Here is a 46,033-nt window from a genome sequence, read left to right as displayed (position 1 = left end):
TACCTATCTATTTTCTAATCAAGCCTATAACTCTCTTTTTGTGCTCCTTATGTCTTTAAATGAATAGTTTTTTATGTAAATTTATAAGATGCAAATGCTATTTACATCTACATGTAAATAGATTGTTCGGTTTGGATACCCACAATGTGCTAGATGTTGTATATAGGTAATTCTTAATCCAATGTCTCAATTAAGTATCAAAGTTAGCGCTAAAGGCGAAGCCATGATCGCTACCCTTCAAAAGGAAATTTTTAACCGAAGAAGAAAAAAAGTAACAGCATCACAAGTTGTTGAAACTCTTGTAGAAAGCGGTGCTAAGTCACAATCTGATAAGCGTTATGCTGCTTCATGGAAAAACTTAATAAAGGATATTGAGAAAGCTGCAAAAGTTTCTGAGATCCATGGTAATAAGCCTGCAAATGTTAGTGCTGATGAGTGGGCTTTGATTCTCTCTCACCGTACTCGTAAGATTACGAGTGCTAAAAAAGTTTCAGCAAAATCCTCAATTAAAAAAGCTGCTGTCAAGAAAACTGTTGCTAAAAAGTCCGCTATCAAAAAAACTGCTGGTAAAAAAGTAATTGCAAAGAAAGCAGTAGCTAAAGCCGCTCCAGCGAAGAGCGCTGCTAAAGCAAAAGTTAAGACTTCTAAAGTTAAAACAGCAGTTAAGAAAGTAGCTACTGCTCAAGCTAAAAAAACAACTTCAAGCGCAAATTCAGTTTCAAAGAGAGCATCTAAGGCTTTAGCAGGAAGACCTGCGAAGCGTGCAAGAAAAGTTAGTCTTAAAGCTGTAAAAGCTTAGACAAAAAGCCAGATCCGTTAAAGCGGCCTGAAAAGTGCAATGCTTTTCTCTGGCTATATTAGTAAATGTCATTAGAATCCCAATCCTACATTCCCTTTTGTGTAGCCTTGGCAGTAGTACTTGGCATGGTAGTAGTGATTAGTAATATCAGCTTCCTCTCCTTTTAGTCCATCGATTCTTTTCTTTCCTAATTTCAATTCTCTTGCAGCCTTTTCCCCTGTAATTAAATCAGCGCTTAGACGTCCGCAAATATCATTCACTTTGAAGTCTTTCGCTGAAGGACCTCTGACATACCCTGCAAAAATTGCAAGAAATAATCCAAGGGTTACAAACCTTCGGTGGTTTCTCCACCATTCATAACTATTGAGATTTAGTCTCTTTTTTACATCAATTTTCATTTATATCAATAATAGATTTGTTCACCTTAGGTCTTAGTCCTTTTCTTTATGGGTGATGTTCTTGATAGTTAAATATTTTAGCTTATTCACATAGTTTAAGCATTAGCCCTATTCGTTTTTCAATAGATCATATTCACGAAGTACGATTTGATTATTGGCAAATCTATTTACTAATGCTTCAGAAAATTTCAAATGATGATTGGCAATATTTTGTACCCTTTTTGGCTTGCACTTTTTGCTTCGTTGCATCAGATTTCTTAGGAATAATTGATAAAACTTCTATTGCTTATTGGTCTGGTCGATTGTTTTATGAGCCATACAGGATTATTACCTCCCATTTTTTTCATGGTGATTTTAATCATTTATTAGCAAATATCTCTGGAATTATCGTAGCTAGATATTTTCTTAAATCTTTAAGCCTTCAAAGTGACTATTTCTTTATGGCTTTTATTATATTGATCATGCCTCTTCAAGCGTTCATTTGTTGGTGCTTTGATATTTTCGTTTATAGAAATCCAATGTCTCTAGCTATTGGATTTAGTGGGGTTTTATTTGGTATCGACGCATTTATTCTAATGACTACAATTTATGGAAAGAAAAAATTTGTTTACATTGGATGCGAGCTAAAGAAAGATCCAAGATTACTTAAACCTATTTCTATTCTGACAGTGATTGGAATTATTTGGTCATTCCTACCTGGTATTAGTTTGTTAGGTCATATGTCTGGACTTTTGGCGGGATTTCTATTGTTTTGGCTCTAGACAAATAATTGACTTCATGTTATTGCTTCTTAAGAAAAACGTGATCATCTGAATGGTGAAAATTCTTAACTCAACTTTTATTGAGTTAGCTTCACTTCACTTGATAAACTTTTGACCTTCCATTGCATTTACGTACTGCCCATTCGATTGGAGATTTTAAACTTTCTTGTTCAACGCAAATAGTCTGATAATTGGCCCATTTAGCTATTGGCCCTAATCTTATTGAAATTAGTGCAAGGCTAAACGCACATAAAAATGCACACAACAGCAACGCAATACCAGTAAATAGATCATTAAACTTGAATCTCATCTCTTTCAGATTGAAGTTCTTATTTTTTTTTGTCTCACTCATAGAACTAATGGGTTGGAATAAATTGCCTCAATATTTAAAGACTTATATACTTTTTCCTTTTTTATGGTGGCATAGCGAATAAAAGCTAAATGAATTTTATAGATCTATTTATTGATCTTTAACAGTTAGCAATTTTCTTGTGCTTATTCATTTGTTTTCTCGATTAAATATCCTTTTCTCTCCGATCACGATTGTTAACCATCCAAGTGCCAGAAGTCCTCCAGCTTGATAGTCTCCCCTAAGAAAATCAAATAGAGCGAGGGTGCTTGCAGAAATAGCAAGAGTACGAACAGCAAACCTTGCAAAGGTAATCTCATTTTTTTTAATAGGTTTATTCATATGACAATTTTGCAAGCACTAATTTCGTAAAACAAATTTTGATTGGATAAGTCATTAAAATTTATTTTTTTGAAAACATCTTGTTAACAAAATTAAATCTATCATTTCTTCCTTATCATAAGAAGACTGATCCTTTTCCCTCACACCGCTTCCCTCTGTTAAACCTTGTAGTTCTAGTTTCTTTCTAATCAAAATTTTTCTTTCTGCACTTGAAAGACTTTTAAAACGTTTTTTCCTCTCTTCACGACTTTCACTATTGTTCATTGGATTTGTTTAATAATTTGTCTATTTATAAATGAATTGATAATATTCTTTCATATTTTAATTCATTAAATAATTGTTATCTAGAAGTGCATCAATGACTTTTGCTCCTCTTGATTTCTTGCCCAGAGAAAGGGGATTGGTCTTATCTAGTATTGAAGCAAAGCATGTGATCCAACTACTACCTTCGCATACTTGAGCTGCCTCACAAATGTGCTTTGGTGCCTTTTCTGTGCAACCTTGAGTGCGAGAAAGCTTAATAGATTCTAGTTGAGAATATAGTTCTAATTCTAGTAATAATAGTTCGTCTTTATTAATACCTTCGCCAGCAGCGTAGCTTTCAAGCAAGATTTGATAATTCATTCTTTAATGAGTTTTCGTACAATTGAAAATTAAGATCTAAAAAGTTTTTCTAAATCCTGCTTCGCTTTCTCCAATTCACTTAGTTTTATTTTGTTTGTTCTTTGTCCCCATTTATCTACCTCTCCAGTTCGACCATTTTTAATTGTCATCCTTATCCACCAATATTGAAGACTCAAGAATATAAGAGCAAAAAAAATTAATTCAATAGTTCCTTGTTTCATCTCAAACTACAATTCTTACAAATTGAACTTTTTCTTATCGTAGTACTGATTTTTCATTTCTTTATTACTCATTGGGATCAACTTCTGTGATTTTTAGATTTAAGCCAAGGTAAACAAGAATACCTCCAATAAGAGGTGTCCAAAGTCCCCATTGGTTTAAATCATGTGATTGCAGAAATTCCATTTATTCTTCATCTCTTCTAATGATGATTTGATTTGTTTTATATTGAGATACTACCCTATTAGTTATTTCAACAATAAATGAATTTGGACAGTGTAAAACCTCTTGTAACTCAGCTAGTTCATCAGAAATAAACTCTATAGTCCTTGCAATAACTGCGTGATGTTCTTCTTTTGGTTCCCATTCTTTAGCCATTAATTTCTTGATAATGATCAGCTATTTCGTTAAGCATTTTTGAAATATATTTTTCAGTTGCAGTTGTGTGCTCTTTTATTTTTTCGCATGTGTCCTTAACTTGTATCCATGCACTTTCTATCACTTCAAGTTTTTCGTTTGTAGGATCCCATTCTTTAGGCACATTAAATGTGAGTCAAACCAAACATTATCCCTTTAGAAATTGCCCATCCAATACCTAGACATATGAAAACTGTAAAAAGTGTTTTTAAAAGGTCCATATTCTTTTAGTCTCTCCCATAAGCAGTTCTTAACGAACTTGAAAAATCGAATTGAACACCATCATTAGATGAGCCTAAGTTTTGAATTAGCTTTGAACTGGCAAATCTTGATTGAGTTGATGAATAAATTGATTGAGATTTTACTCCTGATGATTTTACTGCCGCTGTTTTCTTTGCTGTCGCTTTTGTTGCTGTAGCTGAGGTCATTAAAAGAATTGTATTTCTTACAACTTAGACAAACTGAGATAAAAGGCGATAGTTGTTAACTTTTTACAATCTTAAAATCATCAACCAAACAGGGATTGATATGAGTGAGATGATCGTACTTAAGACAACAAGAGATGTGGCTTCCTCCTCATCTTTTGAAGCTACTTTGGATATTAGTAAAACAGATATTGCTGTTGGCGCAGCTGATTGAAGTACTAAAGCCTCTCGCATTACGTTTGGTAATCTGAATGCTGCGGAAATGATCAACATAATTATTGGCAATCCAACCAGTTTCATGATTAAAGCATTTTTTATGAATATTATTTGGATTTTTATTCTTGAGAGATTTGCTTTCCTAAGCCAACTTAGACGCATTCCAACGATTACCAGTGCTAATACAATTACAATCCTTGAAGGTATCCATAGTAATTCTGTTATTTGTTCACCCCATGGAAGTGAATGAACAATTAATGCGCCAATTAATCCTTTTACAGCAGGGCTGCTAAATATTGCTTTTATGAAATTTTTCCAATATCTATTAGAACTTAAAATATTGGAAGGATCTGTTAGCAGTATTGGTCCGATACTCCAAATTACTAATGTCGCACCAAGGTCAAAACCTATACTGTAAATCAATGCATGATTTGGAAGTAGTGCTAGTGAAATTGGTATTCCGAAATATCCTGTATTTCCAAAAGCGCTACCTAATTGAAGAGTTCTGTTTGGGACAAAGTTTTTAATAGCAGAAAAACTATTTAATATAGCCATTAAAAAGCCAATAGCTACCAATGCTAATGCAGCAGATTGTACCAAAGGTAATTTAAGGCCAGACTTAAGTAATATTCCCATCAAGCTGATAGGAATTCCATAGCTAATAAGAGGCCGAGAAATCGTCAGGGATAAATCTTTTTTTAAACGTCCGAGTAAATAGCCTATTAAAAGACAAGGTATTAATTCAGCTAATAGAAGGATTATTTCCAACTGAGTAAAGACAATAGCATTTTAGTTTTTCTAAGAATTTAATAGTAGTTTTAATTATTCATTTCCTTATTTTAACTTTAGTTTGTCTTTGCTAGTACTTTTTAGGTTTTGGACATATTTTCTTTGTCAATGATTGAGAAAGCTTTAATTCATAATTACCTTATTTCTCCTTGAAAATACTTTTTCTTGAACATCCTATCGTTTCTCCAAAAAGAATATCTGTGCACATTGCATTACATAATAGATAAACGACCCAACTGGCAACCGGAACACCAACTAAATAACTAAAGGGGTGTTTTACTTTGATGAACCCAACAGTGGCAACAAATAAAACAACAATCAAGTTGATGATTCGTTTGAGGTTTTTTCTTGTTATCTGCATCAGCTATTTCTAGCAGAAACTTTTCTTTTTTATCTAGTTTTTACAACAACTGTTAGTCAGTTGTGTTTTGTTTGGGTATTGTTTGCGCATATAAAAGATTATCGATGTCTTCTACTGTCACCTCAGTTTTTACTTTTAAGGTTGAAAGCACCTTTGATGAGTGGGCTGCAATATTTGATAGCAATGAGGCTACCAGAAGGCATAGAGAGTTTAATATTCAGCCTTTATATAGAGGGTGTAGTGATGAAGACCCTAAAAAAATTATTGTTATTCATCAGCACCCAGAGGGGAATATTGAGAAATTTATAGAAGCCAATGGAGACTGGATGGCCAGCCACAGAGTCGATTTATCTACAATGGAGAAGTCTGCTTGGACTTGGACCGACAATAGTAGTGTTCAGTGTAAAGCCGCTTAATAAAATACGGGCTGTGTACTTATGTAATATCCACGTATCATATTCCAGAGTTTTATTCTTTCTAGCCATTTAAGTTCATTAATAGTTTGTAATATCTAAATTAGAGATTGACCATATTCATAAAGTATTTCTCTACTAAAAGAACTTTTTTTATACAAATGTTAAGTTGCTAAAAAATTTAAATTGAATTATAAGACTCTATGGGTATTAATATTATTCCAATAAATAAAAATTAAAATGGGGAGGTTCCACAATAAATTAATTGAATAAACTTAAACTTGGTGAATTTAAACACAGCTAGTAATCGGTAAGCTTGATTCCACATAAATTTCCTTGCTCTGAAGCTTTTACAATCGCTTTGTATATATCTAAAGTCATAACTTTAATTAAATCGAATAACATTTTTAAGTTACCTTTCAAATCTCTTACTGTAAGTAAGGAAATACCAAATACATAAAGTAAAAATTATTAATATAATTAGTTTTTTTTATAATTGATTATTTATGGTCCTCGTTGTTTTCAGTTTTTTAGAATTATTGTAAAATCTATAAAACGTTGTTTAGCTTAGATTATTAGCGCTTATTTTTATCACGTAGTTAGATTGGAACTTAACTGAGATCTATTTGGTCTAAATCATTAACATGTTTTAGATTCGGTTTCCTGTCCAAACATTGTTCGGTAGATTTCTATCAGAACTATTTTTTAGCCTTTAATATTTAAATATTTGATTTTGAAAAAATGTCCTCAAGACCAATTACATCCTGTAAAAGATATGCTGTTAGCTACCGAGACTTGGATAACAAAAGACATGAGTTAGGGTTTTATGCTATTGATGCTTTTGAAGCTAGACAGCTGGCAATCGAGTTCAACAAATTTGTTCGTGAGCATCCAAATTCTATTGATAGGATCTGTCTCAGAAATAAAGTTATTAGTTGATGTAATTACTTTTTTATGACATTTAGCTAAATATCAATATATGATCGGGGAAATTGATTGTTCTAATAAATACCTTAGATAATTTGTTCAGCAAAAATAATTGTTCAAATATTGAATAGCAGATTAATTATCTTGTACCCATAAAGCGAGTCCTCCACCCTTCCCTCTTGCTGATAACCATTTGCCATTAGGATCCATAGCTATTAGTGCAAAAAATGGTCTCTTTTTTTGATCCGGTGCCGGTAGAGATCTTTTTAAAATAGTCAATGAAGCTAGTTTTATTTGAATGCAATCAAAAGAGAAGGGTAATAATGGCTGTTTCCTTTCTAAATTTGCGTAGCCACTGAATCTCAAGGTAAGTAATCCAAGTTTAATTGCGTTGGCGATAGTAAATTTCTCTTCTTCTGGATTCTGTGTATCTTTCTTCAACTCCAGACAGGCCGAAAGAACCTGTAGCAAAGTGCTTGAAATCGTGTCTTCTGTATCTGATCCCTGCTTCCAAACTGAATTAAATTTCCATAGTCCTATTAGAGAGTCAAATTCAATGCCACTCCCATCTACTCTTGCCCTTTTTTCTAAATCTTTAAGTTTTTCTAGAGAAGGAAGATCAATTTTATTTACGTCCATTGTAATTAATTTTGCTTGGGTAATTTTAATCAGATATCTGACGTCTAGTGGTTTTAGGCTTTATTAATTTTCAGCCATGAATAGTTTTGAGTTAATTATTAGCTTAATTGTACATTTATTTATTCATGTGATTTCTTTCAATATCTAATTTTCATTATGAATCTAATGAGACTTTTGAATATATAGGTCATAATTAGAAATCAATAAGAGAGTGAGTCCCTAATTTTGGCTAATGAATATAAACCAAGTACATCACTCTTAACGGTAGGACTAAATTTATTTATGCTTATTTTTTTGCTTTTAGCTATTTAGTTCATAATAAACAAGCTATGGACTGTGCTTATTCTTTTTGTTTGAATGGAGTGTTAATTAACTTCCAAAATGACTACCTTTAGAGAAAGAATTAATTCACATCTCCCGATAGTGCTTCAGTTGTTAAGCACTGTATCATTGGTTGTGATCGCTCTGTCTGCTATTTGTGGATCTCAATCTTTGAAGAAATTGTCTTCTGCCCATGAAATGCCTAGCTCGGCAGAAGTGCATCACGATCAATGAAGTCCTGATCTTATAAAATGTACAAAAGGGCTTGTATAAGCCCTTTTTTGGTCTTGATTTTATAGGAAGGATAATTGGTCTGCATTAGGTTTGTTTATTGGCTCGGCTGTCCATTCTTCTGGGTCCCATTTAGTCATTAACGGTTTTAAAGCTTTAAGGTCTTGAGGACTTTTAACTGAAGAGATCCAATCTTCTTCTAGCCCATTTGGAATAATAACGGGCATACGGTTATGAAATTGTTTGACTAAATCATTTGGTTCGGTCGTTAGCACACAACAGCTCTCTAGTTCACATCCTTCTTTAGACATCCATCGATTCCAAAGTCCTCCTAACCAGAAAGTTTGAGAATCTTTTCTACCTATTAGATGACCTTTTTCTAGAAAACCACTGGCAGGTATCAAACATCTCTTATGCCTCCAGCTTGCACGAAAAAGTTTCTTCTCTTCAACACTTTCTGATCTCGCGTTAAATGGCTTTGGCCTTGTGTTATCAAAAGGATCTTTACTCCACTCAGATATAAACCCCCATAGCATTATGGATGTTTGTGTCTTGCCTTCATTCTTAAGAACAAGAATTGGAGAACCTGGTTTGATTAATATTTGTGGTTCATAATTTTGACTCAATCCCCTTGGTACATCTTTTTTTAAAAGTTCAGGTAAATTTATAAATTTAGTTAATAGCTGATATCTTCCGCACATCCTATTAATCCTTTAGACGCTTTTTGATCAGGATCATTTTAAAACTATTAGCGTTCATAAAATAATGGCAAAGTTCCTTGTGTAATTTCTTTTTTACTTGAATTTCTTGAAAATAGTATTTTCGAATATTGATCTACATAAGCTCAGTTCTTGTATGAAGGATTTGATTCTGGAATCTCTGATTGATTTATTAGTGTGACTATTTTATAGTCGATTTTCTATCCAATCATTGCTCCATTTGTAGGGGACAAGATATTCATCAAAACGCATGGTCTTAATAAATTCATCTTCATCCCTTTTTGCATTGCAAACTAGAAAATAAGATATTGGATGAACACTAAACCCATCCCAAGAGTAAGTAAGCATAAAAGTCCATTAGAATTTTATAACCTCGTGAAAAGGATCCTCTAAATAATCTTTCTTATCTACTCGTTCTTTTCTTAGTTTTGATTTGTAATCCACAATTATTAGTTGTCTTGTAATAGTGTCTTGCCAAATATCGTCTACACCTCCAGTAAAAATTATTCCGGTAACCTTGTAACGATGCATTAGTCCCCGATGAAGTGAGTTTCTCCAGTTATCTATTTCATGATGATCAAATGGAACAAAACAAATAGTCCTTTAGATGCAAATACTCTGTCGAACCTGCTTTTGTCTGCAATCGTTAAATTATTTTTTGTGAAACAGGTCAGAGGTTTCATTAAGAGTCCAACCTAGTGTCACTGGAGGATCAAGACCTCTTACTCCATCTAGATAAAAGCACCTTTGACACGTCAGAAAATTTGAGAAACGACCTCTACTAATTTTGAAATCTTCTTGTTGATTTGGCTTATAGAAAGAATACTTACGACTTCGAAGGCCTCTGGCTTCAATTGGTTCTTTTTTGATATTTCTTTTTGAGATCAATCATTTTTTGTAATCACATCAAGATTTCAACTGGATTTATTCGATATTTCGATCTATTCAATTTCTTCAGCGCAATTGTCATTCCCTATCAATTAAAAGATTTAGAACCTTTTACTTAATTGAGAAGGGATTTTTTAATTAATCGTTTATAAACATTTACAAGCTATTTTTCTGAAGATTTAGGTAAGGACATATTTTTGTAGCTCACAAATTCATTCAAATAACATAAGTTTTCCACAGCTCCTATATGCTTAATATTGACGAAATCTTTCTATAAAAGGGTTTCCAATAAAAAAGACCCTAGGTATGGTGTCCTGCGGGTCTGGGTGATGGGGATACTATTTCTAACTCTATTTCTCAGATAAATCAACCCCCCCCTACAGATGGTGTTCGTTTAAGCCTGAGATAAAACATATGGTGCTTTAATGTTGCCTAATCTGATTGATTTGATTATTATTTTGAAAAGCTGGGTGATGGGGATCCTTCAGCAGTTTATTTTGCCCTCATGAGATGAGGGCTTTTTTTTTGCTTATTTTGCTTTGTGGTGGACCTATACATTTAACTATTTTTAATTAGCCTTTATATGCTTGAAATATTCATCGTGTTTGAGCATTTAGTTTGTTCGATTTTTGGTATTGCAAGCGACGTATATTAGATGTTTTGAAATATATGACTTGACATTACCTATTAATTCTTGCTAGTACATGTGTACTGCTAAAGGTAAATGACTTCATCTGCTTCCCCGTATGCTGTCTTTAAGGCTGAGGAATGGGCATCTGCCGTAGCCCAGCCTATTGGAATTGGTCAATGTCTACGACTCACCCCAAAGAAACTTGCACCGATTAGATCTTCGGTCAAGAAGAAGAGTGGCAATTCCTTGAGAAAGAGATTCTCAAAAAAACATGTTCAGCTTGCGTTTGCTTGACATGTCAACATTTCAATTGTTCCAGCGACAATCATCGCAGAATAATTCTTTCGTGTCATGTACATCATCGTCTTATTCCTCATGGAGACCATTTGATTTCACGTTGTCTTCTTTGGATGCGGCAACGAGAGAAAGAGATTGGTTGGTGTCCAGAGGTAGCCTGACACTTGAATAGATCAATTTGCTTATTAGTGTTCCCATGCCATCTTTGATCAGTATGTGAGGTTTATTGGCTCTATTTACTAGGATTGTTTTTGTATTAGCTTTTGCTTTTCTCTTGCCCACTTGATATGGCTTTATAGTCAAGATCCAATTATTTAACGATGTCACTTTATATAGATATTGATAGATATATGAAAATTTAGTAGTCGATTAACCATTGACTATTGAATTTAATACCCTATATGTGATAGATGTATAAGGAAAGTAATTATTGAGTTATGTCTCAGTTATCCATCAAAGTTAGTGCTAAAGGTGATGCCTTGATTGCTACCTTGCAAAAGGAGATCTTTAACAGACGTCGTAAGAAGGTTACTGCTTCTCAAGTCGTTGAAACCCTTGTTGAAAGCGGTGCTAAATCTCAATCTGATAAACGTTACGCAGCTTCTTGGAAAAACTTAATTAAAGATATCGAAAAAGCAGCTAAAGTTTCTGAGGTTCATGGAAATAAGCCAGCAAATATTAGCGCTGATGAATGGGCTTTAATTCTTTCTCATCGCACACGTAAAGGCTCTGCTCCAAAAGCAGCTGCAGCAAAAAAAACCACAGCAAAAAAAGCTGTTGCAAAAAAAACGGTTGCTAAAAAGGCAACAGCAAAGAAAGCAGTAGCTAAAAAGCCTGTTGCTAAAAAGGCTGCAGCCAAAGCTAAAGCTGAGGTTTCTGCAGTTGTTAAGCCAAGTGCTGGTAGACCTGCTAGACGTGCACGCAAAGTCAGAAAAGCACCTGAAGCTGCTAAATAACGCTTACCCAGACCGTCAGGCGGCATGAGAGGTTCAATGCCTCTCGCTGGTATTTTTTGTAGATATCTTGTTAATATTTGTTTGGAACTGTTTGCTCAGGTAGATCTCTTCTTTTAATCAGTAACTATTAAACCTGCATTGCATAGAGCGTTGAATACCTTTTTTTTGCGTTCCATTGTTTTTTCAGTTGGCTGAAGCATATCAAGTATGGACGCAATACAACTTATTTCATAGGAGCCTTGGGAAATGAGAGCTGCATCACATATTTTGTTATTAGAGATAACTGGTTCTATACCAGTGAATTTCAATTTCTGAATAGATGCTTTTAAAACTTGTTCGAGATATTCTAGTTGTTCGTTATTTAATGTCTTTCTGTTTACATAATCCATTAAAACTAATGAGGGTGTCACTACGAAATCATCAAAATCATAATTTAACCACTTTCTAGGAATAATTATGATCTCTTTGGTTTTTTCTATTTTTAGGTATCTTTCTTATTCATATCGGCTTTATATGCATTGAGAGCATCTTTAATTCTTCCTGGAGCAAAAGGATTTTTACCTTTTGCCTCTTTCTGGGCTTCTTGCCATGCATTTTCGATTTCTTTCTTAGCTATAGGATCGTTATTGAAATTTGTGTATAGCTTCATCAGATACCAAGTACTTAACACTAATAGTCCAAGACCTAATAAATACATGAGACTGTCTCGATAATTGCGACAATCTAACCAATAGAATGAAAATTGCGCCTATAAATAAAAAAATACGTATACGCTATGCCACTTATCGTAGATCCTTCTAAAGATACGAGTAATGGAGTTGGAAAGATTTTTAGAACAATCAATATCACACTCGCTATCGCACTACCTTTGTCAGCAATTTTGGTGACTATCTTTTGGGGCTTAAAACATGGTTTCAGTAGTTTTATTTAATTTCAATAGAGAAATTATTTTTTATCCAAATAATGTTTTAATGAGTTCAACTAATAATTTGATGCTCCAAAATAAGATGCCTCCATAGATAAACCCTGCCAGACCAGAAGCCCAGTCATTGTAAATTTTCCACGAAATGATTATCACGAGGATTCCAAGAAAGAGTGAATATGTAGCCATTATTTTGTTGTCACTTTCAAGAGATGTTTGTGAAAAAGTTTAGAGGTCGGTATACCTAACTTTTGTTTAGTAGCAAACGAAGTGAGATGTATTTACCGAATCAATTTCTACGGTATGCCTCATCCCTAATAAATTAATTTAGGACATAGTAGTTGTGTCCTCCGAAAGTAAAGTTATGTACACTTCACTCTTCGATACTTTTTCTCTGATTCTTTAATTGCACCTACCAGAACTGTTTATGTGGTTTCTGATAATGCTTGAAGAGCTTAAGCGTAATCAACGTCAAGAGGAACTAGACAACATCTATGACTCCAGAAAAAGACTAGAAGAGAGCTATAAAGCTCGTATTAAAGTTCTTGATGAACGTAAAAAATGAGATAAATAAGGAACTTAAGGCATCGTCTCCCACAAAGGTTAAGGCTGCCCTTAATAAGAAGTAACTCTTCGTTGGTCTGAAGAATGTGTTTCTTAGCTCCTCCATTAGTTAAGTGAGGTTGCTTTTTTTCTAAATGTTCAAATGGTTTTTCTCAGAGCATTTCTTTGTACCTAAATCTATGAAAGTGTTAATTGTCTAGATTCTCTTTTTGGCTTTCTTCAAGTGCCTTTTTGCCTTCTTTGAGGGTTGTTCTGACCCACCAAACTGAAATACTTGTAATAGCAATGCCTAATGTCATTATTGAAATTATTGTTGAAGTCACTTCTCATAATCCTTAATTACTTGAGTTGATTTTGTTTTTTTAAGCAGCTCATCAGATCTCAAAAATTGATTTTTCCAGATTAAAAATTATTTTAATTGATGACTCTAAAATAATTTAAGAGAAAGATGAGGATAAATTCACTTGCTTTAGGCCTTCTTGATGATTTATACCGAGAATAATTGAAGATGAAAACTATGAAACTTCAAACTTCATTTAGTGTCCCCATAGAAAATATGGGTGACATAGGTGGAAAACACGAGGCAGTCAAAAGGGGAATGACAGCGATCGCTTCATACTGGGAGAGAGAGTGTGCTTTAAATCCTTCCTCACCTGCATGTCTTATTTTTGAGGACTAGTAGTTGATAGGACATAAGGAAATATACTTTCCTTGAGCAAATCGTTAATCTTTTACTACTCAATGAAAAGTGTTATAAAAACTTTGTTTGGATTATTTCTTTCCCTATTTTTAGTAATTAGTGTTCGCTTCCAGTCAGTTGAAGCACAGCCGGTGTTAATGACATCGGATGTTGTTATTGAAAATGATCAAAGTTCAATGGATTCAAAAAGTATTGAAGATCTTTTAGGACCAGATACAAATTTTCCATTTGATCCAGCAAATCACAGAGATGGGTCTAATCCGATCAAAAGAATTGGCAAAATAAGCGACGATAATTTGTAAATAGGTATCTTTTTATTTCTTAAGCAAAAGCTCTAAACGTTTTTTTTGTTCTTCAAGACTCTCTGTCTTTTCATTTCTTTTTGCTTCCATTCTATTTTTTATAGACTCATCAGCTTGTCTTGCGATACTTGCTTTCCTAAGGAAGACAAGGATTGAAATCACAGCAAATATAAGTGCAAGGGAACCCAATGGAACTATTGTTGCGCTCATTTCTTCCATTAGTAATTACATGCGTTATATAAACGATTCGCTTTCTGTTGATCCTCACATTTTTTTAGTTTCGTTTCTAACTCTTCCATCTCCTTTTGAGCCTGATTGATTAATTCCAATGACCATTGCCAGTTTCGCTCGTTGCAATGTTGTTTTGCAGAATCCCAGTCCATGGTTGGATTGATTTTAATAATGGGTTATTTGGTCGAGCAGAACTCTTATGACTTCCAGAGGATAACAAGTTTATGAACTAAATATTGTGTTTTTATCCTCTATTTGAAAACTTTATTTGTATTAACTTTGAGCTTATCAATTTAAACCCAACCTTCATCCTCATTTTGACTCTGCCTCTCTTAAGCTCTGAATATCATTTTTTATTCCATGGAAACAGCTTTTGCTTGGAGCCTTTGTCTGTCTGCCGTTGTTGTTTTGCTTTCAATTGGGCCACTAACTTATGGCCGAGTCAAAGCTGGATATTCGGCCGAAAATATGAGTGCTCCAAGAGCTTTATTTGATGAGCTCCCCGATTTTGGCAAAAGAGCTGTTTGGTGTCATCAAAATTGCTGGGAAAGCATAACTCTTCACGCTCCTGCGTGTTTGCTATGTCTGATTGCTGGTGTTGTATCTCCTGTAGCAGTTATAGCTGCGTGGGTTCACCCATTCGTGAGGTTTATTTATATCGGTGCTTATGTCGGAGATATTCCTCCAGCTAGGGGACTTTGTTGGGCATCGGGCCTTTTATGTTCAACTTTTTTGTATAAAGAGGGCTTAACTGCTTTGCTTTCCTCTTAATTGATCAACAATTAAACTTCTTGGCTTGCCAGTCTTAACAGGATTTAATCTATCAAGTACAACTGCTACTGCTGTAAACCAAGAACTTCCCTCTGGAATATTGGTTTGATTACAAATATGTTTTGGAGCTAGTTCAAGGGCATGATTCGTGTCTATTTCATTAATTACCTTTTGATACTGTTTTTCTAAAAGCTCAAGATCCTCTTTCTCGAGAATGTTGCCTGAACAATACCAATCTAGTGATGTTTTCCAATCCATTATCAGATGATACGTCTATTGTTTGATAATCTGCCATGCTTCTGAAGCACTATCGGCGTATTGAAAGAGACTCATATGTTCATCTGAGATAAGTCCGTGATCTGATAGGAATTGAAAGTTGATTACTTTCGACCAATAATCTCGACCAAAAAGAATAATTGGAATTTGATTTTTCATTCCTGTTTGACGAAGAGTCAGTAATTCAAATAGTTCATCAAATGTTCCAAATCCACCTGGGAAAAATACTGCTGCAACTGATCTCATTACAAAATGAAATTTTCGTAAGGCGAAATAATTAAATTTAAAGCAAAGTCCTGGAGTGATATATGAATTGGGATGTTGTTCGTTTGGGAGACTTATATTTAAACCTATGGATTTACAGTCGGCATCAAAAGCGCCTCTATTGGCAGCCTCCATAATCCCTGGGCCGCCACCAGTTACAATTACATGTGAATTGCAGTGTTCTTTTTGGTTTTGTCTGGAGACAATCTTTGCGAATTCTCTGGCCGAATCGTAGTAATGAGATATTGATTGTAAATTCTTTAGACGTGTTATTTCTCTCTGTAAATTAGATGAGCTCGGATCTTTGGTGAGAGAGTTCTTCGCTAGTTCAATTCTGTTCTCTATAGAGCTTTTATCAGATAGATTTGCACCTCCAAAGACGATGATTGTTGACAAAATATTTTGTTCTTCAAGGATTTTTTCTGGTTTATTAATTTCTAGAAGCATTCGTACCCCTCTCATTTCATCACTATTGAGTAACTCTCTATCTTCATGGGCTAATTGGTAATTGTTCGAACTAATAATTAATTCAAGGTTTTTACTAACTAGTTCTAGATCGTCACTTCTATTTTGAGTGCTCATCAAAATATGCCTCCTTGAGTTTTAATGCGGTAAGGAATTAGATCAATTCATCCATCTATCCATCCATGTGAAATGAATGGTGAAGTGGCTGATGCCATTATCTACATTCCCATCGCTCTTCTAAGTTTTGTCGCCTCGTCCAATCCCTCCATGATTGTGAATGTAGAATTAACTGTCGCGGCTGTACGTAGCTTTGATAGCTCTTGATATTCACTGGATTCATAAGCTTCTACTGCTATTCGCATTGATGGGAATTCACAAATGACGGCTAGGTTTGAATCTTCAGTTTTTTCTTTTCCTATTGGGTCTGTATCTTTCGCAAATACCTCCCCACCATTTTCTTTGAGCCATGGCCCAACTTTTACGACATATTCATTAAATAATTCTTGATTAATAACCTTTGCAGTTGAGATCCAGTACCCCTTGGCTCCTTTCTTATCCATTACCTTTGAATCAATTATGAATTTAGGATAGATCAGACATACCTCAAAAAAATTTTTTCAAATCAATGGCCTACAAGTCTCAATAATTTATTTCCATAGACTTCTTTTTTTTAAGAGATCTTCGATATTAGGCCATGCTGCAATTAGTTCCTTGAGGGCTTGTCTATTTGGAGTGTATAGCACACATGAGAAGGCACTGATGACATAAAAGGTAAACCACAATTTATTGATTGAGTAAACAGAGACAAAGGAGAATATAAAACTACCAATGAATACAAAAAATAGTGATCGATTTATCACTTCAAGTGGAGATCTTCTTAATCGTCTAAGCAATTTTTTTGTAGATTTTGTCTTTGAGAATTTTTGTGCCTCTATTTCTTCTTCTTTGATTAGTCTTTCATTTTCTTGATCCAAGATTTCGTTTGATCTGACAATATCCTCTATCTCTTCACTCGATAAGTTATCTAGAGGCTCTGAGTCTTTTTTTATTGCTGCCATTAGTTCAACAAACTTAAAAGTTAGATATTTATCTGCATCTACCTTACTAAAGCGAATGTTTGCATTTTGATTAATTGCCTAGACCAGGTGGAAAAGGAAAAACTTGTTCATCCCCAAAGATATCCTCCATACTCATCTCTTCACTTTGTGAATCCATTCCTAGAGCTTCTTCCTCGGATTCCATTCCCATTTCATATGAGTCACCTTCTCCATAATCCTCTGGTGGAACCCAGCCTTGTATTACAGCCTCAGCACTATTCAATCCAGAGAAAACAATGAATACGAATAAAACTAATTTGATTAGAAAATTTTTCATATACCCATGCTCTCATTACTTAGGCTAATGCTTGATCAGAAGCTTGATTAGCTTTAGGACTTGTAAAAATATCTTCTGGAATTTCTTATTAAAATTGTCGCTTTTCTGTTTCTTATTAGTAGCAGATTTTAATCAGCATTTTGTCTGACAGGTCTCATCATCCCGCCTCCATCATCATCATCATCCCCAAAACCAAAAAATAGCCAGGTAATAGCAAATACAGCTAATGCCCCTGATAGCGACAATGCTTGTAACTCGTTCAAAGCTTTTCGGCTGATTTTCACGACCTTAGCCTTTATTTCGTTTTTTTGTTGATGAGGAGAGCTTTCTTTCTGGTTATATTGTCGAAACTTATTTTGATTACTAATGGAAGAATTAGCCAAAAGAGTGGAAGAACTTGAGCGTCGAGTCCAGCATTTAGAAGCAGTGCTGCAATACCAAGCAAGAAAAAACAAATAATCTCTGTTGCCATTAACCAATACCTGGAATGTCAAAAGGGAGTTTGCCCTCCAGTACTACTAAGTATTTTTGGACTGCAGGAATACGAAGTAAAGCTAACGGAACAAAAATATTTAGAACAATCCATGCTCCTCCAACTAATGGAGCCCATTTACCAGCTTTTTTTATAAAGCTCATTCCCTTCTCTTTCTCTGGAGACTGATTCATGTTCTTGATTTATTGATTAAATACTATCTTGACCCCAAACTTACTATTTTTGATCAGGTTAAGTGGAAATGCAATGGGCATTAAGGCTGATTGCGTTGAGGTGCGAATAGAGCAAAGATACGTTTGTTGAGCTCAGAGGCACCATTGATGGTCGACACTCCACCTGAGTATTTAAGAGAAGCGAACTGAATTCTGGTTCCTGCTCCAACATTCTCAATGAATAAGTAGGTTATTCGTCTGATGCGACAAGGATCAATGATATAGGTGCGTCAATTCAGTCGAAACTCCTTTGCATCGTTTAGGTGCCCTAACGGAGTACAAAACCTTTCTACTAGTTACTTGGCCCCAGGCCACCAATATCCAGAAGCTTCTACAAAAGAATCGGTAAAGGAAAAGGGCCCCCTGAGGCCCTTTTTAAATGTCTATTTAAAAGAGTTTTATTGTTTCTACGGTTTCCCTGCCCAAGACGTACGGTCCTACAGAACAATCAAAGAAAGGGAAATTTTAAAATTAATGTACGTCAGGCAATTAATTGAATTGGTCATCAATTGATTGGCTTCTGGGGGGGAGCACTGACGTTTATTATTCAAAGAAACAACCTTCTAAAGCTCAGTATAAAAAGAAGGTTATCCTAAGAAGTTCAAAAAATATAAGAACAAACCACTATCAGCCGTGTAGGAATAATTACTTAAAGTATCTATTTTTTATTTTCTCTAAAGATTAGTTTCCATCGCAATCTTCATCTTTTGGCAACTGAAGCCATCCACTTGTCCACTTTGAGTATGTTTTTAATTCCGACCATGGAACTCTTATAAGAATTTCGTTGTTGTTAACTGGAAATAGTTCTACCCACCGTTCATCTTTTTTGCCTCCATAGCTTTTAACTTCAAAGTGACGATAACCTTCTCTTTTTACTGCTGAGGTCCAAGCTGCATTCGGTGGCCATCTCATTTGGTTTCCTCCTTTCTTCAACCCTTCACTCTTCCTTTATTTTAGTCTAAATTTATACACTTAAACCTTATTTATGTTTTGTATTTTTGTAAACATAACATTTTTAATCTAGAAAGATTCCTTTAACAGATAAATCTTTTCTCTCACTAGGATCTGGATATGTGTTTTTGTATTGCCGAATAGATATAGATGTGCCAATTATTAAGACTAGAATTATTAGAAGATATTTTACTTTGTTTTTCAACTTCTTATTAAATGCTTGATTGTTCTATTGGTTTGTTTTAACCAAGTATCAATCCTATTATGGCCTGTGAATCTACCGCTTCGCTCCATCAAAATATATTTTTATTTTGAACTAGTTTTTTAGCGCAAGCCCCATATCAAGCTATATTGATTATATCAATGAATATTGATCGATATCATTGCCTTCGCGTCCTATGCTTCCATTGCTTTTACGTCGCAGACCTTTGATGAGTTTTGCTAAGAAGAGTATTGTTCTTTCCTCTTTGATTATTCTTGGCTCAGGAGGAAGTGCCCTTGCGGGTGCTCGACTCAGCGGAGCTGGAGCCTCTTTTCCCGCTAAAATTTACACTCGATGGTTTTCAGACTTAGCTAAAGAGCGTGGAGCTCGTGTTAACTATCAGGCTGTTGGTTCAGGTTCTGGTCGTAAGGCTTTCATTGATGAAACCGTTAATTTTGGTGCGTCTGATGATCCGATGAAAGCAACAGATATTGCAAAAGTGACGCGTGGATTAGTTCAAATCCCAATGGTTGGTGGCACTATTGCCTTTGGTTATAACTACGATTGCGATCTTAAACTTACTCAAGAGCAAGCCGTTCGTGTTGCTATGGGTAACATTACAAACTGGAAAGAGGTTGGTTGCCCTGAAGGAAAACTAACTTGGGCGCATCGTTCTGATGGTTCAGGTACTACGAAGGCTTTTACAGATTCCATGCAAGCTTTCTCAAAGACCTGGACTCTTGGTACAGGTAAATCTGTCGCCTGGCCTGCTGGTGTTGGTGGTAAAGGTAATGCTGGTGTCGCTGGCGTTATTCGAAACACTCCTGGTGCGATTGGTTATGTAAACCAGTCATATATTAGAGGTGAAATCAAAGCAGCCGCTCTCCAAAATTTATCAGGAGAGTTCTTACAGCCAACTGCTGAGGCTGGTGCGATTGCTCTTAATGGAATACAACTAGATAAAAATCTAGCCGGAAAAAATCCTAACCCTAAGGCCAAGGGTGCATACCCAATCGCAACCCTTACATGGATTCTTGCTTACGAAACTGGTAATGGTAGAAACACTGATGCCATTAAAGATTCACTTAACTACCTACTAAGTGATAAAGCCCAGGCTAAGGCTCCTTCTCTTGGCTTTGTTCCTCTAAAAGGTGATATTCTTTCCAAATCTCGCGCTGCTGTAAAGCGTATTGGTAAGTAAATTAATTCCTTATAAATTAAAAGGAGGCATTAGCCTTTTATTAATGTCTTTTTTTGCTAGCCAGTCACTTCCTAACTTAAGCTAAAAAAAAGATCTTTAATATGAAAAAAAAAGAATCATTGAATAATTGGAGGGAAATAGTTGGATCACCCATTTGGTGGGTTCCAGTTTCATTACTAGTTTTATTTATTTCGATTGAGGGATTACATCTAGCCGAGCATAGTAAAAACTGTAAAACAAAAGCAGCTTGGATGAATGAAGTTGGACTTGAATATGACCGAGAATCAGAGGTTCAGTAGTATTTCTTTCGTATGATATTCAATTTATTTTTAATTGATATGGGATCTTAGGCTTTTTCAATAGCTATAGCACTTGAAACTGGTGGTAGTCGTAAACTAGTCAACAATGAGATGAATACAAACAAGCTTGAACACCATAAACATAGTTGCATCCCTATAGAGGCATTAGCTCCAAGCATGAATAAGACTCCTGATATGAGAGTACCAATCAGTCTCCCTGCCGCATTTGCCATATAATAGAAGCCTACGTTTAGACTCACGTTTTCCTTGTCCGTATAAGCAAGAACCATATATGAATGTATTGATGAGTTCATTGCAAAAATGAACCCAAATAATATCAATCCAGCTGTAATTGCTATTCCTGGGTTGCTTTGTCGCCATAGTGCTATTGCTATTAGCGCAGGTATAGCAGTTAAGACAGTACTCCAGAATTGAACAGAAGAGACTCCTGGACTTGTTTTCTTTCCCCATAAATTTCTTAAAGACGGTGCAAAAGCTTGGATAAAGCCATAACCTATAACCCACAATCCTAGGAACGCTCCAATCTCAGAAAAATTCCAATTTAAATACGTTTCAAGAAAAACAGGAAGTGCTACTACGAACCATACATCTCTTGCACCAAAGAGAAAAAAACGTGCAAAAGATATTACATTGATCCCTTGAGATTTAGAGAATAAGTCTTTAAAGATGGGTTTGCTTTTCATCTTTCCAATATCTTCAGGCAAAATCAATGTCACTAAAAATGAAACACCTAATCCGGTTGCCATTAATTCAACTGCTTTATTAAAACCAAAACTGGTTAGTAACAATCCACCAAGAAAGAAGCCAACTCCTTTGAGTGCATTTTTGGAACCAGTTAAGATGGCTACCAATTTAAATAATTGATTATTTCCACCATTGTCTTCTGAGGAGTCTGGAACGACTGTTTTGATGGCACTTTTAGCACTCATCTTGTTGAGATCTTTTGCTATACCACTAATTGCTTGAGCAACCATGACATAAATGACACTTAAAAGTTTCGACCAACCACTTGAAACGGGTATCAACATCAATAAGGCACCGATTTGTAAAAGAGTCCCGACCCAAAGTGTTAGACGTAATCCATACCTTGCTCCTATCCAACCTCCATACAGATTAGTAATAACGCCAAGGAACTCATAAAGAAGGAATAAGAATGCGATTTCTAATGTTGTATATCCAAGGCTATGAAAGTGAAAAATCACTAGCATCCTGAGAGCACCATCTGTCAGTGTGAATGCCCAATAGTTGGTCGTTACGATTCCATATTGTTGCCATGCCGTTAATCGCATGTTCTTATTTTTAATCCTTTTCGAGATTTCTGACATAGCTAACGAGATCTGCCATTCGACAGCTATACCCCCATTCATTGTCATACCAAATATAGACTTTCAGTTGAGTTTTATTGACCACCATGATTGAGGGACCATCAATGATTGAACTTCTTGAGTCATTGACATAATCAATTGAGACAAGTGGTCTTTCTTCGTAACCGAGTATTCCTTTGAGATCTCCTTCTGAAGCTTCTTTGAAAACATGATTGACTTCTTCTTGCGTGACCTCTTTCTCTAGTTCAAATACAGTATCTGTTAATGATCCATTGAGTAGAGGAACACGAACCGCATGGCCATTTAATTTCCCTTGTAATTCTGGGAATATCATCCCTATCGCTTTTGCTGATCCTGTTGTTGTTGGAATTAAGCTTTGGGATCCGCTTCTGGCTCTTCTTAAATCTGGCTTAAGTGAATCAACGACTACCTGTGTATTTGTTAGGTCATGGAGTGTTGTAATGCAACCATGCTTAATACCAAAAGCTTGATGAACAACTTTCACAACGGGAGCCAAGCAATTAGTTGTGCAGGATGCCGCTGTTATTAAGCGATGTTTATTGGGGTCGTATAAATCATGATTAATACCGTAGACGATATTTAGAGCATCCTCTCCCTGTATTTCACCTTTAACTGGACATGCAACGACAACTCTTTTCATCCCGAGAGTTTCGAAATATGGATTTAATGTTTGGGGGGTTTTGAATTTTCCTGAGCATTCTAAAATTAACTCTATTCCTTTTTCCTTCAATGGCACTTTTGTGAAATCACTTTCTTGAGAAAAAGATATTGGGTGACCTTCAATACTCAGGTTGTTTTGGTCGTTGCTTATTGCTTTATTCCAACGACCAAGTACTGAATCAAATTCAAGTAAATGCGCAGCTCCCTTTGCATCACCCAATGGATCGTTGATATGTGTAATCTCAATATTTTCTCTACCCCAGAGCGCACTTAGAACAAGTCGTCCTATTCGACCGAAACCATTAATACCGATTCGCATAACCTGTAATTGAGTCAATTGAGTGAATCAACAAAGGACATAAATACTCATATCAATTTATTTTGATATATAGAGGTTTGTCGATGCAAGCCTTTTCTGAAGTTTGTTTTATCATGTGATTATATTTTTCCTTCTGTGATGGCCACAGCGACAAAGAGCGAAGTAGTTCTTGAAAATGCAATGGCCAGGAAATTGCTAAAAGCTTTATCTGATCCATTGCGATTGCAAATCATTGAGTCTCTTTCAGGAGGAGAACGATGTGTTTGTGACTTGATTAATGAAATTGGATTGGCGCAATCGAAAATATCTTTTCATTTAAAAGTTTTAAAAGACGCAGGATTGATTACCGATCGGCAGACTGGTAGATGGGTTTATTACCAATTGAATATTCACTCATTAAATTCTTTGCAATATTGGATAGAACTGCTTAAAGAAAGTTCGCAACAACCATCGCAAGTATGTGAATAAAGCAATCAATTAAAATCTAGCTTTCAATTGATGTAGCTCTATTCAGAATTGTTCTAATAATTTTTAGGTAATTATTTCTACTAGGTATCAATGGATACTCTTTTATGCTTTGATAGTTATCATATTCTTATTAGATCAAGATTTTTTGATATGAGCAAGAAAGTCTCTAAGAAAGCCAGTGCCATTAGAACAGTTTCTTTAGCAGTTGGTTCCCTAAGCCTTTTCGTTATTGCTGTTTCTCAAGTTGTAGATAAAGAAGTTTGTACAAGCAATGCTTACTCGATTGAAAATCAAATAAGACTTTCATGATTTAATTTTCAATCTAAATATTTATAGTGCTTGATTTTTTAGTTGAATTTTTCACGAGATATTTTTATTACTAGTTTGATCATTGTGGGATCCTCTTCGATTGTTGGATATTTTTACCAATTTCAAATTGCTGTTGGATATGCTTTGTTTAACGTGTTGGTACTTCTTGTTTGGTCAAAACTCCCATCTCGTTAAGCTTCTTTCATCTCGAAATTTAAATAAATTATTCTTGGTCTTGTGAATAATCTGCTAGTTCCATTATTTTTTTAAATTCGTCCATTTCCTTATCCGAAACTCCTGTTTTCTCCTGAAGTTCTTTTAACAAAGCTTCTATTTTTCTTTTTATATTTTCTTCAATCAAAATTTTTAATTAAATAGATGCCTGATTATATATTCAATTCACTTTTAAAATGTTTAGAGACGCATTTTTTTGTAGTCAATAAGTACCTATTAATTTGTTAGTCAGTTCAGGCCTGTGCACCATCTGCTACACGCATTGTCATTCCTCCATCCATGTCATCATCATCGTTGTTGTCCAATATTGCTTTTCCAACCTCATAAAGAAGATAAGTCCCAACAATAATTAGAACTATCAGGAAATTAAAATCTCCTGAGTTTGAAGCGTATGTTTGAAATTCACCCATAATTAACCTCTTTTGAATAACCCTCTTCTTTTTTGTTGTGGCTTAGCTGCTCTAGTTCCACGAGACTGCTGCATTTCAGCTTTAGTAATTGGCTTACGATTTTGGAAAGTATCCCAACCAAGTAAAGCCACAGTTCCAATGGCTCCAAGGAAAAGAACTACACCTGGAATTAAATCCATCAAATTTAATTAAGTTCAACAAAGTTAGTGGAATTGTTATTTAGATCGTGGATAAAAAATATTGCTTCAGCTAATAACCCTGATAAATTTTGCTTTGTACGGATGCCCCCTTTACATTCCTTTACTTTTCCTTTACATTCATTCCCATTATTTGAAATTAATTACGTGACTCCAGAAGCAGAAAAGTTTAATGGTTGGATGGCAATGATCGGCTTTATTGCTGCTTTCGGTGCTTACGCAACAACAGGTCAAATCATTCCAGGCATTTTTTAGGTTAATAAATGACTTCTAGTAACCCAGTTTCTGATCAATCAATTGATCCAACTGATAATCAATCAGATGATAAATCAGTAGATCCAACAGGAATTCCAGCTTACAGTTCTGCTTCTAACCAGATCATTACTGAATACGGTAAGCAAAACATGTTTGCGACTCAGGTACAAACTCAATTAGTTGAAAACTATTCCAACTATCCTGAAGAAGCAGAAAAGACCAATGGCCGTTGGGCAATGATTGGAATAATTGCTTTACTTGGCGCATATATCACTACTGGTCAAATTATTCCTGGCATTTTTTAAAAAGTTTAGACAAATCAATCTTCATATAAATCTAGAGATTTTTCTCTAGATTTTTTTGTTTCATCCATGAATTTAAGCTATCTTTAAGTTTTTTCAAAATAAGAAATTACTATCAAAAAATGCTAAATGTAATCATGCTATGAACAATTCCTCCATGATCTCACTTGTCAATTCAAAGTCATTTTTATGACATACGATCACTGACCATTCTTATCAATGGAGCGATTGACCCAATTGCAAGCACAACAAATATAATAAAAATGATTGTTTTTGATTCCCATTTTTCCATAAAAATGATTTAGATAGTGAATAGATATATCTGTGGATTTTTTGTAGTTTTCGAAAAAATTAGTAATTTATTATCAATCATATTAAAAAAAAAGATAATCAGTCTTTACCAGAATTTTTACCAAAACCTGGAATAAAAGGAAACGTTTGATCATCTCCAAGGTCTGGGGCGGTACTAGTATTCGAACCATTCAAGGCATCACTTGATTCTTCGATCACTATGCCCATAGGGTTATCATCATTCATACCAGAATCCATCTGCGCGGCTAATACAGGGTTGATTACAGAAAAAATAGTTGTCGAAGCTATAAAAACAGATAACGCTAAAAAACTAGCAACTCTAAATATCTCTTTGAGCATGAATGTAAATCAGTTATAAACAATCTAACGTCACTATTCCTTCGAACGTGTTAGGTCTGAATACTCAATTAATTAAATTCAGTTAGATAATAGGGGTCGTAGCAATTGTTGAAACTTCTGAGAAGATTGCAACAGCCATGAATATGTAAGGAACTAATTTCATTGTTTTTGTAAATATGTATTAAGCATATATGCTCATCACATAATCAGTGGTAGCTGATTGTACGGTTCTCGCCCCCATTGTTATAAGTAAATTTGTTTGTCGCTATAAAAAAACCTGATAACCAATATCAATTGTTATTACTGTTTTGTTGGATAGCTTTTTTTGCAAGATTCTCTAATTGACCAGGTGAAACTGGCGTAGTTTTGTTTTTCCCTTCTTTTAATCCTCTTATTAAAGAAGTAATTATTGCCAATCCTAAAAATCCACCTAACCCCAACCAAAAAATCCTCTCTATTAAGAGTGCTGTGGGATTACCAATTACGTCAGTTATTTGTTCCATCTTTTGATTTGAGAAGAAAATAAGATCAGAGAAGTTTTTCACTGATTTCGTCTTAATCCATCATAGAAATTACTTGCAGAAATTCATGGCATAAAAAAACCCTCAAATTTGAGGGAGAAGATACTGAGAGATCCCCATCACCCAGTAATTCGAAAATATTACTCGTTGTGTACATATTAAGCAAGCTAATAATTCCAGATATGGGTCTTTTTTTCTGTTTTTTTAATCTTTTCAACACCAGATATGGTAGGGGTTGCAAATTGGATGAAAAACAGTTAAAAATAGAGTCCCCATCATCCAGGCCCGAGGACACCATACCTAGGGTCTTTTTTATTGGAATTGTTTTTTATTTAGAACCCTGAGTATATTAGTGACTCTGAATCTGTGGAAAACTAGACAGATTGAAGTAATTTTTTTACGCAAGTATCGATTCGATAAATACCCACTTCGTGCTAACCGTAACACTAAATGTTTTTAGATCAGTTAGGTTTATGCAATCAATTTTCTGGTACATGTCTGAGCTTCAGCTAGTTGAGTCATTTCCCATTTGGAAAGCTGTTTTATGGTGCTTTTATCCTATGTGTGCTCTAGTTCTAGTAGAACTAATTTCAAGAGCGCTTCCAGACGATGATGACGATTTCGGTGGAGGAAAGATGATTCCTGCCTACCAGCCTGTTCGAGCGAGATAGCTTTAAAAACTGCTCTGCTCACTTATTGAGCTCCAGTCGTTATCGATAGTTAAATGAAAAACAAACAATCCATTTTTATTTCTTGCGTATTCATACATTAGATGTGAGCGAGTAGCGAAGGTTATAAATTCATAGGTTTTAGATTTCAATGTGAGCATTCTGCTCGACCGAATTTACGAAGTTGGACCTGTTCAACGATTTTTTGTATTTGAGGTAATTGCTAGAGTCCCTTATTTTGCATTCCTATCGGTTGTCCAATTAAAAGAGTCAATTGGTTTAAAGACTCCATTAAATCACATGTTTATGAAGCCTCATTTTTTTTCAAGCAATCAATGAGACGGAGCATTTATAGGAGATGGCATTACTAACCGGAATAGATATTGGGTTGATCGATTTCTTACTAGGCATCTAGTGCTCTTGTATTACTGTTAATGTTTTTTTTATTACTTACTATCTCCATCAAATGTATTCGATATAAATATAAAATTGATGAGCATGCGTATGAAACTTAAGCAAAGTATCTAACAGTTATCCAAACGAACAGTGAATATGTGAAATTGCTCAGGATGAGATCAATCATGCGAATGAATTAAAAGAAGCAATTGCTTTGACAAGTTGAGACGCCATCTTTTTGTTGATAATAATGACAATTTTTACTTGTGGTTTTTCAATTATCTAAAGCAAGCATCCCCAATAATTCTGAGCTTCTCGATACGAGTAAGGTTCTCTCTCTTTAGCAATGTTTTTGGGGAAACAGCCAAGCCTAATTTGATTCTGTTTGGCAACGATTCAACTAATGATTCAATATCTGTTAAATCTTCATTAGAAGATGCAATAACATCTTTTGAGCATTCCCAACCTTTGGTCGTAATGATTTGAGGCCATATAAACCAAAGACCGCTAAATGCTCCGAGAATTAAGAAAAACAGATTTCTAATCATTTTTTCTGATTTAATTGAAACTAATCTTTTGATTTGATTCTTTATTTATACCTGAGCAATATGCATACTCAAGACCAGAGACTAGGTTCTGCAATACTCATGACTGCACCATTTTTTTTATTTCAATGTTCTCTTGTATATTTTTCCCTAAGACACCCTCTAAAGCTTGAACTACAACAATTGCTTTTTTAGGATTGTCTTTGCTGACACATCTGAAAATTACCTTTATTCCTTTGGCTGATCTGGCTAGAGCATCGTCTTTGTCAAATTTTCTCTCCTTGATCAAAAGGTACATTAATATCAAATGTATATGCAGTTGTTTCAATCATTAGGTGAAAAATAAAGTTATTTTTTCAATTCAAAAGCTTCTACCTTACTTGCGATTACGGATAATATTTTGATCTAAATCCATAAATAAATTATCAAATGTCTTTAAATATTCTTTGTTAGAGGAATTAATTCACCGTATACCACTCCAGCAAATGATCATCCTCTTTCACTAAAATGAACTAATTAGGAAATGGCTGAATTTACTTTAAATCGAGGAAGTATTTTGAATACGCATCACCATTTAAGATGCAAAAATCGAATAAAAATACCTTAAATTTTTCTGGGTATTCAGCCCAGGTAAAACTTTTTAACTCTTTAAGCTCCTTTTCGCTGAGTTTTTCATATTTGCGTATACGTAAAACCCGTCGTCTAAGTCTTTAGGGATATCTACATTAACAGAGGTTGTTGATTCATTTGAATCAGTGAAAAATGCTTCCTTAGAAGAATCGAAAAATTCAATTTTTTGAAGATCAGTTCTACATCCTTTAGCTTTTTCTCCGAAAATTCTTTTTTGGTCTTGTTTACTTGTTTGTTCTCCCGACATATTGATGGTTTGATTTGAGACAAAAGTCTAATGCCCCAAACTTACTATTTTTGATCAGGTTAAGTGGAAATGCAATGGGCATTAAGGCTGATTGCGTTGAGGTGCGAATAGAGCAAAGATACGTTTGTTGAGCTCAGAGGCACCATTGATGGTCGACACTCCACCTGAGTATTTAAGAGAAGCGAACTGAATTCTGGTTCCTGCTCCAACATTCTCAATGAATAAGTAGGTTATTCGTCTGATGCGACAAGGATCAATGATATAGGTGCGTCAATTCAGTCGAAACTCCTTTGCATCGTTTAGGTGCCCTAACGGAGTACAAAACCTTTCTACTAGTTACTTGGCCCCAGGCCACCAATATCCAGAAGCTTCTACAAAAGAATCGGTAAAGGAAAAGGGCCCCCTGAGGCCCTTTTTAAATGTCTATTTAAAAGAGTTTTATTGTTTCTACGGTTTCCCTGCCCAAGACGTACGGTCCTACAGAACAATCAAAGAAAGGGAAATTTTAAAATTAATGTACGTCAGGCAATTAATTGAATTGGTCATCAATTGATTGGCTTCTGGGGGGGAGCACTGACGTTTATTATTCAAAGAAACAACCTTCTAAAGCTCAGTATAAAAAGAAGGTTATCCTAAGAAGTTCAAAAAATATAAGAACAAACCACTATCAGCCGTGTAGGAATATTTACTTAACATCTATTCCTGATAGGCTTTATCATTCTATTTGTGGTATTAATTAGAAACTTTTATATAAGTATTCCTATTAATTCAATTTTTTTATAGATGTATACCGAAAGGTAATTCCCCTTATCGGTCTTCTCGGTCTCAGGGGCTGATTGGGAGCGGTTAAACTTACATCTGATTTAGTTTCATCAATGTCAAAAGAAATTTACCAAGAAATTAAAAGAATCAGTGGTGAAGAATTAAAAGAGTTGTTATCTAATTTGGATAACGTTTTTGATCTAGGTACTGGCACGTTGTTGGATGAAAGTTATTTGGTGTCAAAAGATTATTAGGTAACTATTTATTGCATTTGTTTTGTTAACTTTATCAATTGGTTTTTTCCCTCTATAGTTAAAAAAATCAATCTAAATGAATCATTTTTTGTCAAACTACGTAGATTTTGTTCAAAGTGTTGGCTTTATATTTATAATTACAATGACAGTTTTAGTAACACGTAAACTATTTTTAGACAATAGAAAAGATAATTACATGGAAGCTGTAAAAATAAAAGTTGAAGAATGAATAATTTGCTAGAACTTAAAAAAAACAGGAAAATGCCAAAAGCTTTTGAAGAGTTTAAATTCTCTGATGATCAAAAAACAGGTGCAGTATCAGTATTTTGGGAGAACGTTCATCTTGCCGCAAAGGCCTTAAAGGAGGATACTAATTGCCCTAACGAGATAATTGCTAGTGGTTTAAGAGCTGTTGCTGCTGAATGGGATTGATGATCTGGTTACGTATAATTTCAGGAGGTTGTAACTTTTAATTTGAGGGGTTCTTATTCGATTTTGGATTCTTTTTTTTCTCTTCCTCTTCTTTATTAAATTGCTTCATTGCTTTACTGCCTATTGCATCTTCGATTAATTCAAAAAACCAAGTTTTAATTGGGTTAGCCATTTTAGCGAATTAGATAGTTAGTGAATAACCAGATAGCAACGATAAACATAGCGACTCTTCCGTGAATAACTTCTGACCTGCTTAGACGAGCAAAAATAGTCATTAAGTACGTTACTATTATCCTTTTATATCAGTACTTCTCTGAATATGCATGGGTAATTGTTGGGATCTTGCTTTTGTTTTTGTTTTTATACTTTTGCTCAATGCTGTTAAATTCTTTTCTATCAGCCTCTCACGCTTTGCACTTTTTCTTTAAATAATTGCTTCTTATCTGTACGTGTATTTACTTTTAATGTTGTGTAAACACGTGGAGCACCTTTACTATGAACCACCTCATGGCAATTCTTTACACATTCAAAAACTAGATCCCACTCCCCTTCAATTGCGGTACCATTTGGACCCAGTTCATACTCGAGCTTATATTTTTCAATAATTGATAAGCATGCCTTTATGTAAGGAGATAATGAGACACCTACTCCTATAGGTACCAAGCAAAGATCTATGCTTACCCACATATCAACAGAAAATGAATGTATCTTTAAAATTTTAGCTTCTAATTTTTTTACTTACATCTTCTGTACTAATAGTTTTTGATAATAAAATTCTCTTTGGTCGGTTATTACTCATATTTTTACGCAGTTGTTTATCTCGTCTTATCTGTGATTTTAGTATATTTAATAAAAAGTTATTTATGGATAATAACAAAATCCAAGTCCTTCCATTTTTCATTATTACTTTCGCTATTTTGATCAGCGGTTTTACCGTTGTATTCACCTGATTGGTTGTATTTACTCTTCCTGTTAGATTAAAAGCCAAATTCAAATCAATATTTTTAAATGAATTTTGCCACCATAGCCATAATTACAGTTATTTGTACTGTATCTATCTACACTATTTTTTTAGTGCTGGGAGCCGGAGGTGTAGCAAAAAACCGGAGAGCTCAAGGTCTTGATCAAAATCAAACAAGTGATCAATAACCGATTTAAAATTGCTTAAATAGTATTTTTTATTATATAAATTATTTTTCTTACCCTCTTCCTTTTTGACAAGTACCTATCAGTGTTCTATTCCTTTGAGGGAATTCAACTGTATAAATACCATGGGTTCCATTTATTTTGTAGATATTTTTAACTCTGTTTCGATTATCTCTGTGCGTAATGGTGTAAGAATTACGTCTAATCAAAGTTCTTCCTTCTTTTTTTATTCCTTTATCGTCAATAACAGATATTAATCCATCCAAATTAATTGTTAGATAGCTTGTTTCCCAATCTGGTTTAATTAGAGCACCTCTATTTATTTCATATTTACCAGTACATTTTAGAAATATTTCTTCCGATCTGCTTTGTTGCAATGGTAGTATAAGTATTCCTGTTAAAAATACGAAAATTAAGCGATACTTGCCTGGTTTGACAGAGTTTATTAAATTTATGAAACTAGTAATTAAAATTTGAATATTTTTATTCATATATCTGTTGTATTAAATTTTGCTTTTTCTACATTTTAATATAAATCCCTATTTTGTAGTTGTTTGTTAGTTACTCACAATTTTTCAACCAGAAAAAATGTCACTGAAACTAATTTAATCTTTCTTTCCTTTTAAAATCATTGTTAATGGTACGCCTACAGTAAATAATATTCCTATGGTTAGGATGGTTAATCCCATTGGGGAAAGGATGTCGACTCCTCCCAAGACTTGTGATGCTTGTTGGGGTGTAGAAAAAATCATTAATTTATTGCGTATGCCCAATTTATTGATAGATTATTTTCTCCAAGATACTTTTGCAATTTTCTTGAATTGATTTTTAATACTATTCCTTTTGTTGGATAGCATTTAAATAATTTACCCTCTTTCCAGCATTGAAGATAGATTTCTATATCTGAAATAAAGTTTGTAAATTGTGTTTGAGGAATTTCGAAATTTAGATTTTTTAATTCTTGAAGTGATTGAAAATGATTGATATTGCAATGAAATATTTGAAGAGCACAGAATCTAATTCTAGTTAATTGGGGTTTCAAATTTACAGTTCCTAATGATTTGGTTGCAATATTCTTATTTGATATATTTTTATCGCCGTATAGAACTCCCCTTATTTCTATTCTGTTTTTAATACGTATAGAGTTAGGAATATTTTTTAAAGACCTTACACTTTCTGTTATGTCTTTATTATTTTCATTTATTGCCTTGTTTATTTTTCCATTGAAATATTGAATGCAAATAGCTGATCCAATGATATTCGGTTCTAAAATTATTCTTGTATTTGGAAGAAGTGAATCCAACCATTCATGAATATTTCCTTGTCCTAATGATAGGAAGGCTTTTCTTCCAGATTTGAAATTAAAGATTGAGTCTTCTGGAGATATTCTCTGAAGATTCCTTATAAGATGATTTGATCCATCAGTCTCCTTTCTCATCCTTAAGTCCTACATTTTATCAATTTAGTTTGCTTTTCATAATGCTAGCTAGGCATATTTAATGTAGATAAAATTTTTTTTTTTGTATGATCAGAAATGAGCCGATATTATTGCCCTTTTTGCTCTTCTCGTTATCAATTTCATAAAACGAGGAGTGATGGAGTTTTGATTTGTGGTTTGTGCGGAGACCCATTAATTAAAAAACCATTACTAAATTCAAGAAGAATTATTGGAGTAATTTGTGCATCTGCGTTTCTAGCTCCCTTACTAATAATGATTATTTTTGTTATCAATGAATTTACTAAGGAAAAATATCCAAACAATTCTGAATCAATAGTCCTATTAACTATTGATAAAACGTGGAAAATATAAATCTAGACAATCGACTCAATTTCTCTGCTACGACAAGGAATCGTGATTCCATTGCCGAAGTATTGAGTAATTATATTTCTCCTAATAGCTTGTTTTTAGAAATAGCTAGTGGTAGTGGAGAACATGGTGTTTTCTTCCAACAAAGATTCCCATCAATTATCTGGCAAACTAGTGATCCTGAATTAATACATAGAAAAAGTATTAACTCATGGATTATGCATGATGGACTTTTTTCAAAAATGCCTGAACCTCTTGATCTTGATGTCGAAATGCGTCCTTGGCCAATAACTAAAAATATTAGATCTCTGATTAAAGGAATTGTATGTATAAACATGCTTCATGTATCCCCATGGACTTGTACAAAAGCTTTGCTTGAAGAATCAAAAAGTTGTTTAGATCAAAATAATTTTCTTATGATCTATGGACCATTCTTAAGAAAAGGTGTACAAACCTCAGAAAGCAACTTGAATTTTGATCAATCTCTAAAATTACAAAACCCACATTGGGGTCTTCGTAACTTAGAAAAAGTTAACGCTATTGCATTTGAAAATGGATTTAAACTTGATAAAGTCGTTGATATGCCTGCCAATAATCTTTCAATTATTTATCGCTTAAAGTAAAATTTCACATAACTTTTCTTCTTTCTACTAAGAATTTTAGAAATTTGGTAGATGCGATAGGAGAATAAATCTACTACGCTTTTTTCTTGTGGAGTTTTCTGGGCCAGATGCAATTGATAAAGCTATCCAAGCTGGATTAGATCTAGATGGAAGTCCCATACCATCAGAAATGCTAAACCTCTACAGGGATGTCATGGATAAAGAAAACGCACGTAAGAGAAGTGGAGTTAAGAAATCAATGCGAAACCGTATTGTTAAAACAGGATCCAAACATTTTGACCAAGACACTTTAAATACACTATTAATCAAGGCTGGTTGGGATGGATTGAAAGCTAAAGAAATTGACTTTTTTTATAACTGATAACTGATAACTGATAACTGAACATAATATTATAAGTGACACTAGTGTCACACTTCTTCTTAATCAATTCCCCTTAAAGAGAAAATTGTTTTGGCTTGACTCTTGACTTGTGTAGCTAAATTGACTGCCTCGACAATGTTTTTTTATCCGTTGCACCTGAATTCCGCATTAATGAGGCAAGCCGTACTTTTATGGCTTTACGTAGTTTAATAATTGGTTTACATTTGTTTACATACACATCTCGGATCTCATCATGACTCCAGAAGCAGAAAAGTTTAACGGTTGGGCAGCAATGCTTGGCTTCGTTGCAGCCTTCGGCGCATACGCAACAACAGGTCAAATTATTCCTGGAATTTTCTAAATAAGTAACTACTAAAACAATGCAACCATCTAACAAAACAATTCTAGAGAGAAGCATCGGCAGACCAGCCATGATGGCATTCGTTCTACTAACAGGTATCTACCTAACAACAGGCCAACTTATACCAGGTGTTGTTTAATGAAAAAACAATCGGCTAAAACTCCAAGAGTAGAAGAAGGCAAGGTAATTGCTGAAAGACTCAATGGCTACGCAGCATTTGTTGGATGCTGGGCACTTATCGGAGCATATCTAACAACAGGTCAAATTATCCCTGGTGTCGTTTAATGACTACTCAAAACAACATCAATAGAAACATTGATCCTGAAAAGGTAGCTGCAGAAAGACTTAATGGCTACGCTGCTCTTTTTGGTTGTATTGCTCTTATTGGAGCTTATGCTACAACTGGTCAAATCATCCCGGGATTTGTTTAATGGATAACAACTACTGGAAGACAGCTGAAATTATGAATGGCCGTCTGGCGATGATGGGTCTTCTTGCAGCTGTAGTTAATTACGGATTTACTGGCTGGATTATTCCAGGTTTTGTTTAACTTCTTTCTTAATTATTACAATGGCTTTAAGTTATTGGCTTCGTGCAGAAGTCGAGGATCTTCTTAATGAAGACACTTTCTTTGATTGTTCGGATTATTCATGTCTATTAGAAGACACTGACTGGGGTTGATCATTTACTACATTTGATAATGAATACAAAATCTTTTCATTGTCAACTATGCAAAAAAAAATCAGCTGAAACTTTGTGGCGAAGAAAAGGCTTGATTATGTGTAAGCAATGTTTCGACAAACTCCAGAAAGCAAAATTTTAAAACACTAATTTTTTTGCATTTTATCGTTATTGGAAATTTATATTGTTCTTTTACTTTCCCCTTTTTGATTTACTTTCTTTTATAAGTTTATCTTGTTTGGTAAATTAGATTAAAAATTTTTAACGTAGTATTTGTCACCATAAAATCAATCATATTCTTCATGGGCTTTATATAAACCTATATATTCGCAGGAGTTAAATTATTAGGTGTATATTAGCGCATTGGAGTTATCTATGTTTCGGGGTTATATATATGAAAAATAAGGCTAGTTGGCTAAAGTACCTTTCACCTTTTGTAGGTATATTATTTTGTCCTGTTACTATTCTAATTATGTGGTCAATTTGGTCAGTCCCAGTAGTTGAATCTGAGACAGAGCTTATAGAAGAAAAACAGCTTTAAAATAGATTAAAGATTTTATCTATCAAAAATTACTCTAATATCGTTTTTTACATATTTATACATCGTTTAAAAATCACTCAAAAGAAAGTGATTTTGTTTGATATCCATTGTCAGAAGTCTAATAGCATTGTCTAATTCTTCTTCTGTTCGAAATCCTAATACCTTTGCTGGCTCTTGACCTAGCGAACTACAATCAGGTTCTATACCAAATGTTTTAATTGTTTCTAGACTTCCAACTATTTCTTCTAGTTCTTCTAATTCAGTTATGGTTTTTTTTTAATAATTAGTATTTTTTAACGATAAATTTATGAGACTTCAAGTTTAAAACCTTTATCTAAAAGTTGTTGATATGTAAGTCTTGCTTGAAATGCGAGGATCTCAATCGGCTCTTTATCGTCTCTTTGCATGATGAAATAGTGATTGTCTTCACCTTTTCTAGCAAATATGACAATCTCAGAACCTCTTACTAGCCTCCAACATTCTTGATTTTTATGCTCAGATAATGGTCCTAAATCCCATGGAGCCTTCTCTGGATACTTCTCCCTTTTTACCCTTGGCATCTATTAAAAATAACTATTTCTTTTAGACTACACTTATGCTCTTCAACGTCAAGAATTAATTGTTTAATCAGGAAAAGGCAGCTAGTGAATACCCCTCGTCAAATAATCTTTGGTAAGTAAATCTAGCTTCATATTCTTTATAGGCCTTTCTTTTTCCATCATTTTTTTGGATGTATACATAATTAGCGTTTATACGACTCCTAGTGAATGTATAAACGATGTCTGCTTTTGAGAGCATCCATTGAATTGATTTGTTTTTACTTTGATCGACATTTAAATCCCATGGAATATTTTCCGGATATTTCTCAGATATACTCATTTGATAGGATGTGTTTTTTTAACTTATGGCATAAAAACTCAATAGACATGAGAATAAATACTGTGTTTTTTAAATTGATTTTTATTTGATGATAATTTTATTCAATTTAATTAATTCATTTTTAGATCTATAAACTTATTAAATATCTATCTATTCAAAATCATTCTATTGAACCATTGTATGTAATCAATCTAAGGACTCTCTTGAATTTTGTGCTATGACTTTATCTATTCTCAGGACAATATTTATAAATTGGATAATTTGTGTTGATTAGATGCTTACCTTTTTTGTATTTCTCATGTGATCTGGCCTGTCGTCTTTTTATATTTTTTTGATTCCTTAAGAAAACAAGTTAATGAAGCGACTTGGCTCGACATTTTCCTATTGATATATATATGAGATTACTTGGACTCGATAAAGATTGTTTTTCAAGCTGGTGGGCAAAGTTACCAGAGGGGTCAACCATGGTTGTGCAACCGAAAATCGATGGATGTGCAATAGGTCTTAGATATAAATATGGTCAATTAGTAGATGCATATTCTCGAGAGGATAGTGAGATTATTGAAAATATTAGAAATATCAATGCTATTCCTTTGAGTATTGACGACACTTTAAAAGTTGAAGTTGAGTTGGAGGGGGTATTGTATTCACCTTCTTCTACTTCTAAGATTTCAATAGAGCAATTGCTATCAAATTCATTCTCAAGAATTGATGATAATACCTCAATTTTATTTAATGCATTCCATATTTTTTGCTCAAACAGTGATGAATTGTCAGATTTGACCCAACTTCAAAACTGGGGATTTGAGGTCCCTATAACTTTGAGAACCGATGATCCTCAGCAAGTTCAAAAATGGCATTCTCAATGGATCAATAATGAATTGTTTTCTAATCTTCCTACTAATGGAATCGTCGCTAAATGCAATTCCTCTTTGACCAAGAATATTTTGGGTACTAGCCCTTATTATCCTAATTGGGCTTTTGCTTTAACTAGATAACTGATTGATAAGTATTCTGATGTTGCATTGATATCTACTTGTTGATTATTTCTAGTTTTGATTCAGTTATCCTTATTAAGATTGCAAAAAAAGTTAGATGAAAATATTCTTTATTTAATTTCTTCTCTTCTTTATATGACTTTTACTGATAAGCAAATGTTTGAAGCAGTAGAGGCTAATGTTTATGTTCAAGATTGCTTTAAAAAAATCACTGATGCATGCAAGGAATTAAAAAGAAAGACAGGCTGTCCTGATGATGATGTTGATCGTTTTCTTGAATTTGCAATTGGTAAGTGGTCGGAATGATATTAAATTCCCTTATTTATTTTTTTCTACACTATCTGCAATTCTGAATAGGGCTAATCTATTTATTTTATTCTTGATGCCTATACCGAGATATTACTTTTTATTAGGAGATAGTAAGAAGCCCTTTTCCCTAATCTGTTTGAATAGTTCTTATTGATATTTTTTTATCCCAAAAATGAATGATTTTTACTCAAGAATTAATTTAGGACTTCTTGTTTTAGGTTTTACAGCACTGTCTATTCAATTATTCCCTATCTCCAAGCAAGCCTCAAGCTTGAATAGATGCTTAAAAAAAACATCGGAGACATTGAGTCAAGTCGGAGCTGTTAAAAAAATGAATGATGAGAGCAAAGAAGTTTTATCAGTGATGATATGTAATGGAGCTGTATTTGAACCCAAATTTAAGCCGAATAGCCAATAAAGTGGCGGCATTTATTTTTTGAAGATTTTATTTCCCGCAATTTTTAAGATATTAGGATCTATAGTTCTTAGTCTCATTTAAGAAGAATAATAAATCTCAAGGAAAGCTTCAAAGTAATTATTTCTTGTTGATACTAGGAATTTAATAGAGTTCCAATTAAACAAGCAAATGTAATGGATGAATATAGATTCAATACAAATCAGAGGAATTTTAGAGAGATTCATTTTTTGTTGTAATAAGTAATTTTATTCAGATTCATGCCTTAACAAATGCTCAAAAGTTAAGCTTTATATATTGATCGGTTTGATTGTATGAACTGTTCAATTCTCTCGTAGCAGTCTATAAGCATGTATAGATTTTCTCTTATTTTATAAAATTATCTTGCTATTGCTGGCGATTGAGCGATCTCTAATAGGTAAAAGATTTTTCGAATCATTCATTTTAAAGCTTGCCAAAAAGAATCTTTCCTATAAATCAATGCCAATAAGCATGAACAATTTTCCATATAACCTTGAATTTCTGAGTTTAATCTTGATGCCCTCGTTCCCATAACTTTTAGCTTTAATGTCTGGGACTAATGTAAATATTGTAAGTTTGTTAATTATAAGTTAGTATTATAAGTACAACCATTTATTTATCATGCTTACTGGTAAGGATTTGTTAGCCAAGGTCAAAGATTTGGGAGATGTCTCAAAATCTGATCTTGTTAAAGCTTGTGGATATGTTTCCACCAAGAAAGGAGGCGGAGAACGTCTTAACTATACTGCTTTTTATGAAGCACTTTTAGAGGCTAAAGGTGTAAACCTAGCAGCAGAAAGTGCTGGTGGTATTGGTAAAGGTGGAAGGAAGCTTAGTTATGTTGCTACCGTTCAGGGAAATGGAAACCTATTGATAGGAAAGGCCTATACAGCTCTTTTAGATCTCAAACCTGGTGATAATTTTGAGATTAAGATGGGACGTAAGGGCTTCCGTTTGGTTCCTGAAGGAGAAGGTTAATCCCCTAAAAACAGAATTAAAAGATTTAGATTAAGCCGAGAAGCGTATCCGCCTCTCGGCCTTTTTATATGGTAAATTTTCCAAGTTAACTTTCTCTGATTATTCATTTATATTTTATTTTCCTAGAGAGATCTTTCTTCTCTTTTTCATAGCTTTTTTTGTTTTTCCTTTAATGGATTATTCCTTTTTATAGGTCTCTTTTTTCTGGCTTTCTTGTTATTGGGTTTTCTTTCCCTCAAAAACCAATTACATATACCTGTTTGAATTATCTTATTTTTCTGTTTTGATGATTCTTTTTCATGTGAATTATAAGTATGATCCTTTATGCTTTTGTTGACTTTATTCTTGACAAAATCTTGCCTCTTTATTTTTCATGATCGCATACAATTAAGATAAACCCTTGTCCAGCATTCTCTTTTTGGCCAATAGCGCCTTTATATGAGCAGGTATAAACTCTTTTTTATCTTGCCTGTAATTATTTATATTCACATTCTTATATCTAATTTCGTTATCCTTGAATCCATGTATATATCTTAAATTTTTTGTTTGATCCTCTGTATGAAGAAATTGTTACTAATAGATCGGACTTAATGGTTTACATGGTTCGTCATTTTTTTATTGAGCTTGTTTTCCCATTGTCTGTTTTTGTTGCTGTAATGCTTACTCTGTTTATGGATTGGAGTTGGATGCCCATGTCAAGTATTGAGCTAGAGAGGGGCAAAAGTCTCGAGGAAGTTAAAAAGCATCTATTCGAATAAGTTAATTTTTAATTATTTTTTTAGTGGAACGTTACTTGTTGATCAGCTTCTTTCCTAATAATTATAATATCTAAGCATCATTTTATATTTTTTGTTTTAGCTTGGATTCCAAAATATATTGATAAAGCAACCAAAAGAATAACTAGTAATGAATTGCTATTCCCAAATATTTCTATAAGCATATTTAGCTTTGATATTAAAATCTTATTTTACATATTTAAACTCATCCTATGGATTTGATCTATCTTCTCCTCAACTGATGTTACAAATGGAATCTAAAACAGGCCTTACTGTACGGATATTTATCCAGTTCTTTTACAGGATCTCATGGCAAAGGTAAGAATGAATTATTAGTAATTATTGATGCTGATGATAGATTACAGTGATCAATACTATTTACTTTTAACATGTCGTATTAGTTACTGGTTTAAAATTGAATACTTTGTTAGATATAGTATTCATATCTAATCACTAAAGTTATATATATTTTGTGATATTTATAATAATAAAAATCGTTTACAAGATAAAATCAATAAAATTTACTATTTTCGCTAACGGGTTGCCATACCTTGCCTTTTAAAGTTAATGATAATCTTCTACCCCATAAAAGGATTGGGAATAAAAAATTAGTCCTTTTGTTAGATATGAAGATAATCCTGAGGACTTCTAAAAGTGTGTCGCTTGGCTGTTTGATTTCTGAACAAATCCAATTAATTGCTTCCGCACCATGAATGATATTTTCATTCCTGATGAGAATTGCTCCTTTATTCAAATCATATCCTTGATTATAGAGTTGAGATAGTAGAGCTAGATTTTTTCTTCCATCTAATATTTGGAAATCAGGAAGACTGCTTTTTAATTCAATTAATTGTGCAAAGTGATTGCAGAATGGGCATTCACCATCATATATAAATAAGTTTTTGTCTGTCATGATCATTTATTGACTGAATTAGTGTACAAAGAATTTGCCTGCAAACGTGTGTAAATAAGATAAAAATAAGAGTACTTTAAAAAATCATCATTTATCAATTTTTTATATGGTATTTTTGAAGAAATCTGTTTCTATTTATTCTCTACTAATTCTAATAAGCATTTTTTAATACTAAATAGGCTAATTCGTTTGCAGGTTTTGGTTTACCTCAGTATATAAATATATTAATTTAATTAACCTTTGCCATTAGTTGATAATCTGTTCATATTAAATTTTGCGATTTTTTCTAGTCTCAGCTCTTGAAAACGTTGCTCTTTACATTATCTTCTTGAATCTGTGGTCGTAATAAAGACATTGGAAGTGCTGTTACTACTGCGAATGAAAGAACAAGAATTAAATCTGTTGTGAAGTGACTTATACCTAGCTCTGAGTGTGCAAGAGCAAAGTTTAGTAATGACATTTTTTTGTATTCATAACTCTACAATTATATTTTAGTATGTATATACATATATATCATGTAGTAAAAATTATTGCTCGTAGAAGATCAATCTTTACCCATCTTTGTAACTAAATAATTAGTCATTTACAATTATCCTTTTAATCAGTTGGAGTTGGTAATAGCACTTGTTCTGAAAATTCTTTAGTATTTGTAAGCAACTTTATTTAAGGTGCATTAATTAATAGGACATATTATGTTGAGAATTGTAGCCTACGTTCGTTATTCAAATGCTTCAATAATACTTGATTGGCATCTCTTCCTCGGTGTGCTTATCTTTTTTATCCTTTGTGGGATATTGATATTTCAAAATCAGATTTGGGAAGAGGAGGACTATTCAAAAAACAAAAAATGGCATCAATGGAAAGCTTCTGCTATTAAGTCAAATAAAAGTGATTTGTCTGGAATTTACCCAACATCAAAAAAATAATTTTAATTCCATTAAATACTTGTTATTGACCTGTAATTTTATTTCTATATAGTTTTAGGTTTAACAAAATTCTTGCTTGTCGAAGTCAAAACAGATAAAAAGAGAGGATAGTCATTTTCTTTTTATATTTGATATGAATCAAATTAAATGCCCTGAATGTGGAAGCAAGATCAGTATAGATGAAAATAATTACTCAAATATCATTAAGCAGGTTAGAGATCAGCAGTTTGAGGATGAAATGTGCCAAAGACTTGAACTTCTTGAAAAGGATAAACAGAAATCCATAGATCTTGCTATTCAAAACATTCGATTACAAATGCAAGAATCCGTATTTGTAAATGAAAAAAAAATTCAAGGGCTTCAGTCTCAATTGATTGCTGCTCAAGCTGAAAAAGCTATGGCAGTAAATAAGATTAAGCATACTTTTGATAAAGAGAGAGATTCGCTTTCATATCTATTAGAGAAAACAAGAGAAAAGAATGAATATGAAAAGAAACTTGCAGTTTCTAATGCAGTTACTGAATTAAAAGAAGGCTATGAACAGATCAAAAATAATTTAGAAAAAATTGAACTTCAAAAAGAATTATCTGAACGATCGATAAAAATGAGATATGAGATTCAGTTAAAAGAACGAGATGATTTAATTGAGAGACTTCGTGATATGAAAATTAAATTGTCCACAAAGATGGTAGGTGAGTCGCTGGAGCTACATTGCGAAAATGAATTTAATCGTCTAAGGTCAACAGCTTTTCCCAATGCTTATTTTGAAAAAGATAATGATGCTAGTTTTGGTAGTAAAGGTGATTATATTTTCCGTGATAATGATAGAGAAGGTAACGAAATCGTATCTATTATGTTTGAGATGAAAAACGAATGTGATAGCACCTCTAGCAAGAAGAAGAATGAAGATTTTCTTAAAGAGCTAAATAAAGATCGAATAGCAAAAAATTGTGAATATGCTGTTTTAGTTTCTCTCTTGGAATCTGATAATGATCTGTTTAATTCTGGTATTGTTGACTTTTCATATCGGTATCCAAAAATGTATGTTGTACGCCCACAGTGCTTTATACCAATAATTTCATTACTAAGGAATGCCTCTATTAAGGCCCTTGAATATAAATCAGAACTAGCAACTATTAAAGAGCAGAATATAGATATCACCAATTTTGAGAATAGCCTTGAACTATTTAAGGATTCTTTTGGTAAAAACTATGCGCTAGCCTCAAAACGTTTTGAAACAGCAATTATGGAGATTGATAAATCCATAAATCACCTACAAAAAACGAAGGACGCATTACTTGGTGCTGATAGAAATTTAAGGTTGGCTAATGATAAAGCGCAAGAGGTAACGGTTAAAAGATTGACTAGAAATAATCCTACTATGAGAGAAAAGTTCAACTCGATAAGAAAAAATGAGGCTGCATAATAAACTCATTAATCTTTATAAGATTAAATTTAGTTAATATGAATGGTTGGCTTTATTTAATAAGAAATAGAGACTTATATAAGATTGGGATAACAAAAAATTTTGAGAATAGAATGCGGCAACTTAAGCCTGATGATGTTGTTGCTAAATTGTACACTAAAGATTTCTTAAAGTTAGAAAGAGAGTTACATAATCGGTATAGAAAGTTTAGAATCCCACAAACGGAGTATTTTCGATTAAAAGATTATCATCTAAATGAGATAAAAGAGAGAATATCCAAACTTGATTATCCTATGAGTATAATTCTATCAATTTTTATCAAATCGTTAGTATTTATAATATTAATATTTATTCTTATATTAATATTATTAGCTTTAAACATTAATAATATTAATATTGTAATTCTAAAGTCTCTTCTATGGATGGAGAAAGTTTCAATAGTTACCGCTTTTATTTCATTATTCTATCATTCAAGGAAATATTTAAGCTACATAAATGAGCTAAAATATCGACTATCAAGGTCAATTATTTTTATTATATTTTCAATCTTCTTTAAGGTATCCTCTATTTTCTTTATAATAAAATATTTTAAAAGTTAGTAAAAGATTATTTGTTGAGGCAATTCTATAATTTTTTACCACATGTCATTACTTGATTGATCCTCTTGTTGTTGCTTTAGAAGACCAAGTCTTCTATCAAATTCAATCTCTTCTTGACTTTTCTCTTTTACTTTTGAGTTTTTATTGCATTTTTCTTTTACTTCAAGAATCTTCTTAGTTATCTCATCTGAGAAATGATCTTTTATTTCTTCCCATGCTTCTTTCTCTTCGGCATTACCTACAGTTCCTTTGATTTGATCGATTATAATTTCCTTTACAAACTTTCTTAGTTCACTTTCACTCATACTATTAACTCGACTAGATATATACATATCTTTAAGAGTGTCTAATTCGGTTTCGCTTAGATCCTTATATGTGAGTTCGTCCATTTTTTATTATTATTCGATACTATTTGTAGACCCATATCGCTTCTAGGATCTTTGATTTAGGATTGTATCTTTGCTCATTGTTTATTGCTTCCTTTTTATTACTAGCGATTACTGTTTTATGATAGCACCCAACCAGTTTGTTAATCATTGATTCTTTAAAACTCATGACTATTGTATCTTATTTTAATTATATAACAACTAATTTTAAAAACTATTAATTGTCTTTATACGGTGAAAGATTACCATAGATGATTTTATTTATCATTTTGATTTATAAGCTTACTAAAAATAGCTTCAATCAAAATAGCTGTAAAAAATAGACTTAGTGAGGGAATAAATAAAGGGTACCAGAGTTTTTGGAAAAAATTATATATATTTGAGTTTCCATTAACACTTAATATAAAACTAATACCAAGAAATACAGAACCTAATATTAATATATAAAGATTGTAAATTAATAAATCATCTAACCTTTTTTTCCATTTACTTTCACTCATTTTTTTTCTTTACTTACAAGAGTAATGTTTGTTGTAAATTTTTTCAATGACATAAACCTTAAATTATGAACTACCTCTAAAAGCGTATAGATCAATCCCAATTGATTTAAGGTAGAGCGCTCCTCCAATGGCTAATACGTTAAGACAAAATACAAAAAACCAAAGCTTCCATTGTTGATTTTTAGACATCATCTTTTTTATTAGAATATTTATGTATCTCTTGATGAGATCTATAAATAGATTTTAACTATATCCTTATACTAAAACTATTAACTCAATGCATCAAGATCTCTTCTGTAATGTTTTGAGCATCTGAAATCAGCATCATTTGATTTCCATTCGGTGTCTTCTAGCAGGTCTGAATAATTATTTCTATTTGATGGTAGTTTTTTTTCTAATCTCCAACCAGCCTCGCTCAAGAAATCAACGTAGTCTTTTGAAAATAAGCTCTCATTAATTTTTGATTCATCGACAATAACCTTTGATTTGCTTGATAATACTTTTTTAGTTTGTAGTTGCATCTATTGAAAGTAACTTCTTTATTTCTAATCACTTTTTTTTTAATGCGTTAATTTTTGCTTGTAGTGTTAACCCTCGTTGGAGTTTTTGAGCTGATTAACTATGTAGTATTTACTAACACTTCTTTCAAATGACCTCTAATTCGGTTTAATTGCTCTTGACTTCCAAGATATATCAAAATCATACCAGGAAAGATGATTAAGTCATGTTTTGGATTACCAATTAATTGACCCGAGATTTTTGTGGCTAAAAGTAATGCCCCACCTTTTTTCGACAGGTCAAAAATGTTTTC

Annotated in this window: 91 protein-coding genes (1 of these 91 only partly in view); 38 read left to right on the top strand and 53 right to left on the bottom strand. The window is 33.4% G+C overall.

Going from position 1 to position 46,033, the window contains the following annotated elements; translation table 11 throughout:
- Window positions 1-181: 181 nt before the first annotated feature.
- A complete protein-coding gene (locus tag AC6EIZ_RS02615; RefSeq protein ID WP_498512126.1) occupies window positions 182-799 on the top strand; it encodes a hypothetical protein in 618 nt (205 codons plus the stop codon).
- 71 nt (window positions 800-870) lie between these two features.
- On the opposite strand, the gene AC6EIZ_RS02610 is transcribed toward AC6EIZ_RS02615, so the two are convergent.
- Complete coding sequence (locus AC6EIZ_RS02610; protein ID WP_498512124.1) at window positions 871-1,197, bottom strand: hypothetical protein; 327 nt, start codon at window positions 1,195-1,197, stop codon at window positions 871-873.
- Window positions 1,198-1,370: 173 nt separating this feature from the next.
- Between AC6EIZ_RS02610 and AC6EIZ_RS02605 the strand changes: the two genes are divergently transcribed.
- Window positions 1,371-1,958, top strand: a complete 588-nt coding sequence (locus AC6EIZ_RS02605; protein ID WP_498512122.1) for a rhomboid family intramembrane serine protease — start codon at window positions 1,371-1,373, stop codon at window positions 1,956-1,958.
- A gap of 91 nt (window positions 1,959-2,049) precedes the next feature.
- On the opposite strand, the gene AC6EIZ_RS02600 is transcribed toward AC6EIZ_RS02605, so the two are convergent.
- From AC6EIZ_RS02600 to AC6EIZ_RS02555, 10 genes are all read right to left on the bottom strand, one after another.
- On the bottom strand, window positions 2,050-2,310 hold the full coding sequence (locus AC6EIZ_RS02600) for a hypothetical protein (RefSeq protein ID WP_498512120.1): 261 nt from the start codon (window positions 2,308-2,310) through the stop codon (window positions 2,050-2,052).
- Between the two features lie 147 nt (window positions 2,311-2,457).
- Window positions 2,458-2,649: a hypothetical protein gene (locus AC6EIZ_RS02595; RefSeq protein WP_498512118.1), complete on the bottom strand. Its 192-nt coding sequence runs from the start codon at window positions 2,647-2,649 to the stop codon at window positions 2,458-2,460.
- Between the two features lie 54 nt (window positions 2,650-2,703).
- Window positions 2,704-2,913 (bottom strand): hypothetical protein, encoded by a 210-nt coding sequence (locus AC6EIZ_RS02590; protein ID WP_498512116.1) that lies wholly within the window; start codon window positions 2,911-2,913, stop codon window positions 2,704-2,706.
- A gap of 57 nt (window positions 2,914-2,970) precedes the next feature.
- Complete coding sequence (locus AC6EIZ_RS02585) at window positions 2,971-3,273, bottom strand: hypothetical protein (RefSeq protein ID WP_498512114.1); 303 nt, start codon at window positions 3,271-3,273, stop codon at window positions 2,971-2,973.
- 29 nt (window positions 3,274-3,302) lie between these two features.
- Window positions 3,303-3,494, bottom strand: coding sequence for a DUF8681 family protein (locus AC6EIZ_RS02580; RefSeq protein WP_498512112.1), 192 nt, complete (start codon window positions 3,492-3,494; stop codon window positions 3,303-3,305).
- 184 nt (window positions 3,495-3,678) lie between these two features.
- Window positions 3,679-3,870: a hypothetical protein gene (locus AC6EIZ_RS02575; protein WP_498512110.1), complete on the bottom strand. Its 192-nt coding sequence runs from the start codon at window positions 3,868-3,870 to the stop codon at window positions 3,679-3,681.
- Window positions 3,863-4,033 (bottom strand): hypothetical protein, encoded by a 171-nt coding sequence (locus tag AC6EIZ_RS02570; RefSeq protein ID WP_498512108.1) that lies wholly within the window; start codon window positions 4,031-4,033, stop codon window positions 3,863-3,865. The genes AC6EIZ_RS02575 and AC6EIZ_RS02570 overlap by 8 nt, the downstream gene beginning before the upstream one ends.
- 103 nt (window positions 4,034-4,136) lie before the next feature.
- On the bottom strand, window positions 4,137-4,337 hold the full coding sequence (locus AC6EIZ_RS02565; protein WP_498512106.1) for a hypothetical protein: 201 nt from the start codon (window positions 4,335-4,337) through the stop codon (window positions 4,137-4,139).
- Between the two features lie 63 nt (window positions 4,338-4,400).
- Complete coding sequence (locus tag AC6EIZ_RS02560; protein ID WP_498512105.1) at window positions 4,401-5,318, bottom strand: AEC family transporter; 918 nt, start codon at window positions 5,316-5,318, stop codon at window positions 4,401-4,403.
- A gap of 160 nt (window positions 5,319-5,478) precedes the next feature.
- Window positions 5,479-5,700 carry a hypothetical protein gene (locus AC6EIZ_RS02555; RefSeq protein ID WP_498512103.1) on the bottom strand — a complete coding sequence of 74 codons (222 nt, stop codon included), beginning with the start codon at window positions 5,698-5,700 and terminating at the stop codon, window positions 5,479-5,481.
- Window positions 5,701-5,804: 104 nt separating this feature from the next.
- Between AC6EIZ_RS02555 and AC6EIZ_RS02550 the strand changes: the two genes are divergently transcribed.
- Together AC6EIZ_RS02550 and AC6EIZ_RS02545 are read left to right on the top strand one after the other, a co-directional pair.
- Window positions 5,805-6,116 carry a DUF3764 family protein gene (locus AC6EIZ_RS02550; protein WP_498512101.1) on the top strand — a complete coding sequence of 104 codons (312 nt, stop codon included), beginning with the start codon at window positions 5,805-5,807 and terminating at the stop codon, window positions 6,114-6,116.
- A 738-nt stretch (window positions 6,117-6,854) separates the two neighbouring features.
- Window positions 6,855-7,052, top strand: coding sequence for a DUF8647 family protein (locus AC6EIZ_RS02545; protein WP_498512100.1), 198 nt, complete (start codon window positions 6,855-6,857; stop codon window positions 7,050-7,052).
- 123 nt (window positions 7,053-7,175) lie between these two features.
- Here AC6EIZ_RS02545 and AC6EIZ_RS02540 read toward each other — a convergent pair whose 3' ends face one another.
- The 4 genes from AC6EIZ_RS02540 to AC6EIZ_RS02525 all read right to left on the bottom strand — a co-directional run bounded on the left by AC6EIZ_RS02540 (window position 7,176) and on the right by AC6EIZ_RS02525 (window position 9,481).
- The gene (locus AC6EIZ_RS02540) at window positions 7,176-7,679 is read right to left on the bottom strand and encodes a hypothetical protein (RefSeq protein ID WP_498512099.1); all 504 of its coding nucleotides are present in this window, start codon (window positions 7,677-7,679) and stop codon (window positions 7,176-7,178) included.
- Between the two features lie 614 nt (window positions 7,680-8,293).
- Entirely contained in the window at window positions 8,294-8,932 is a 639-nt protein-coding gene (locus AC6EIZ_RS02535; RefSeq protein ID WP_498512098.1) for an SOS response-associated peptidase, read from the bottom strand.
- Window positions 8,933-9,136: 204 nt separating this feature from the next.
- Window positions 9,137-9,298 (bottom strand): hypothetical protein, encoded by a 162-nt coding sequence (locus AC6EIZ_RS02530; RefSeq protein ID WP_498512096.1) that lies wholly within the window; start codon window positions 9,296-9,298, stop codon window positions 9,137-9,139.
- Window positions 9,299-9,307: 9 nt separating this feature from the next.
- Entirely contained in the window at window positions 9,308-9,481 is a 174-nt protein-coding gene (locus AC6EIZ_RS02525) for a hypothetical protein (protein WP_498512095.1), read from the bottom strand.
- A 1,081-nt stretch (window positions 9,482-10,562) separates the two neighbouring features.
- On the opposite strand from AC6EIZ_RS02525, the gene AC6EIZ_RS02520 reads away from it, so the two are divergent.
- A complete protein-coding gene (locus AC6EIZ_RS02520) occupies window positions 10,563-10,763 on the top strand; it encodes a hypothetical protein (protein ID WP_498512094.1) in 201 nt (66 codons plus the stop codon).
- Between the two features lie 72 nt (window positions 10,764-10,835).
- Here AC6EIZ_RS02520 and AC6EIZ_RS02515 read toward each other — a convergent pair whose 3' ends face one another.
- On the bottom strand, window positions 10,836-11,048 hold the full coding sequence (locus tag AC6EIZ_RS02515) for a hypothetical protein (RefSeq protein WP_498512092.1): 213 nt from the start codon (window positions 11,046-11,048) through the stop codon (window positions 10,836-10,838).
- Window positions 11,049-11,203: 155 nt separating this feature from the next.
- On the opposite strand from AC6EIZ_RS02515, the gene AC6EIZ_RS02510 reads away from it, so the two are divergent.
- Window positions 11,204-11,722: a hypothetical protein gene (locus tag AC6EIZ_RS02510; protein WP_498512091.1), complete on the top strand. Its 519-nt coding sequence runs from the start codon at window positions 11,204-11,206 to the stop codon at window positions 11,720-11,722.
- Window positions 11,723-11,835: 113 nt separating this feature from the next.
- Here AC6EIZ_RS02510 and AC6EIZ_RS02505 read toward each other — a convergent pair whose 3' ends face one another.
- Window positions 11,836-12,111, bottom strand: coding sequence for a hypothetical protein (locus tag AC6EIZ_RS02505; RefSeq protein ID WP_498512089.1), 276 nt, complete (start codon window positions 12,109-12,111; stop codon window positions 11,836-11,838).
- A 92-nt stretch (window positions 12,112-12,203) separates the two neighbouring features.
- Window positions 12,204-12,371 (bottom strand): hypothetical protein, encoded by a 168-nt coding sequence (locus tag AC6EIZ_RS02500; protein ID WP_498512087.1) that lies wholly within the window; start codon window positions 12,369-12,371, stop codon window positions 12,204-12,206.
- A gap of 126 nt (window positions 12,372-12,497) precedes the next feature.
- Between AC6EIZ_RS02500 and AC6EIZ_RS02495 the strand changes: the two genes are divergently transcribed.
- Window positions 12,498-12,653: a hypothetical protein gene (locus tag AC6EIZ_RS02495; protein ID WP_269605837.1), complete on the top strand. Its 156-nt coding sequence runs from the start codon at window positions 12,498-12,500 to the stop codon at window positions 12,651-12,653.
- 433 nt (window positions 12,654-13,086) lie between these two features.
- Entirely contained in the window at window positions 13,087-13,209 is a 123-nt protein-coding gene (locus tag AC6EIZ_RS02490) for a hypothetical protein (RefSeq protein ID WP_498512085.1), read from the top strand.
- 187 nt (window positions 13,210-13,396) lie between these two features.
- Here AC6EIZ_RS02490 and AC6EIZ_RS02485 read toward each other — a convergent pair whose 3' ends face one another.
- Entirely contained in the window at window positions 13,397-13,531 is a 135-nt protein-coding gene (locus tag AC6EIZ_RS02485) for a hypothetical protein (protein WP_498512084.1), read from the bottom strand.
- 194 nt (window positions 13,532-13,725) lie between these two features.
- Between AC6EIZ_RS02485 and AC6EIZ_RS02480 the strand changes: the two genes are divergently transcribed.
- Together AC6EIZ_RS02480 and AC6EIZ_RS02475 are read left to right on the top strand one after the other, a co-directional pair.
- On the top strand, window positions 13,726-13,887 hold the full coding sequence (locus AC6EIZ_RS02480) for a hypothetical protein (protein WP_498512082.1): 162 nt from the start codon (window positions 13,726-13,728) through the stop codon (window positions 13,885-13,887).
- A 62-nt stretch (window positions 13,888-13,949) separates the two neighbouring features.
- Window positions 13,950-14,210, top strand: coding sequence for a hypothetical protein (locus AC6EIZ_RS02475; protein ID WP_498512080.1), 261 nt, complete (start codon window positions 13,950-13,952; stop codon window positions 14,208-14,210).
- Window positions 14,211-14,222: 12 nt separating this feature from the next.
- On the opposite strand, the gene AC6EIZ_RS02470 is transcribed toward AC6EIZ_RS02475, so the two are convergent.
- Window positions 14,223-14,420 (bottom strand): hypothetical protein, encoded by a 198-nt coding sequence (locus tag AC6EIZ_RS02470; protein WP_498512079.1) that lies wholly within the window; start codon window positions 14,418-14,420, stop codon window positions 14,223-14,225.
- 8 nt (window positions 14,421-14,428) lie between these two features.
- Window positions 14,429-14,593 carry a hypothetical protein gene (locus tag AC6EIZ_RS02465; RefSeq protein ID WP_269605828.1) on the bottom strand — a complete coding sequence of 55 codons (165 nt, stop codon included), beginning with the start codon at window positions 14,591-14,593 and terminating at the stop codon, window positions 14,429-14,431.
- Window positions 14,594-14,801: 208 nt separating this feature from the next.
- Here AC6EIZ_RS02465 and AC6EIZ_RS02460 point away from each other — a divergent pair, with 208 nt between their 5' ends.
- The gene (locus AC6EIZ_RS02460) at window positions 14,802-15,212 is read left to right on the top strand and encodes an MAPEG family protein (RefSeq protein ID WP_498512077.1); all 411 of its coding nucleotides are present in this window, start codon (window positions 14,802-14,804) and stop codon (window positions 15,210-15,212) included.
- Here the strand turns inward: AC6EIZ_RS02460 and AC6EIZ_RS02455 are convergent.
- The 8 genes from AC6EIZ_RS02455 to AC6EIZ_RS02420 all read right to left on the bottom strand — a co-directional run bounded on the left by AC6EIZ_RS02455 (window position 15,189) and on the right by AC6EIZ_RS02420 (window position 19,208).
- The gene (locus AC6EIZ_RS02455) at window positions 15,189-15,470 is read right to left on the bottom strand and encodes a hypothetical protein (protein WP_498512075.1); all 282 of its coding nucleotides are present in this window, start codon (window positions 15,468-15,470) and stop codon (window positions 15,189-15,191) included. The genes AC6EIZ_RS02460 and AC6EIZ_RS02455 overlap by 24 nt on opposite strands.
- Before the next feature lie 15 nt (window positions 15,471-15,485).
- Entirely contained in the window at window positions 15,486-16,334 is an 849-nt protein-coding gene (locus tag AC6EIZ_RS02450) for an LOG family protein (protein WP_498512073.1), read from the bottom strand.
- Window positions 16,335-16,435: 101 nt separating this feature from the next.
- On the bottom strand, window positions 16,436-16,777 hold the full coding sequence (locus tag AC6EIZ_RS02445; protein WP_498512071.1) for a DUF1330 domain-containing protein: 342 nt from the start codon (window positions 16,775-16,777) through the stop codon (window positions 16,436-16,438).
- An 87-nt stretch (window positions 16,778-16,864) separates the two neighbouring features.
- Window positions 16,865-17,275, bottom strand: coding sequence for a DUP family protein (locus AC6EIZ_RS02440; protein WP_498512069.1), 411 nt, complete (start codon window positions 17,273-17,275; stop codon window positions 16,865-16,867).
- 70 nt (window positions 17,276-17,345) lie between these two features.
- Window positions 17,346-17,591, bottom strand: coding sequence for a hypothetical protein (locus AC6EIZ_RS02435; protein WP_498512067.1), 246 nt, complete (start codon window positions 17,589-17,591; stop codon window positions 17,346-17,348).
- A 128-nt stretch (window positions 17,592-17,719) separates the two neighbouring features.
- Window positions 17,720-18,070: a hypothetical protein gene (locus AC6EIZ_RS02430; protein WP_498512066.1), complete on the bottom strand. Its 351-nt coding sequence runs from the start codon at window positions 18,068-18,070 to the stop codon at window positions 17,720-17,722.
- Window positions 18,063-18,257, bottom strand: a complete 195-nt coding sequence (locus tag AC6EIZ_RS02425; RefSeq protein WP_498512065.1) for a Signal peptidase I — start codon at window positions 18,255-18,257, stop codon at window positions 18,063-18,065. Before AC6EIZ_RS02425 ends, AC6EIZ_RS02430 begins: the two co-directional genes overlap by 8 nt.
- Window positions 18,258-18,977: 720 nt before the next feature.
- Window positions 18,978-19,208, bottom strand: a complete 231-nt coding sequence (locus tag AC6EIZ_RS02420) for a TIGR02450 family Trp-rich protein (RefSeq protein ID WP_011823827.1) — start codon at window positions 19,206-19,208, stop codon at window positions 18,978-18,980.
- 470 nt (window positions 19,209-19,678) lie between these two features.
- Between AC6EIZ_RS02420 and pstS the strand changes: the two genes are divergently transcribed.
- Window positions 19,679-20,650, top strand: a complete 972-nt coding sequence (gene pstS, locus AC6EIZ_RS02415) for a phosphate ABC transporter substrate-binding protein PstS (protein WP_498513166.1) — start codon at window positions 19,679-19,681, stop codon at window positions 20,648-20,650.
- Between the two features lie 101 nt (window positions 20,651-20,751).
- Complete coding sequence (locus AC6EIZ_RS02410) at window positions 20,752-20,949, top strand: hypothetical protein (protein WP_498512063.1); 198 nt, start codon at window positions 20,752-20,754, stop codon at window positions 20,947-20,949.
- A gap of 47 nt (window positions 20,950-20,996) precedes the next feature.
- Here AC6EIZ_RS02410 and arsJ read toward each other — a convergent pair whose 3' ends face one another.
- Both arsJ and AC6EIZ_RS02400 read right to left on the bottom strand, forming a co-directional pair.
- On the bottom strand, window positions 20,997-22,259 hold the full coding sequence (arsJ, locus tag AC6EIZ_RS02405; RefSeq protein WP_498513165.1) for an organoarsenical effux MFS transporter ArsJ: 1,263 nt from the start codon (window positions 22,257-22,259) through the stop codon (window positions 20,997-20,999).
- A gap of 10 nt (window positions 22,260-22,269) precedes the next feature.
- Window positions 22,270-23,295 carry an ArsJ-associated glyceraldehyde-3-phosphate dehydrogenase gene (locus tag AC6EIZ_RS02400; protein WP_498513163.1) on the bottom strand — a complete coding sequence of 342 codons (1,026 nt, stop codon included), beginning with the start codon at window positions 23,293-23,295 and terminating at the stop codon, window positions 22,270-22,272.
- 138 nt (window positions 23,296-23,433) lie between these two features.
- Between AC6EIZ_RS02400 and AC6EIZ_RS02395 the strand changes: the two genes are divergently transcribed.
- Window positions 23,434-23,763: an ArsR/SmtB family transcription factor gene (locus AC6EIZ_RS02395; RefSeq protein WP_498513161.1), complete on the top strand. Its 330-nt coding sequence runs from the start codon at window positions 23,434-23,436 to the stop codon at window positions 23,761-23,763.
- A 90-nt stretch (window positions 23,764-23,853) separates the two neighbouring features.
- Complete coding sequence (locus tag AC6EIZ_RS02390; protein WP_498512061.1) at window positions 23,854-24,072, top strand: hypothetical protein; 219 nt, start codon at window positions 23,854-23,856, stop codon at window positions 24,070-24,072.
- Between the two features lie 223 nt (window positions 24,073-24,295).
- On the opposite strand, the gene AC6EIZ_RS02385 is transcribed toward AC6EIZ_RS02390, so the two are convergent.
- From AC6EIZ_RS02385 to AC6EIZ_RS02375, 3 genes are all read right to left on the bottom strand, one after another.
- The gene (locus AC6EIZ_RS02385; RefSeq protein WP_498512059.1) at window positions 24,296-24,433 is read right to left on the bottom strand and encodes a hypothetical protein; all 138 of its coding nucleotides are present in this window, start codon (window positions 24,431-24,433) and stop codon (window positions 24,296-24,298) included.
- Window positions 24,434-24,539: 106 nt separating this feature from the next.
- Window positions 24,540-24,716, bottom strand: a complete 177-nt coding sequence (locus tag AC6EIZ_RS02380) for a hypothetical protein (protein WP_498512057.1) — start codon at window positions 24,714-24,716, stop codon at window positions 24,540-24,542.
- A 2-nt stretch (window positions 24,717-24,718) separates the two neighbouring features.
- Window positions 24,719-24,895: a hypothetical protein gene (locus tag AC6EIZ_RS02375; RefSeq protein WP_498512055.1), complete on the bottom strand. Its 177-nt coding sequence runs from the start codon at window positions 24,893-24,895 to the stop codon at window positions 24,719-24,721.
- Between the two features lie 165 nt (window positions 24,896-25,060).
- Here AC6EIZ_RS02375 and AC6EIZ_RS02370 point away from each other — a divergent pair, with 165 nt between their 5' ends.
- Window positions 25,061-25,168: a high light inducible protein gene (locus AC6EIZ_RS02370; RefSeq protein WP_011294533.1), complete on the top strand. Its 108-nt coding sequence runs from the start codon at window positions 25,061-25,063 to the stop codon at window positions 25,166-25,168.
- A 149-nt stretch (window positions 25,169-25,317) separates the two neighbouring features.
- Window positions 25,318-25,473 (top strand): high light inducible protein, encoded by a 156-nt coding sequence (locus tag AC6EIZ_RS02365; RefSeq protein WP_498513159.1) that lies wholly within the window; start codon window positions 25,318-25,320, stop codon window positions 25,471-25,473.
- Window positions 25,474-25,860: 387 nt separating this feature from the next.
- Here the strand turns inward: AC6EIZ_RS02365 and AC6EIZ_RS02360 are convergent, their stop codons facing one another.
- Together AC6EIZ_RS02360 and AC6EIZ_RS02355 are read right to left on the bottom strand one after the other, a co-directional pair.
- On the bottom strand, window positions 25,861-26,121 hold the full coding sequence (locus AC6EIZ_RS02360; RefSeq protein WP_498512053.1) for a hypothetical protein: 261 nt from the start codon (window positions 26,119-26,121) through the stop codon (window positions 25,861-25,863).
- 290 nt (window positions 26,122-26,411) lie between these two features.
- The gene (locus AC6EIZ_RS02355; RefSeq protein WP_498512051.1) at window positions 26,412-26,624 is read right to left on the bottom strand and encodes a hypothetical protein; all 213 of its coding nucleotides are present in this window, start codon (window positions 26,622-26,624) and stop codon (window positions 26,412-26,414) included.
- A gap of 491 nt (window positions 26,625-27,115) precedes the next feature.
- On the opposite strand from AC6EIZ_RS02355, the gene AC6EIZ_RS02350 reads away from it, so the two are divergent.
- A complete protein-coding gene (locus tag AC6EIZ_RS02350) occupies window positions 27,116-27,313 on the top strand; it encodes a hypothetical protein (RefSeq protein WP_498512050.1) in 198 nt (65 codons plus the stop codon).
- A 2-nt stretch (window positions 27,314-27,315) separates the two neighbouring features.
- Here the strand turns inward: AC6EIZ_RS02350 and AC6EIZ_RS02345 are convergent, their stop codons facing one another.
- From AC6EIZ_RS02345 to AC6EIZ_RS02330, 4 genes are all read right to left on the bottom strand, one after another.
- Complete coding sequence (locus AC6EIZ_RS02345; RefSeq protein WP_498512048.1) at window positions 27,316-27,471, bottom strand: hypothetical protein; 156 nt, start codon at window positions 27,469-27,471, stop codon at window positions 27,316-27,318.
- A gap of 513 nt (window positions 27,472-27,984) precedes the next feature.
- A complete protein-coding gene (locus tag AC6EIZ_RS02340) occupies window positions 27,985-28,254 on the bottom strand; it encodes a hypothetical protein (protein ID WP_498512046.1) in 270 nt (89 codons plus the stop codon).
- 97 nt (window positions 28,255-28,351) lie between these two features.
- Window positions 28,352-28,549 carry a DUF3764 family protein gene (locus tag AC6EIZ_RS02335; protein ID WP_498512044.1) on the bottom strand — a complete coding sequence of 66 codons (198 nt, stop codon included), beginning with the start codon at window positions 28,547-28,549 and terminating at the stop codon, window positions 28,352-28,354.
- A 342-nt stretch (window positions 28,550-28,891) separates the two neighbouring features.
- Window positions 28,892-29,128, bottom strand: a complete 237-nt coding sequence (locus AC6EIZ_RS02330; protein WP_498512043.1) for a hypothetical protein — start codon at window positions 29,126-29,128, stop codon at window positions 28,892-28,894.
- Between the two features lie 875 nt (window positions 29,129-30,003).
- Here AC6EIZ_RS02330 and AC6EIZ_RS02325 point away from each other — a divergent pair.
- The 3 genes from AC6EIZ_RS02325 to AC6EIZ_RS02315 all read left to right on the top strand — a co-directional run bounded on the left by AC6EIZ_RS02325 (window position 30,004) and on the right by AC6EIZ_RS02315 (window position 30,576).
- Window positions 30,004-30,144, top strand: coding sequence for a hypothetical protein (locus tag AC6EIZ_RS02325; protein ID WP_498512041.1), 141 nt, complete (start codon window positions 30,004-30,006; stop codon window positions 30,142-30,144).
- Between the two features lie 88 nt (window positions 30,145-30,232).
- Window positions 30,233-30,373 (top strand): hypothetical protein, encoded by a 141-nt coding sequence (locus AC6EIZ_RS02320; protein ID WP_498512040.1) that lies wholly within the window; start codon window positions 30,233-30,235, stop codon window positions 30,371-30,373.
- Window positions 30,370-30,576 (top strand): hypothetical protein, encoded by a 207-nt coding sequence (locus tag AC6EIZ_RS02315; protein WP_498512038.1) that lies wholly within the window; start codon window positions 30,370-30,372, stop codon window positions 30,574-30,576. The genes AC6EIZ_RS02320 and AC6EIZ_RS02315 overlap by 4 nt, the downstream gene beginning before the upstream one ends.
- A 37-nt stretch (window positions 30,577-30,613) precedes the next feature.
- On the opposite strand, the gene AC6EIZ_RS02310 is transcribed toward AC6EIZ_RS02315, so the two are convergent.
- Together AC6EIZ_RS02310 and AC6EIZ_RS02305 are read right to left on the bottom strand one after the other, a co-directional pair.
- Entirely contained in the window at window positions 30,614-30,748 is a 135-nt protein-coding gene (locus AC6EIZ_RS02310; RefSeq protein ID WP_498512036.1) for a hypothetical protein, read from the bottom strand.
- 224 nt (window positions 30,749-30,972) lie between these two features.
- Window positions 30,973-31,263 carry an MTH1187 family thiamine-binding protein gene (locus AC6EIZ_RS02305; RefSeq protein WP_498512034.1) on the bottom strand — a complete coding sequence of 97 codons (291 nt, stop codon included), beginning with the start codon at window positions 31,261-31,263 and terminating at the stop codon, window positions 30,973-30,975.
- Between the two features lie 321 nt (window positions 31,264-31,584).
- Here AC6EIZ_RS02305 and AC6EIZ_RS02300 point away from each other — a divergent pair, with 321 nt between their 5' ends.
- Entirely contained in the window at window positions 31,585-31,725 is a 141-nt protein-coding gene (locus tag AC6EIZ_RS02300) for a hypothetical protein (RefSeq protein WP_498512032.1), read from the top strand.
- A 50-nt stretch (window positions 31,726-31,775) separates the two neighbouring features.
- On the opposite strand, the gene AC6EIZ_RS02295 is transcribed toward AC6EIZ_RS02300, so the two are convergent.
- From AC6EIZ_RS02295 to AC6EIZ_RS02285, 3 genes are all read right to left on the bottom strand, one after another.
- The gene (locus AC6EIZ_RS02295) at window positions 31,776-32,213 is read right to left on the bottom strand and encodes a hypothetical protein (protein ID WP_498512030.1); all 438 of its coding nucleotides are present in this window, start codon (window positions 32,211-32,213) and stop codon (window positions 31,776-31,778) included.
- Between the two features lie 114 nt (window positions 32,214-32,327).
- A complete protein-coding gene (locus AC6EIZ_RS02290; RefSeq protein WP_498512028.1) occupies window positions 32,328-32,474 on the bottom strand; it encodes a hypothetical protein in 147 nt (48 codons plus the stop codon).
- A complete protein-coding gene (locus tag AC6EIZ_RS02285; protein ID WP_498512027.1) occupies window positions 32,474-33,160 on the bottom strand; it encodes an NAD-dependent DNA ligase in 687 nt (228 codons plus the stop codon). Before AC6EIZ_RS02285 ends, AC6EIZ_RS02290 begins: the two co-directional genes overlap by 1 nt.
- Before the next feature lie 96 nt (window positions 33,161-33,256).
- Here AC6EIZ_RS02285 and AC6EIZ_RS02280 point away from each other — a divergent pair, with 96 nt between their 5' ends.
- The 8 genes from AC6EIZ_RS02280 to AC6EIZ_RS02245 all read left to right on the top strand — a co-directional run bounded on the left by AC6EIZ_RS02280 (window position 33,257) and on the right by AC6EIZ_RS02245 (window position 35,424).
- Window positions 33,257-33,532, top strand: a complete 276-nt coding sequence (locus AC6EIZ_RS02280; RefSeq protein WP_498512025.1) for a hypothetical protein — start codon at window positions 33,257-33,259, stop codon at window positions 33,530-33,532.
- Window positions 33,520-34,152 (top strand): DUF938 domain-containing protein, encoded by a 633-nt coding sequence (locus AC6EIZ_RS02275; protein ID WP_498512024.1) that lies wholly within the window; start codon window positions 33,520-33,522, stop codon window positions 34,150-34,152. The genes AC6EIZ_RS02280 and AC6EIZ_RS02275 overlap by 13 nt, the downstream gene beginning before the upstream one ends.
- Window positions 34,153-34,240: 88 nt before the next feature.
- The gene (locus AC6EIZ_RS02270) at window positions 34,241-34,513 is read left to right on the top strand and encodes a small RNA NsiR4-regulated ssr1528 family protein (protein ID WP_498512022.1); all 273 of its coding nucleotides are present in this window, start codon (window positions 34,241-34,243) and stop codon (window positions 34,511-34,513) included.
- Window positions 34,514-34,766: 253 nt separating this feature from the next.
- Window positions 34,767-34,874 (top strand): high light inducible protein, encoded by a 108-nt coding sequence (locus tag AC6EIZ_RS02265; protein WP_011125327.1) that lies wholly within the window; start codon window positions 34,767-34,769, stop codon window positions 34,872-34,874.
- A 19-nt stretch (window positions 34,875-34,893) separates the two neighbouring features.
- Complete coding sequence (locus tag AC6EIZ_RS02260; RefSeq protein ID WP_011294968.1) at window positions 34,894-35,013, top strand: high light inducible protein; 120 nt, start codon at window positions 34,894-34,896, stop codon at window positions 35,011-35,013.
- Window positions 35,013-35,159: a high light inducible protein gene (locus AC6EIZ_RS02255; RefSeq protein WP_498512020.1), complete on the top strand. Its 147-nt coding sequence runs from the start codon at window positions 35,013-35,015 to the stop codon at window positions 35,157-35,159. Before AC6EIZ_RS02260 ends, AC6EIZ_RS02255 begins: the two co-directional genes overlap by 1 nt.
- Window positions 35,159-35,305 carry a high light inducible protein gene (locus tag AC6EIZ_RS02250; protein WP_498512019.1) on the top strand — a complete coding sequence of 49 codons (147 nt, stop codon included), beginning with the start codon at window positions 35,159-35,161 and terminating at the stop codon, window positions 35,303-35,305. The genes AC6EIZ_RS02255 and AC6EIZ_RS02250 overlap by 1 nt, the downstream gene beginning before the upstream one ends.
- Complete coding sequence (locus AC6EIZ_RS02245) at window positions 35,305-35,424, top strand: high light inducible protein (protein WP_498512017.1); 120 nt, start codon at window positions 35,305-35,307, stop codon at window positions 35,422-35,424. Before AC6EIZ_RS02250 ends, AC6EIZ_RS02245 begins: the two co-directional genes overlap by 1 nt.
- Before the next feature lie 977 nt (window positions 35,425-36,401).
- Here the strand turns inward: AC6EIZ_RS02245 and AC6EIZ_RS02240 are convergent.
- Window positions 36,402-36,656, bottom strand: a complete 255-nt coding sequence (locus AC6EIZ_RS02240; RefSeq protein WP_498512015.1) for a hypothetical protein — start codon at window positions 36,654-36,656, stop codon at window positions 36,402-36,404.
- 67 nt (window positions 36,657-36,723) lie between these two features.
- Complete coding sequence (locus AC6EIZ_RS02235; RefSeq protein ID WP_498512013.1) at window positions 36,724-36,975, bottom strand: hypothetical protein; 252 nt, start codon at window positions 36,973-36,975, stop codon at window positions 36,724-36,726.
- Window positions 36,976-37,370: 395 nt separating this feature from the next.
- Between AC6EIZ_RS02235 and AC6EIZ_RS02230 the strand changes: the two genes are divergently transcribed.
- From AC6EIZ_RS02230 to AC6EIZ_RS02210, 5 genes are all read left to right on the top strand, one after another.
- Window positions 37,371-37,973: an NAD-dependent DNA ligase gene (locus AC6EIZ_RS02230; protein ID WP_498512011.1), complete on the top strand. Its 603-nt coding sequence runs from the start codon at window positions 37,371-37,373 to the stop codon at window positions 37,971-37,973.
- 57 nt (window positions 37,974-38,030) lie between these two features.
- On the top strand, window positions 38,031-38,279 hold the full coding sequence (locus tag AC6EIZ_RS02225) for a hypothetical protein (protein ID WP_498512009.1): 249 nt from the start codon (window positions 38,031-38,033) through the stop codon (window positions 38,277-38,279).
- Window positions 38,280-38,454: 175 nt separating this feature from the next.
- Entirely contained in the window at window positions 38,455-38,700 is a 246-nt protein-coding gene (locus AC6EIZ_RS02220; protein ID WP_498512008.1) for a hypothetical protein, read from the top strand.
- A 639-nt stretch (window positions 38,701-39,339) separates the two neighbouring features.
- On the top strand, window positions 39,340-39,696 hold the full coding sequence (locus AC6EIZ_RS02215) for an AbrB family transcriptional regulator (RefSeq protein WP_011293945.1): 357 nt from the start codon (window positions 39,340-39,342) through the stop codon (window positions 39,694-39,696).
- Window positions 39,697-40,238: 542 nt separating this feature from the next.
- On the top strand, window positions 40,239-40,454 hold the full coding sequence (locus tag AC6EIZ_RS02210) for a hypothetical protein (RefSeq protein WP_498512006.1): 216 nt from the start codon (window positions 40,239-40,241) through the stop codon (window positions 40,452-40,454).
- Between the two features lie 529 nt (window positions 40,455-40,983).
- On the opposite strand, the gene AC6EIZ_RS02205 is transcribed toward AC6EIZ_RS02210, so the two are convergent.
- Both AC6EIZ_RS02205 and AC6EIZ_RS02200 read right to left on the bottom strand, forming a co-directional pair.
- Window positions 40,984-41,385, bottom strand: coding sequence for a DCC1-like thiol-disulfide oxidoreductase family protein (locus tag AC6EIZ_RS02205; RefSeq protein WP_498512004.1), 402 nt, complete (start codon window positions 41,383-41,385; stop codon window positions 40,984-40,986).
- A 292-nt stretch (window positions 41,386-41,677) separates the two neighbouring features.
- On the bottom strand, window positions 41,678-41,845 hold the full coding sequence (locus tag AC6EIZ_RS02200; RefSeq protein ID WP_498512002.1) for a hypothetical protein: 168 nt from the start codon (window positions 41,843-41,845) through the stop codon (window positions 41,678-41,680).
- Window positions 41,846-42,077: 232 nt separating this feature from the next.
- Here AC6EIZ_RS02200 and AC6EIZ_RS02195 point away from each other — a divergent pair, with 232 nt between their 5' ends.
- The 3 genes from AC6EIZ_RS02195 (at window position 42,078) to AC6EIZ_RS02185 (ending at window position 44,336) form a co-directional block, all read left to right on the top strand.
- The gene (locus AC6EIZ_RS02195) at window positions 42,078-42,311 is read left to right on the top strand and encodes a hypothetical protein (RefSeq protein WP_498512000.1); all 234 of its coding nucleotides are present in this window, start codon (window positions 42,078-42,080) and stop codon (window positions 42,309-42,311) included.
- A gap of 133 nt (window positions 42,312-42,444) precedes the next feature.
- The gene (locus tag AC6EIZ_RS02190; protein WP_498511998.1) at window positions 42,445-43,737 is read left to right on the top strand and encodes a DUF2130 domain-containing protein; all 1,293 of its coding nucleotides are present in this window, start codon (window positions 42,445-42,447) and stop codon (window positions 43,735-43,737) included.
- Between the two features lie 38 nt (window positions 43,738-43,775).
- Complete coding sequence (locus tag AC6EIZ_RS02185) at window positions 43,776-44,336, top strand: GIY-YIG nuclease family protein (protein WP_498511996.1); 561 nt, start codon at window positions 43,776-43,778, stop codon at window positions 44,334-44,336.
- A 35-nt stretch (window positions 44,337-44,371) separates the two neighbouring features.
- Here the strand turns inward: AC6EIZ_RS02185 and AC6EIZ_RS02180 are convergent, their stop codons facing one another.
- The 4 genes from AC6EIZ_RS02180 to AC6EIZ_RS02165 all read right to left on the bottom strand — a co-directional run.
- Complete coding sequence (locus AC6EIZ_RS02180; protein WP_498511994.1) at window positions 44,372-44,725, bottom strand: DUF7326 family protein; 354 nt, start codon at window positions 44,723-44,725, stop codon at window positions 44,372-44,374.
- Between the two features lie 254 nt (window positions 44,726-44,979).
- Window positions 44,980-45,222 carry a DUF8620 family protein gene (locus AC6EIZ_RS02175; protein WP_498511993.1) on the bottom strand — a complete coding sequence of 81 codons (243 nt, stop codon included), beginning with the start codon at window positions 45,220-45,222 and terminating at the stop codon, window positions 44,980-44,982.
- A 269-nt stretch (window positions 45,223-45,491) separates the two neighbouring features.
- Window positions 45,492-45,743: a hypothetical protein gene (locus AC6EIZ_RS02170; protein ID WP_498511991.1), complete on the bottom strand. Its 252-nt coding sequence runs from the start codon at window positions 45,741-45,743 to the stop codon at window positions 45,492-45,494.
- 98 nt (window positions 45,744-45,841) lie between these two features.
- Window positions 45,842-46,033, bottom strand: partial view of a potassium channel family protein gene (locus AC6EIZ_RS02165; protein ID WP_498511989.1) — the final stretch only. The gene runs 849 nt beyond the window's last position; only the last 192 of its 1,041 coding nucleotides appear in the window; its start codon lies beyond the right edge, outside the window — the gene reads right to left on this strand; the stop codon is at window positions 45,842-45,844.

The sequence above is a fragment of the Prochlorococcus sp. G4PB16 genome (assembly GCF_059772465.1).
This window is presented reverse-complemented; position numbering and strand designations above follow the sequence as displayed.

Excerpts from the sequence above, each read along its gene's own strand:
- AC6EIZ_RS02615 (WP_498512126.1), top strand. The coding sequence starts at position 182 with ATGTCTCAATTAAGTATCAAAGTTAGCGCTAAAGGCGAAGCCATGATC.
- AC6EIZ_RS02610 (WP_498512124.1), bottom strand. The coding sequence starts at position 1,197 with ATGAAAATTGATGTAAAAAAGAGACTAAATCTCAATAGTTATGAATGG.
- AC6EIZ_RS02605 (WP_498512122.1), top strand. The coding sequence starts at position 1,371 with ATGCTTCAGAAAATTTCAAATGATGATTGGCAATATTTTGTACCCTTT.
- AC6EIZ_RS02600 (WP_498512120.1), bottom strand. The coding sequence starts at position 2,310 with ATGAGTGAGACAAAAAAAAATAAGAACTTCAATCTGAAAGAGATGAGA.
- AC6EIZ_RS02595 (WP_498512118.1), bottom strand. The coding sequence starts at position 2,649 with ATGAATAAACCTATTAAAAAAAATGAGATTACCTTTGCAAGGTTTGCT.
- AC6EIZ_RS02590 (WP_498512116.1), bottom strand. The coding sequence starts at position 2,913 with ATGAACAATAGTGAAAGTCGTGAAGAGAGGAAAAAACGTTTTAAAAGT.
- AC6EIZ_RS02585 (WP_498512114.1), bottom strand. The coding sequence starts at position 3,273 with ATGAATTATCAAATCTTGCTTGAAAGCTACGCTGCTGGCGAAGGTATT.
- AC6EIZ_RS02580 (WP_498512112.1), bottom strand. The coding sequence starts at position 3,494 with ATGAAACAAGGAACTATTGAATTAATTTTTTTTGCTCTTATATTCTTG.
- AC6EIZ_RS02575 (WP_498512110.1), bottom strand. The coding sequence starts at position 3,870 with ATGGCTAAAGAATGGGAACCAAAAGAAGAACATCACGCAGTTATTGCA.
- AC6EIZ_RS02565 (WP_498512106.1), bottom strand. The coding sequence starts at position 4,337 with ATGACCTCAGCTACAGCAACAAAAGCGACAGCAAAGAAAACAGCGGCA.
- AC6EIZ_RS02555 (WP_498512103.1), bottom strand. The coding sequence starts at position 5,700 with ATGCAGATAACAAGAAAAAACCTCAAACGAATCATCAACTTGATTGTT.
- AC6EIZ_RS02550 (WP_498512101.1), top strand. The coding sequence starts at position 5,805 with ATGTCTTCTACTGTCACCTCAGTTTTTACTTTTAAGGTTGAAAGCACC.
- AC6EIZ_RS02545 (WP_498512100.1), top strand. The coding sequence starts at position 6,855 with ATGTCCTCAAGACCAATTACATCCTGTAAAAGATATGCTGTTAGCTAC.
- AC6EIZ_RS02540 (WP_498512099.1), bottom strand. The coding sequence starts at position 7,679 with ATGGACGTAAATAAAATTGATCTTCCTTCTCTAGAAAAACTTAAAGAT.
- AC6EIZ_RS02535 (WP_498512098.1), bottom strand. The coding sequence starts at position 8,932 with ATGTGCGGAAGATATCAGCTATTAACTAAATTTATAAATTTACCTGAA.
- AC6EIZ_RS02530 (WP_498512096.1), bottom strand. The coding sequence starts at position 9,298 with ATGCTTACTTACTCTTGGGATGGGTTTAGTGTTCATCCAATATCTTAT.
- AC6EIZ_RS02525 (WP_498512095.1), bottom strand. The coding sequence starts at position 9,481 with ATGCATCGTTACAAGGTTACCGGAATAATTTTTACTGGAGGTGTAGAC.
- AC6EIZ_RS02520 (WP_498512094.1), top strand. The coding sequence starts at position 10,563 with ATGACTTCATCTGCTTCCCCGTATGCTGTCTTTAAGGCTGAGGAATGG.
- AC6EIZ_RS02510 (WP_498512091.1), top strand. The coding sequence starts at position 11,204 with ATGTCTCAGTTATCCATCAAAGTTAGTGCTAAAGGTGATGCCTTGATT.
- AC6EIZ_RS02505 (WP_498512089.1), bottom strand. The coding sequence starts at position 12,111 with ATGGATTATGTAAACAGAAAGACATTAAATAACGAACAACTAGAATAT.
- AC6EIZ_RS02500 (WP_498512087.1), bottom strand. The coding sequence starts at position 12,371 with ATGAAGCTATACACAAATTTCAATAACGATCCTATAGCTAAGAAAGAA.
- AC6EIZ_RS02495 (WP_269605837.1), top strand. The coding sequence starts at position 12,498 with ATGCCACTTATCGTAGATCCTTCTAAAGATACGAGTAATGGAGTTGGA.
- AC6EIZ_RS02490 (WP_498512085.1), top strand. The coding sequence starts at position 13,087 with ATGCTTGAAGAGCTTAAGCGTAATCAACGTCAAGAGGAACTAGACAAC.
- AC6EIZ_RS02480 (WP_498512082.1), top strand. The coding sequence starts at position 13,726 with ATGAAACTTCAAACTTCATTTAGTGTCCCCATAGAAAATATGGGTGAC.
- AC6EIZ_RS02475 (WP_498512080.1), top strand. The coding sequence starts at position 13,950 with ATGAAAAGTGTTATAAAAACTTTGTTTGGATTATTTCTTTCCCTATTT.
- AC6EIZ_RS02470 (WP_498512079.1), bottom strand. The coding sequence starts at position 14,420 with ATGAGCGCAACAATAGTTCCATTGGGTTCCCTTGCACTTATATTTGCT.
- AC6EIZ_RS02465 (WP_269605828.1), bottom strand. The coding sequence starts at position 14,593 with ATGGACTGGGATTCTGCAAAACAACATTGCAACGAGCGAAACTGGCAA.
- AC6EIZ_RS02460 (WP_498512077.1), top strand. The coding sequence starts at position 14,802 with ATGGAAACAGCTTTTGCTTGGAGCCTTTGTCTGTCTGCCGTTGTTGTT.
- AC6EIZ_RS02455 (WP_498512075.1), bottom strand. The coding sequence starts at position 15,470 with ATGGATTGGAAAACATCACTAGATTGGTATTGTTCAGGCAACATTCTC.
- AC6EIZ_RS02450 (WP_498512073.1), bottom strand. The coding sequence starts at position 16,334 with ATGAGCACTCAAAATAGAAGTGACGATCTAGAACTAGTTAGTAAAAAC.
- AC6EIZ_RS02445 (WP_498512071.1), bottom strand. The coding sequence starts at position 16,777 with ATGGATAAGAAAGGAGCCAAGGGGTACTGGATCTCAACTGCAAAGGTT.
- AC6EIZ_RS02440 (WP_498512069.1), bottom strand. The coding sequence starts at position 17,275 with ATGGCAGCAATAAAAAAAGACTCAGAGCCTCTAGATAACTTATCGAGT.
- AC6EIZ_RS02435 (WP_498512067.1), bottom strand. The coding sequence starts at position 17,591 with ATGAAAAATTTTCTAATCAAATTAGTTTTATTCGTATTCATTGTTTTC.
- AC6EIZ_RS02425 (WP_498512065.1), bottom strand. The coding sequence starts at position 18,257 with ATGAATCAGTCTCCAGAGAAAGAGAAGGGAATGAGCTTTATAAAAAAA.
- AC6EIZ_RS02420 (WP_011823827.1), bottom strand. The coding sequence starts at position 19,208 with ATGAGATGGCCACCGAATGCAGCTTGGACCTCAGCAGTAAAAAGAGAA.
- pstS (WP_498513166.1), top strand. The coding sequence starts at position 19,679 with ATGAGTTTTGCTAAGAAGAGTATTGTTCTTTCCTCTTTGATTATTCTT.
- AC6EIZ_RS02410 (WP_498512063.1), top strand. The coding sequence starts at position 20,752 with ATGAAAAAAAAAGAATCATTGAATAATTGGAGGGAAATAGTTGGATCA.
- arsJ (WP_498513165.1), bottom strand. The coding sequence starts at position 22,259 with ATGCGATTAACGGCATGGCAACAATATGGAATCGTAACGACCAACTAT.
- AC6EIZ_RS02400 (WP_498513163.1), bottom strand. The coding sequence starts at position 23,295 with ATGCGAATCGGTATTAATGGTTTCGGTCGAATAGGACGACTTGTTCTA.
- AC6EIZ_RS02395 (WP_498513161.1), top strand. The coding sequence starts at position 23,434 with ATGGCCACAGCGACAAAGAGCGAAGTAGTTCTTGAAAATGCAATGGCC.
- AC6EIZ_RS02390 (WP_498512061.1), top strand. The coding sequence starts at position 23,854 with ATGGATACTCTTTTATGCTTTGATAGTTATCATATTCTTATTAGATCA.
- AC6EIZ_RS02380 (WP_498512057.1), bottom strand. The coding sequence starts at position 24,716 with ATGGGTGAATTTCAAACATACGCTTCAAACTCAGGAGATTTTAATTTC.
- AC6EIZ_RS02375 (WP_498512055.1), bottom strand. The coding sequence starts at position 24,895 with ATGGATTTAATTCCAGGTGTAGTTCTTTTCCTTGGAGCCATTGGAACT.
- AC6EIZ_RS02365 (WP_498513159.1), top strand. The coding sequence starts at position 25,318 with ATGTTTGCGACTCAGGTACAAACTCAATTAGTTGAAAACTATTCCAAC.
- AC6EIZ_RS02360 (WP_498512053.1), bottom strand. The coding sequence starts at position 26,121 with ATGCTCAAAGAGATATTTAGAGTTGCTAGTTTTTTAGCGTTATCTGTT.
- AC6EIZ_RS02355 (WP_498512051.1), bottom strand. The coding sequence starts at position 26,624 with ATGGAACAAATAACTGACGTAATTGGTAATCCCACAGCACTCTTAATA.
- AC6EIZ_RS02350 (WP_498512050.1), top strand. The coding sequence starts at position 27,116 with ATGCAATCAATTTTCTGGTACATGTCTGAGCTTCAGCTAGTTGAGTCA.
- AC6EIZ_RS02345 (WP_498512048.1), bottom strand. The coding sequence starts at position 27,471 with ATGCTCACATTGAAATCTAAAACCTATGAATTTATAACCTTCGCTACT.
- AC6EIZ_RS02340 (WP_498512046.1), bottom strand. The coding sequence starts at position 28,254 with ATGATTAGAAATCTGTTTTTCTTAATTCTCGGAGCATTTAGCGGTCTT.
- AC6EIZ_RS02335 (WP_498512044.1), bottom strand. The coding sequence starts at position 28,549 with ATGTACCTTTTGATCAAGGAGAGAAAATTTGACAAAGACGATGCTCTA.
- AC6EIZ_RS02330 (WP_498512043.1), bottom strand. The coding sequence starts at position 29,128 with ATGTCGGGAGAACAAACAAGTAAACAAGACCAAAAAAGAATTTTCGGA.
- AC6EIZ_RS02325 (WP_498512041.1), top strand. The coding sequence starts at position 30,004 with ATGTCAAAAGAAATTTACCAAGAAATTAAAAGAATCAGTGGTGAAGAA.
- AC6EIZ_RS02315 (WP_498512038.1), top strand. The coding sequence starts at position 30,370 with ATGAATAATTTGCTAGAACTTAAAAAAAACAGGAAAATGCCAAAAGCT.
- AC6EIZ_RS02310 (WP_498512036.1), bottom strand. The coding sequence starts at position 30,748 with ATGGCTAACCCAATTAAAACTTGGTTTTTTGAATTAATCGAAGATGCA.
- AC6EIZ_RS02305 (WP_498512034.1), bottom strand. The coding sequence starts at position 31,263 with ATGTGGGTAAGCATAGATCTTTGCTTGGTACCTATAGGAGTAGGTGTC.
- AC6EIZ_RS02300 (WP_498512032.1), top strand. The coding sequence starts at position 31,585 with ATGAATTTTGCCACCATAGCCATAATTACAGTTATTTGTACTGTATCT.
- AC6EIZ_RS02295 (WP_498512030.1), bottom strand. The coding sequence starts at position 32,213 with ATGAATAAAAATATTCAAATTTTAATTACTAGTTTCATAAATTTAATA.
- AC6EIZ_RS02290 (WP_498512028.1), bottom strand. The coding sequence starts at position 32,474 with ATGATTTTTTCTACACCCCAACAAGCATCACAAGTCTTGGGAGGAGTC.
- AC6EIZ_RS02285 (WP_498512027.1), bottom strand. The coding sequence starts at position 33,160 with ATGAGAAAGGAGACTGATGGATCAAATCATCTTATAAGGAATCTTCAG.
- AC6EIZ_RS02280 (WP_498512025.1), top strand. The coding sequence starts at position 33,257 with ATGAGCCGATATTATTGCCCTTTTTGCTCTTCTCGTTATCAATTTCAT.
- AC6EIZ_RS02265 (WP_011125327.1), top strand. The coding sequence starts at position 34,767 with ATGACTCCAGAAGCAGAAAAGTTTAACGGTTGGGCAGCAATGCTTGGC.
- AC6EIZ_RS02260 (WP_011294968.1), top strand. The coding sequence starts at position 34,894 with ATGCAACCATCTAACAAAACAATTCTAGAGAGAAGCATCGGCAGACCA.
- AC6EIZ_RS02255 (WP_498512020.1), top strand. The coding sequence starts at position 35,013 with ATGAAAAAACAATCGGCTAAAACTCCAAGAGTAGAAGAAGGCAAGGTA.
- AC6EIZ_RS02250 (WP_498512019.1), top strand. The coding sequence starts at position 35,159 with ATGACTACTCAAAACAACATCAATAGAAACATTGATCCTGAAAAGGTA.
- AC6EIZ_RS02245 (WP_498512017.1), top strand. The coding sequence starts at position 35,305 with ATGGATAACAACTACTGGAAGACAGCTGAAATTATGAATGGCCGTCTG.
- AC6EIZ_RS02240 (WP_498512015.1), bottom strand. The coding sequence starts at position 36,656 with ATGCCAAGGGTAAAAAGGGAGAAGTATCCAGAGAAGGCTCCATGGGAT.
- AC6EIZ_RS02235 (WP_498512013.1), bottom strand. The coding sequence starts at position 36,975 with ATGAGTATATCTGAGAAATATCCGGAAAATATTCCATGGGATTTAAAT.
- AC6EIZ_RS02230 (WP_498512011.1), top strand. The coding sequence starts at position 37,371 with ATGAGATTACTTGGACTCGATAAAGATTGTTTTTCAAGCTGGTGGGCA.
- AC6EIZ_RS02220 (WP_498512008.1), top strand. The coding sequence starts at position 38,455 with ATGAATGATTTTTACTCAAGAATTAATTTAGGACTTCTTGTTTTAGGT.
- AC6EIZ_RS02215 (WP_011293945.1), top strand. The coding sequence starts at position 39,340 with ATGCTTACTGGTAAGGATTTGTTAGCCAAGGTCAAAGATTTGGGAGAT.
- AC6EIZ_RS02205 (WP_498512004.1), bottom strand. The coding sequence starts at position 41,385 with ATGACAGACAAAAACTTATTTATATATGATGGTGAATGCCCATTCTGC.
- AC6EIZ_RS02200 (WP_498512002.1), bottom strand. The coding sequence starts at position 41,845 with ATGTCATTACTAAACTTTGCTCTTGCACACTCAGAGCTAGGTATAAGT.
- AC6EIZ_RS02195 (WP_498512000.1), top strand. The coding sequence starts at position 42,078 with ATGTTGAGAATTGTAGCCTACGTTCGTTATTCAAATGCTTCAATAATA.
- AC6EIZ_RS02190 (WP_498511998.1), top strand. The coding sequence starts at position 42,445 with ATGAATCAAATTAAATGCCCTGAATGTGGAAGCAAGATCAGTATAGAT.
- AC6EIZ_RS02185 (WP_498511996.1), top strand. The coding sequence starts at position 43,776 with ATGAATGGTTGGCTTTATTTAATAAGAAATAGAGACTTATATAAGATT.
- AC6EIZ_RS02180 (WP_498511994.1), bottom strand. The coding sequence starts at position 44,725 with ATGGACGAACTCACATATAAGGATCTAAGCGAAACCGAATTAGACACT.
- AC6EIZ_RS02175 (WP_498511993.1), bottom strand. The coding sequence starts at position 45,222 with ATGAGTGAAAGTAAATGGAAAAAAAGGTTAGATGATTTATTAATTTAC.
- AC6EIZ_RS02170 (WP_498511991.1), bottom strand. The coding sequence starts at position 45,743 with ATGCAACTACAAACTAAAAAAGTATTATCAAGCAAATCAAAGGTTATT.